Source organism: Thioclava sp. IC9, assembly GCF_002213225.1.
Classification (GTDB): Bacteria; Pseudomonadota; Alphaproteobacteria; order Rhodobacterales; family Rhodobacteraceae; genus Thioclava; species Thioclava nitratireducens.
In genome coordinates this window covers 222,211-278,257 of sequence record NZ_NBNX01000005.1, presented here as the reverse complement: position 1 = coordinate 278,257, position 56,047 = coordinate 222,211, and the positions used below count along the sequence as shown (strand labels likewise).

The following is a 56,047-nucleotide window of genomic DNA, read 5'->3' as shown; positions in this document are numbered from 1 at the left end:
CCCGACAACAAGTGACAGGTCCTACCGATGGGTAAATCCGCCGACGCGTTTCGGACGATCTCTGAGGTTTCAGACCTTCTCGACACGCCGACCCATGTTCTGCGGTTCTGGGAGAGCAAGTTCACCCAAGTGAAGCCGGTGAAGCGTGCGGGCGGGCGGCGGTATTACCGGCCCGCTGACGTCGCACTTCTGGGCGGCATCAAGCGTCTGCTGCATGACGAGGGTATGACCATCCGCGGCGTGCAGAAATTGCTGCGCGAGGAAGGTATCCGCGAGGTGGCCGCGCGGGCGGAAGTCAGCCTCGAGGATGAGCGCGAGACCGGTGAGGCCACGCAGAGCACTCCGGAGTCAATCGCCCCCGTTTCCGCGCCCCAGCCCAGCCCGGCGCCCGAAGAGGACACCCAGACGCAAGAACCCGCGCCGCAGGAACCTGCGCCCGAGACGGTCGACGCGGCCGCGACAGACGCTTCTCCGCAGGAGGACGCCCCGCGAGAGGCGGCGGCCCACGAGGACGTCGTGCAGGCGGCGGCTGAAGACGCCGCCGAGAGCCGCGCGCCAAGCGAAGCGCTGCCCGAGCGTCCCGAGGAACTGCTCGACCTCAACGCCTCCGTGGAGGCGCCGATCGAGGCGCGTGAGAGCGGCTCGGTCACCCCCTTCCCCGGCGCCTCGCAGCCGTCGTTCTTCGACGAGTCGGAAACCGCTTCCCGCGAATATCCCGAACTGGACGAGTCGGAGGATGACGCAGAGGCCCCGATGGCGCTCGATGTCGAACCCGAGCCGGAACCGTTGGCTCCTGTCGTGGCGATGACGATCGATCGCGGGGGGCAGGCCCGCGCCGCGAAAAGCGCCCCGCGGGCCGATCTGGCCAAGCTGTTGCACGGGCTGCGCACCCTCGATCCGGCGCGGCTCAGCCCTGCCGATCGAGGCGATCTGCGCATGTTGCGTCTGCGTGCGCAGGCCCTTCAGCTGAGGCTCGCGCAGCATGGCTCCGCGCGGGCGGAATGAGTGATCGCAACCCCGGACGAATTGGCGTGAAATTTCTCTCACTAACTGCTTGCACCCGCCGCCCGGTTCGCACTATATCCCCCTCGTCGGGCTGTGGCGCAGCCTGGTTAGCGCGTCCGTCTGGGGGACGGAAGGTCGTGAGTTCGAATCTCGCCAGCCCGACCAATTCGACAAACGCCCACCTCTTCATCGGGGTGGGCGTTCGTGTATCCGGAGGAGGGATCGGATGACCATCGGCGTGCTGCCCGACACGATGCTGCAAGAGATGATCACGCGCGGAGAGATCGCTGCGGATCCGGCCATCATTCCCGAACAGATCCAACCTGCGAGCCTCGACCTGCGGCTTGGCACCGTGGCCTACCGGCTGCGCGCCTCGTTCCTTGCGGGCAAAGGCCAGAAGGTCTCGCATCGCCTGCATGACTTCGAGATGCACCGCATGGCGCTGACCGATGACGGCGTGGTGCTGGAAAAGGGCTGCGTCTATCTCGTGCCGCTGATGGAGAGCCTCGCGCTGCCTGAGGGCGTCACGGCGGTCGCCAATGCCAAAAGCTCCACCGGACGGCTCGATCTGCTGACGCGGCTAATCACCGATGACGGCACCGAGTTCGACCGAATCCCCCAAGGCTATAGCGGCCCGCTTTATGCCGAGATCTGCCCGCGCAGCTTCTCGGTTCTGGTACGGCCCGGCATGCGCCTCAACCAGATCCGATTCCGTGCAGGTCAGGCGGTGCTCAGCGATGCCGAGTTGAAGATCCTGCACCAGCAGGAGCCGCTCGTGGATGGCCCCGCCGTGATCGACGAGGGTCTGGGCTTCTCGGTCGATCTGAAGCCCTCTGAGGGCGATCTGGTGGGCTACCGCGCCAAGCCCCACACCGGGGTGATCGACATCGACAAGATCGGCCATTACCCGGCCCGCGACTTCTGGGAAGAGGTGCGCGCCTCCGATGGCCGCATCATCCTCGACCCCGGCGCGTTCTACATCCTCGTCAGCCGCGAGGCGGTGACGATCCCGCCCGACCACGCCGCCGAAATGGCGCCCTATCTGGCGATGGTCGGCGAGTTCCGCGTCCATTACGCGGGCTTCTTCGATCCCGGCTTCGGGCATGGGGCTGCGGGCGGCACCGGGTCGCGCGGGGTGCTGGAGGTGCGCTGCCACGAGGCCCCATTCGCGCTCGAGCACGGGCAAGTCGTGGGCCGTCTCGTCTATGAGCGCATGGCCGAGGAGCCGCGCCAGCTCTACGGCAAGGACATCGCCTCGAACTACCAGGGTCAGGGCCTGAAGCTCGCCAAGCATTTCCGGATGGGGTGAGCCGGGAAAAGCGGCCTTCCAGTGGAAGGACGCCCGGCGAACGCCCGAAGCGCAAGCGAAGGGCCGGGGCAGCGTCTCTGTGTCGACTGAGGGTCGGGCGCGGCCCGGGGCTGGTCGCCCCGCGCCCTCAGACAGGCACCACCGCCCTACCCGGCCTGCTGCGTCACGTCGTGGCCATAAATCCAGTCGAAACGCCCGACCAGCCGCTCCGGAGTGAACCGGGAGGCGGCGCGCAAAGCGAGATGACCCAAGGTGCGCGGAGCTCCTGACAGGTGATAATTCCGCGCGTTCTTGTTCGCCGCGGCCACGATCCGGTCACAGCGATCCCAGCGCGCATTCTGATAGGCCGCGAAAGCCACCTCGTCGGTCTTGTGATTGGCAAGCGCCTCGGCCAGAACCCAGGCATCCTCCATCGCCATCACGGCACCCTGCGCAAGGAAAGGCAGAGTGGGATGCGCGGCGTCGCCCAGAATCGCGATACCGGGCGCGAACCAGCGCTCGGCCACAGGGTGACGGAACAGGCCCCATAGGTTAACTTTCTCGGCCTGATCGAGCCAGCCGCGCACGGTCGGGCAGAAATCCTCGAAGGCGGTGCGCAGATTGATCGGATCATCCTCGAGCGCCCAGCTCTCCTCGACCCAGCGATGCCGCTCCTCGACCGCCACGATATTGCGCAGCCCCCGGCCCAGCGGATAGCTCACAAGGTGCTTGCCTGCGCCCATGAAGACCTGCGCGATCTTCGGCTCGGCATCGTCGCACGGCACCAGCGCGCGCCACGCCACCTGATGGGTGAAGAAGGGCGCCACCCGCCCGTTGAGCGCCTCGCGCGCCTTGGAATTCAGCCCGTCCGCGCCGATCAGTAGGTCGGTCTCGATCTGTGCCCCCTGCTTGGTGTGCAAGACCGGATGCGGCCCCGACAGGTCCACCCGCTCGATCTTTTGCAGAAGACGGATCTTCACACCGGCCTCGCGCGCGCCTTCGGCCAGCAGTTCGATCAGCCGGGCGCGGTGGACGAAATGGTAATCGGCATCGGGCCGCAACCGCGCCATGTCGAGCTTGGCCACCTGGCTCCCGGTCTCGCCATCGACGAGCCGCACCGCCTCGGCGCGCGGCCCCGCCGCCTCCAGCGCCTCGCCCAGCCCCAGCGCGCGCAGCACAGCCGCCCCGTTGGGCGAAACCTGCAGCCCGGCGCCGACCTCGCGGATCGCCTCGGCCTGTTCGAGCACCTCGACATCCGCGCCGCGCATCGCCAAGGCCCGCGCCACTGTCAGCCCCGCGATCCCCGCACCCAGAATCGTTACCTTGCGCCCGATCAGCATGGGACCTCCTTGAAAAGCGAACACCGGCACCTTGGCGGTGCCGGTGTCGAAATGTTTTGCGCGCCTTCCCGCCCGAAGGCAACGCGCGTTTCGTTCTCCGACACGCGCAATCCGCGCGTGGGATCAATCGTCGCGATGCACCCGCTCGCGGCGCTCGTGCTTCTCCTGCGCTTCCAGCGTCATCGTCGCGATCGGACGCGCATCGAGACGCTTGAGCGAGATCGGCTCCCCGGTCTTTTCGCAATAACCGTATTCGCCATTCTCGATACGGCGCAGCGCCGAGTCGATCTTGCTGACCAGCTTGCGCTGCCGGTCGCGGGTGCGCAGTTCCAGCGCACGATCGGTTTCCTCGGAGGCGCGGTCGGCAATATCGGGCACGTTGCGCGCCGATTCCGCGAGACCTTCCAGCGTTTCAGCGGATTGTTCGAGAAGTTCGGCCTTCCACGCCAGAAGCTTTCTGCGGAAATATTCCAGCTGCCGGTCATTCATGAAGGGTTCATTCTCGGCCGGACGATAATCATCCGGAAGGAAAACTTCTGCTCTCATACCTGCCCTCTCTTCCGGGCCGGGGGCGCCACCATGATCGTCATTCGCCATCGGCCAACTCTCCTCGGGCGCTCCAATACCCCAAGAACACAGGGTTGTCACGTCCGCATTCACCATCACTGCGCGTTTCCTCATCAATTCTTACGCCTGGGTTGCGGCAGCATTTTGGCGCAGATAGGTTGCAAACGATTTGCGCAAGATCATTGCGTAGCGATCTTGAAACCGGAGCGTATCCCCCGTGCAATTCCAATCGACCGACAGCTATGTCGCCCCGCCCGATCTCACCGTCGCGGTCAATGCCGCAGTGGCGCTGGAGCGCCCCCTTCTGGTGAAGGGCGAGCCGGGCACCGGCAAGACGGAACTCGCGCGGCAGGTGGCACAGAGCCTCGGGATGGAGATGGTCGAGTGGAACATCAAATCCACCACCAAGGCGCAGCAGGGCCTTTACGAATACGACGCCGTCAGCCGTCTGCGCGACAGCCAGCTGGGCGACGAACGCGTCAACGACGTTAAGAACTACATCCGCAAGGGCAAGCTCTGGCAGGCCTTCGAGGCGGACCGGAAGGTCGTGCTACTGATCGACGAGGTCGACAAGGCCGATATCGAGTTCCCGAACGACCTGCTGCAGGAACTCGATAAAATGGAGTTCCACGTCTACGAAACCGGCGAGACGATCCGCGCGAAGCACCGCCCCGTCGTCATCATCACCTCGAACAACGAGAAGGAACTGCCCGACGCCTTCCTGCGCCGCTGCTTCTTCCACTACATCCGGTTCCCGGAACCCGCGGTCATGCGCGAAATCGTCGCCGTCCACTTCCCCGACATCAAGGACCGCCTGCTGACCGAGGCGCTTAGCCAGTTCTATGAGATCCGCGAAACACCGGGCCTGAAGAAGAAGCCCTCGACCTCCGAGGTGCTCGACTGGCTGAAACTCCTGCTCGCCGAGGACCTGAACCCCGAAGACCTCAAACGCGAAGGCGCGAGTCTGCTGCCGAAGCTGCACGGGGCGCTTCTGAAGAACGAGCAGGACGTACACCTGTTCGAGCGACTGGCTTTCATGGCGCGGCGGCAGGGGCGCTAGCGCCCCGGAACCCGATCACCCCACTCACGTTGCCCCACCTGCTCACCAGAAAGGAGACCCCATGACCGACAGATACGAACTCCCGCACCCGATCGGCATGGGGGGCGTTGCGCTTGGCAACGAGTTCCGCGTCACGACAGACCGGCAGGCGGCGGACACGCTCGAGGCCGCGTGGGAAGCGGGCATCCGCTATTTCGACGTGGCGCCGCATTACGGCGTCGGCTTGGCCGAGCGCCGCTACGGGCAGTTCCTGCATCACAAGCCGCGCGAAAGCTTCGTGCTCAGCTCGAAAGTCGGGCGGCTCCTGAAAGCGGGGCCCGAGCATCGCAATCAGCAGCTCATGCCCTACTCCCCCTCGCCCAATATCGAGGTCTACGACTACAGCCGCGAGGGCACGCTCCGCTCGATCGAGGACACGTTGCAGCGCACCGGGCTCGACAGTCTCGACGTGGTCTTCGTGCACGACCTCTCGCCCGATAACGGCGCGCTGCCGAAGGACTGGCTGGAGCTGTGGCCCGAGGCGGTCGAGGGCTGTTTCGCGACGCTGAGCGAGCTGCGTGACCAAGGGGTCATCAAGGCATGGGGCATGGGCGTGAACCGACCCGAGCCGATCCTGAAATCGATGGAAGACAGCGATCCGGATCAGCACCTGATGGCGAGCCAGTATTCGCTGGTAGAGCATGACCACGCGGTCGAGACGGTCTTCCCGGCGGCGCGCAAGCACGGCAACAGCTTCGTCATCGGCTCGGCGCTGAATGCGGGCTTCCTCGCGGGGCTGCACCGTTTCCATTATGGCGACAAGAACAGTGTCATCGCGAAAGAGCGGATGGAGAAGCGCGATCGCCTGAGAGAGGTGGCCTTCGATCATGGGGTGAATCTGCTCGCGGCCGCGTTGCAATTCGCGAAAGCGCCGGATGTGGTGCAGACGGTGGTAGTGGGGCTTGGACGTCCCGACGAGGCGATCGACGACGTGGCGGCAATGAACATGCCGATCCCGGCGGAGTTCTGGCAGGACCTGCGCGGGGCCGGGCTGATCCACAAGGATGCGCCGGTACCCGGCTAAGGCGTGAATAGGGGAAAGCACGAAGAAGGGCGTCGCGGGTTGATCCGGCGGCGCCCTTTTCCATGAGATCACATGCGCCGCGTGATCCGCGCCGCTTTGCGCGCGCGTTTGACCGCCTCGCGTGCGGTTTGGGCCTGCTTGCGCTCCTGCGCCGTCATCGGGCTCGCGCTCTTGCCCTTGCCGCCGCGCTTCGAAGCCATGCCGATGCCCTTGTTGATCCCCCAGTTGATCCCCCGGCGCAGGAACATCCGGATGACCATGTTGATGATCTGGTTGAAGTTCATCGGATATCCCCCTGTCAATCCTCGAACAATTCGGACTGGCCGGTCTGGACCTCGTCCTCCTCGCCCTCCTCGTCGTCGTCCGAGCCTGCACCCGGAAGGGGGCGCGAGTCCAGCAGGCCTGCGGCGCGCAGCTCCTTGAGACCCGGCAGGTCGCGGGCGCTCTCGAGGCTGAAATGGTCGAGGAATTCCTGCGTCACGACGAAGGTGACGGGTCGGCCCGGCGTCATGCGGCGCCGACCGAAGCGGATCCATTCCATTTCCAGCAACTGGTCGATCGTGCCGCGCGAAACGGCGACGCCGCGAATCTCTTCGATCTCGGCGCGGGTGACCGGCTGGTGATAGGCGATAATCGCCAGCGTCTCGACCGCGGCGCGGGAAAGCTTGCGCTCCTCAACCGTCTCTTTCTGCATCAGGAAGGCTAGATCGGGCGCGGTGCGCACGGCCCAGGCGTCGCCGACCTTCACCACCCGCACGCCGCGCCCCTCGTAGCGCTTGCGCAGATGCACGAGCGCCTCGGCGGGGTCGCAACCATGCGGCATCCGTTCTTCCATCTCGCGGATGCGGACGGGTTCGGCAGAGGCGAAGAGGATCGCTTCGACCATCCGCTCCTGCTCGGCAATGGGCGGCGCGGCAAAGAGGGTTTCTTCTTTTTCTTCGGTCTGTTCCGGCTCGTCGTTCATGTCTTCTTCCGGATCGAAATGGGTTGGAACGTATCGCTCTGGCGCAGCTCGATCTGGCCTTGCTTGGCCATCTCCAGCGAGGCCGCGAATGTCGCGGCGGTGGCCGAGCGTCGGCGTTTGGGGTCGGCGGTCCACCCGTCGGGCAGGAAGGTGGTCAGCTCCGACCAGCCACCGGCGAAACCGATCAGACTGCGCATCCGGTCCAGCGCCTCCTCCATCGTGAAGACATTAGTCCGATCGAACGCATAGGGGCGGAATTCATCGCGCGTGCGGATGCGCGCATAGGCCTGCATCAGGTCCATCAGCGAGGCCGAATAGGTGACCTTGCGGACGCGCTCGACCTCTTCCGAGATGCCGCGCGCGAAGGTGTCGCGCCCCAGCCGGTCGCGCGCCATCAGCTGCGCCGCCGCCTCGCGCATCGCCTGCAGGCGTTCCAGCTGGAAGGCGAGGTGCTCGGCCAGATCCTCCGCCGAGGGGCCTTCGGCCTCGGGGTCAGGCGGCAGCAGAAGCCGCGATTTCAGGAAGGCGAGCCAGGCCGCCATCACGAGGTAATCGGCGGCCAGCTCGATGCGCAGCGCCTTGGCGCGTTCGACGAAGGCCAGATATTGCTCTGCCAGTTGCAGCACGGAGATCTTGCGCAGATCGACTTTCTGGCTGCGCGAGAGCGTCAGCAGCAGGTCGAGCGGGCCTTCGAACCCGTCGACATCGACGATCAGCGCCTCGGCCTGAAGCCGATCCGCGACCGTTTGCGAGTCGAACAGATTTTCGGTGTCACTCATCCATGCCGCCGCTCAAGAGTGCCTCAAGTTCGGCATCGAGCGCGGCCATGTCAACTGTCTCGGGCGGCAAGCGCCGGTCCAGCGCGGCCTCGGCGCGGGCCTGTGCGGCCTCGCTCATCGCCGGGGCGGCCATCGCCACCTCTTCCATCGCGGGCATGTCGCCCTTGCAATGGAGCACCAGATCGCAGCCCGCCGCCAGCGCGGCAGCCGTGCGTGTCCCGAAGCCGCCCGCCAGCGCCTCCATCCCGATATCGTCGCTCATCAGGAGCCCGCCGAAGCCGATCTCCTCACGGATCATCTTGATGATCTTCGCGCTCTGCGTCGCGGGAGCCGCGTCGAGCGCGGTGAAGCGGATATGCGCCGTCATGCCCATTGGCAGATCGGAAAGCGCCTTGAACGGCGCGAAATCAGTCGCGATCAGATCGGCCTTCGAGGCCTCGACCACCGGCAAATCCTTGTGGCTGTCCGAAATCGCCCGACCGTGGCCCGGAATATGCTTGATCACCGGGAGCACGCCGCCCGCCAGCAGCCCCTCGGCCGTGGCGCGGGCATTGGCGATCACCGTCGCCGCATCCTTGCCCAGACAACGGTTTTGCAGGAAGGGATGGGTCAGAAGCCCCGCGATATCGCAGGTGGGCGCGCAGTTCACATCAATGCCGACCGCGCGCAGCTCCTCGGCCATGATCCGCGAGCGCAGCCAGAAGGAGCGCGGTGCTTGCGCCCCTGCCTGCTTCGCCTGCTCCAGCGGCGGCAGCCATTCGCGCCACTGGGGCCCGCGCAGCCGCTGCACCCGCCCGCCTTCCTGATCGATCAGAACCGGCGCATCGCGCCCCACCGCCCCGCGCAGAGCGTCGGTCAGACGCGTGACCTGCTCGGGCGTATCGATATTGCGCGAGAACAGGATGAAGCCCCACGGATCGGCCTCGCGGAAGAAATCCCGCTCGCGCGCGGAGAGCTCGGTCCCTTCGCAGCCGAAGATCGCCGCGACGCCCATCAGCGTGCCTGCGTCGGGATGCAGTTCTGCCGCTCGGCCACGAGGGCCGCGCAGAACTGGCGCGCTTCGGTCACGTCGTCGAAGCCCGCGACGCGGAGGCGATAGAAATCGCGCCCGCCGGAGCTCGCCTTCTGGATCACGCGCTTCTTGTCGGTCATCAGCGCGTCGAAGCGCTTGGCGATCCGGTCCCATTCGCCCTTCGCCGCCGCTGCCGTATCGAATGCGCCGACCTGCACGAGGCGCGTGCCCGCCGACAGTTCGGACGGGTCGAGATCGACGACGCCGGCCTCCGCTTGCCCGGCCGACATCTGCTTCGTCACCGCCTGCTCCAGCGCCGCCGCCAGCAGCTGATCGCGCATCGGTTTGGACTGCGGGCGCGGCGAGCGCGAGACGCCCGGCACGGAGGCCGGGATCACACCGCTGACTGCGTCGCTCTCGGGGGCTGCGTCCTGTGCGACCGCATCGGGGCGCGTCTCGGGCATGGCCGGGCTCATCAATGCGGGCTCGACGGGAATGTCGGGTGCATCCTTCACCTGCGACGGATCGGCATTGAGCGCGGCAGGCTCGAGCGCCGCAATCGCCGCCTCCACGGCAGGGTTGGACGCTGGGTTGGATCCGTCACCCGCGCCAGACGCATCGCTCGCGACCTGCGTTTCCGCCGCCAGCTCGCCCATCGGCTTATCTTCGTCGGTGAAACCTTCCGGGCTTGGCGCGAGAGTCACTTTCTCAGGTGCAGGTGCCGCCTGCCCCGTGCCGGCCACGTCGTTGACAGCCAGACCGGTATGGCGCGCAAGTTCGCCGCCCGGGTCTTCGGGCGCGATCCGGGCGGGCCCGTCCATCGCGCGGATCACCGGCACGCCGTTCAGATCGCGCATCGCCAGCTTGTAGCCCCAGACCACCAGACCCGCGATCATCGCGACCGAAGTCAGTGCCCCGGCCACGTTGACCCAGCGCGACACGACACGCGGCGCACGCTCTGGAACGGGATCTTCGGGATGCGCGTAATGGGGCTGCGGGTGTTCATGCCCGTAACCCCCACTCTCGCGGTAGTCGTAGGTCGTCATGCTCGTCGCCTCGCCGCCGGTTGCCCGGCCTTGCCCGGTTGACCCGGAATTTGCCTGTTCCCGGCGGCGTGCGTTCAGCGCATCTCTTCAGCCGGGGTCACGCCAAGAATACCAAGACCGGCGGAAATGACAACGGCACAGGCTCGTGCGAGGGCGATTTTCGCCGCCGATGCGGCCTCGTCGCCCTCCTGCAGGAAGCGCAGGGACGGCTCGTCATTGCCACGGTTCCACAGGCTGTGCAGATCCGAGGCGAGATCGTAGAGGTAGAAAGCCACCCGGTGCGGCTCGTTCGCGCGCGCCGCGATCTCCAGAAGACGCGGCCATTCGGCGATCTTCTTGACCAGTTCGAGCTCGGACGGATGCCACTCGCCGGACAGATCGACCTCGGCGAGACGCGCATCGGACATGTCCCAGCCCGCTTCCGCCGCCTTGCGCAGCACCGAGCAGACCCGGGCATGGGCATATTGCACGTAGAAGACCGGGTTGTCCTTGGACTGCTCGAGCACCTTGTCGAAATCGAAATCCAGCGGCGCGTCGTTCTTGCGGGTGAGCATGTGGAAGCGGGTCACATCCGCGCCCGCCTGCTCCACCACGTCGCGCAGCGTCACGAAAGTGCCCGCGCGCTTCGACATCTTGAAGGGCTCGCCGTTCTTGAACAGCTTCACCAGCTGGATCAGCTTGATATCAAGCGTCACCTTGCGATCCGACAGCGCAGCCACGGCTGCCTTCATCCGCTTCACATAGCCGCCATGGTCGGCGCCGAAGACGTCGATCAGCAGATCGTAGCCACGATCGATCTTGGTCCAGTGATAGGCGATATCGGGGGCGAAATAGGTCCACGAGCCGTCCGACTTCTTCACCGGGCGGTCCACGTCATCGCCATATTCGGTCGAGCGGAACAGGGTCTGCTCGCGCTCCTCCCAATCCTCGGGCAGTTTGCCCTTCGGAGGGTCGAGCACACCCTCGTAGATCAGGCCCAGATCCTCGAGCCGCTTCAGCGCCGCCTCGATCTGGCCGGTGCCGTAGAGCGATTTCTCGGAGGAGAAGACATCCATTTTCACACCGAGACAGGCGAGGTCCTCGCGGATCATCTCCATCATCTGCTCGGTCGCGAATTCGCGGATATCTTCGAGCCAGTCTTCCTCGGGTTTGTCGAGCAGGCTCTCGCCATACTTGGCCTTGATCGCCTCACCGACCGGGATCAGGTAATCGCCGGGATAGAGCCCCTCGCGAATTTCCGGCTCGAGGCCACAGGCTTCGCGATAGCGCTCATAGGCGGAGCGGGCGAGCACATCGACCTGCGCGCCGCCATCGTTGATGTAATATTCCCGCGTGACGTCATAGCCCGCGAAATCCAGCAGGCTTGCCAGCGCATCGCCGAAGACGGCGCCGCGGGTATGGCCGACATGCATCGGGCCGGTCGGGTTCGCGGAGACATATTCCACGTTCACCTTCACGCCGCGGCCCAGATCGGAGCGCCCGTAATCCGCGCCCTCTTTCAGAACGGCGTGGGTCACATCAGCCCAGACCTTCGGATCGAGGCGCAGGTTGATAAAACCGGGACCGGCGACATCGGCGCTCACGATCCGGTCATCTGCGGCCAGCTTGGCCGCCAGCGCCTCGGCGATGTCGCGCGGTTTCGACTTGGCGGGCTTGGCCAGCACCATCGCGGCGTTGGTCGCCATGTCTCCATGCAGCGGATCGCGCGGGGGTTCCACCGCGACGTTTGCATAGTCCAGCCCCTCGGGCAGCGCGCCTTCGGAAACCATCTGATCGAGTGCCGCAATCACCGCGGCGCGGATGTCGGAAAACAGGTGCATTCTCATTGTCCTTATTTGCGCTCTCCCCTGCCAGAGCGCGCAGGTCGCGTCAATGGCCCGAGCGGGGGTCAAGGGGGGACCGAGACGGCGCGGGCGGCCCGGCATCGCCTGCCGGACCGCCCGAAATCAAACCTTGCGAGAGGATCAGTCCTCGGCGGTGAAGCCCGCAGCCTCGATCCCGGCGACAGCCACTTTCGCATCATTGTCCGAGGTGTCGCCGGTGACGCCCATCGCACCGATCACCGCGCCGCTCTCGTCGCGGATCAGCACGCCGCCGGGCACGGGGCAGGTCTTGCCGTCATAGATGCCGTTCACCGCGGCCATGAAATAGGCCTGCGCCTCGGCCCGCGCCATCTGCGCCTTGCCGCCCATCCCAAGCATCACCGCGCCGTAAGCCTTGGCCTGCGCAATATCGAAGCGGCCCGGCGCCGCGCCATCGGCGCGCGCGAAGGCCAGCGGGTGGCCGCCCGCATCCAGCACGATCGCCGAGAGCGGTTTCAGCCCGTCTTCCGCGCCTTGCGCCAGCGCGGTCTCGATCATCTTCTGCGCCTGTTCGAGCGTGATCATGCGCGTTCCTCCTTCTCTTGCAGGCGGCGCTGATGCAGCACCGGTTCCGTATATCCCGAGGGTTGGACCGTGCCGAGGAAGCACAGGTCGCACGCTGCCTGGAACGCGAAGCCGTCATAGCCGGGCGCCATCGGGCGGTAGTTGGGATCGCCCTCGTTCTGACGGTCGACGACCTTGGCCATCTTGCGCAGCGCCTCCATCACCTGGCCTTCGCTCACCAGCCCATGCTCGAGCCAGTTCGCGATCGCCTGGCTGGAAATCCGGCAGGTCGCACGGTCTTCCATCAGGCCGACGTCATGGATGTCGGGCACCTTGGAGCAGCCCACGCCCTGATCGACCCAGCGCACGACATAGCCGAGGATGCCTTGCGCGTTGTTCTCGATCTCGGTGCGGATTTCCTCCTCCGAGTAGTTCTTCCCACGCGCGAGCGGGATCGTCAGCAAATCGTCGAGCCGCGCCGGACGGTTCATCGCGGCGATTTCCTGCTGGCGGCGCTTCACGTCGATCTTGTGGTAATGGGTGGCGTGCAGCGTGGCAGCGGTCGGCGACGGCACCCAGGCGCAGTTCGCGCCCGCGAGCGGATGGTTCACCTTGGCCTCGAGCATATCGGCCATCTTGTCGGGCATCGCCCACATGCCCTTGCCGATCTGCGCCTTGCCGGCGAGCCCGCAGGCCAGACCGATATCGACGTTGCGATCCTCGTAGGCTTCGATCCAGGGCTGAGACTTCATCTCGCCCTTGCTCAGCATCGGACCGGCCTGCATCGAGGTGTGGATCTCGTCGCCGGTGCGGTCGAGGAAACCGGTGTTGATGAAGGCCACACGGTTCTTCGCGGCGCGGATGCATTCCTTGAGGTTGACCGAGGTACGGCGCTCCTCGTCCATGATGCCAAGCTTCACCGTGTAGCGCGGCAGGCCCAGAACCTCTTCGACCTTGTCGAAAATCTCGGTCGCGAAGGCGACCTCTTCGGGGCCGTGCATCTTCGGCTTCACCACGTAGACCGAGCCGGTGACAGAGTTGCGCGGGCCTTCGGTCTTCTTGAGGTCATGCATCGCGCAGAGCGTGGTGACCATCGCGTCCATCAGCCCCTCATAGGCTTCTTCCCCGTCGCGGGTCAGAATCGCGGGGGTGGTCATCAGGTGGCCGACATTGCGCACCAGCATCAGCGAGCGGCCCTTCAACGTGATCACCTCGCCACCGCCACCGGTGAACTGGTAATCGCCCTCGAGCCGCCGCACGGTCTTCTCGCCGTTCTTCACGACGTTCTCGCGCAGATCGCCCTTCATCAGGCCCAGCCAGTTGCCATAGGCGAGAACCTTGTCCTCGGCATCGACACAAGCCACCGAGTCCTCGCAATCCATGATCGTGCTGACCGCGGCCTCCAGGATGACATCGGCGATATCGGCAGGATCGGCCTGACCGACTTCGGTGGTCGGGTCGATCTCGATCACGAGATGCAGCCCGTTGTTTTCCAAAAGAACTTCGGACAGCGCGCCCTCGTCGGAGATGTTGAACCCGAGGAACTGCGCCGGATCGGCAAGCCCCGTCTCGCCCACCGCGTTCTCCACGAAGAACACGCCGTTCTCCACGCGCAGCGCGGTCACGTCGGTCCAGCTTCCGCCCGCAAGCGGCACGGCTTCGTCGAGAAATGCCTTGGCACGCTCGATCACGCGGGCGCCGCGCTTGGGATCGTAGCCCTTGCCCTGCGGCAGATCGCCAAGCGCATCGGTGCCGTAAAGCGCATCATAGAGGCTGCCCCAGCGGGCGTTCGCGGCGTTGAGTGCGTAGCGGGCATTGGTGATCGGAACGACGAGCTGCGGACCGCAGACGGTGGCGAATTCGGGATCGGTCTCGGGGGTCTCGATCTTGAAATCGTCGCCTTCGGGCAGGAGATAACCGATCTCGCGCAGGAAGGATTTATAGTCTTCGAAATCAAAGCCTTCGGCGCGGCGATGCGAATGCCAATCGTCGAGCTTGGACTGGATCGACTCGCGCGTCTCGAGCAGCGCACGGTTCTTCGGCCCCAGCGTATGCAACAGTTCCGAGAGCCCTTCCCAGAAGCGCTCCGGCGCGACGCCGGTCCCTGGCAAAGCTTGATCCTCGATGAAAGCGGCCAGTTCGACCGCCACCTGCAGTTCGTTTCGCGCGACCCGCTGTGCCATGATGCCTCCCGTTTTCTCAGACGCGTATTAGATGAAACCGCTGGGCGCGAATGTCCAGCGGATTACGGAAAACACGCGGGAAGGCGCGAAGCCGGAAAAGCGGTCAGGAGAACCGCGCATGCCTCGGCAGGCGGGGCTTTTCGAACCCCGCCCGCCGAGGCATCGGCGCTGATATCACCGTTGTGGCGCGACAGTCGCCGCCCAGGAGTTACTGCTGTATCGTGTCGCCCGGCGTTGCCTCACCATTGACCCCGCCTTCGCCGACCCCGGTTGTCGCGGGCGCCTGGGTCGTCGAGGTACCAAGCCCGTCAAGCGGCGCCGATGGCGGCTCGGAGCGCACCACGCCTTCGGTTTTCGGGGCGTTCTGCGTCGCGGCGGGCGCCTCTGTCTGGTCTGCACCCGCCCCGGTCGGTTGCGGGGAATTTGCGGCCATCGCGATCCATACGAGGATCACCGCCACGCCCAGTATCACGACCATGGCCATGCCGATCAGGGCGGGGGCATGCCTCTTCTTCTCGCCATTTGTATTCGTATTCGGTGCGGACATCGGATTGCTCCTTCCATCTTCGATAGTGTCCTGTCGGGGCCGTGGCGCAGAGCGCACCGATCCGGCCCCCTTCACTTCGGGTAACGCGGTCGTCCCGGTTCGGGTTCAGCCCGTCGGCAGCGAACCGCCCGGCCCTGCCGGCGAAACCGCTTTGAAAACCGCGCGCGGGACGGATACTCTTGGCACTGAACTGCGTGACTGAGGCGAAACCGGATCGCGCCCGCCCGAAACGGGAAGCGATACCCAGAAGGCGTGCTTGCCTTCGCGCCGAAACGCTCCACGTCACACAAGCCGAGAATAACGAGGAATATCGCAAGAATGCCCGCCGACACGACGGCTACCCAAGCCCTTCCCAAGCGCCTGATCGACTACCGCCCCTATCCTTTCACGCTCGAGAGCGTGGGACTCGATTTCACGCTCGATCCGGACGCGACAGAAGTACGCGCGCGCCTAGCCTTCTCTCCGCGGGAAGCGGTGGCGGCGCTGCATCTCGATGGGGAGGAGCTGGAGCTTGTCTCGATTGCGCTGGACGGGCGCGAGCTGGCCTCCGGCGAATACCAACTCAGCAAGACCGGCCTTACGCTCCCGGCGGATATTCTGCCGGCACGAGACTTCACGCTGGAGACCGTGACGCGGATCGCACCCTCGAAAAACACCGCGCTGGAAGGGCTTTACATGTCGAACGGCATGTATTGCACGCAATGCGAGGCCGAGGGCTTCCGCAAGATTACCTTCTATCCGGACCGCCCCGACGTGATGACGCGCTTCCACGTCACGATTACCGGCGATCAGCCGGTTCTGTTGTCGAATGGCGATCTGGTCGCGAACCGCGACGGCTATGCCGAATGGGTCGATCCGTGGCCCAAGCCCGCCTATCTCTTCGCACTGGTCGCGGGTGACCTTCGCGCGCATTCGGGCACATTCACCACGATGTCGGGCCGAGAGGTCGCCACGAATATCTGGGTCCGTCCGGGCGACGAAGACCGTTGCGACTTCGCGCTGCAGGCGCTGCATCGGTCGATGCGCTGGGACGAAGAGGTTTACGGTCGCGAATACGACCTGGACATTTTCAACATCGTCGCCGTCGATGACTTCAATATGGGCGCGATGGAGAACAAGGGGTTGAACATTTTCAACTCCAAATGGGTTCTCGCCTCGCCCGAGACCGCGACCGATGCCGATTACGAGCGTATCGAGGGCATCATCGCGCACGAATATTTCCACAACTGGACCGGCAACCGCATCACCTGCCGCGACTGGTTCCAGCTGTGCCTGAAAGAGGGGCTGACGGTCTATCGCGACCAGCAGTTCACCGGCGACATGCGCGGACACGCGACGAAGCGGATCGACGACGTTCTGGCGCTGCGCGGGCGGCAGTTCCGCGAGGATCGCGGTCCGCTGTCGCACCCGCCGCGCCCCGATCATTACCGCGAGATCAACAACTTCTACACCGCGACCGTCTACGAGAAAGGCGCCGAGATCGTGGGCATGTTGCACCGCCTGCTGGGGCCCGACGGCTATCGCGCCGCGCTCGACCTCTATTTCGAGCGCCATGACGGGCAGGCCTGCACGATCGAGGACTGGCTGAAGGTGTTCGAGGACAGCTCGGGCCGCGACCTGAGCCAGTTCAAGCGTTGGTATACCGATGCGGGCACGCCGACGCTACGGGTGCGCGACAGCTTCAAGGACGGCGCATACACGCTTGAATTCGAACAGGAAACGCGCCCCACGCCCGGTCAGGAAGAAAAGCCGTTGCGCCACATCCCGATCGAAGTCGGGCTGCTCAACGAGAATGGCGACGAGGTCGTGCCATCCACCGTTCTTGAGATGACAGAGGCGAGGCAGAGCTTCACCTTCGACGGGCTCGCGACGCGCCCGGTGCCCTCGATCCTGCGCGATTTCTCCGCCCCCGTGCGGCTGGAGCGCGACGCCCACACGTCCGAGCTTGCCTTCCTGCTGACCAATGACCGCGACCCGTTCAACCGATGGGAAGCGGGGCGTGCGCTGGCCCAGAAGATGCTGATCGGGCGCGTTCTGGGACAAGAGGGTGACCGATCCTTCTCCGATGCGATGGGTGCGCTGTTGCGCGACGAATCCGCCGATCCGGCCTTCCGCGCGCTGTGTCTGAACCTGCCCTCCGAGGACAGCATCGCGCAGGCGCTCTACGATCAGGGCGAGACGCCCGATCCTGCGGCGATCCATGAGGCGCGCGAAGCGCTCGCCCGCGATCTTGCGACTGCGCATAAGACGCTTCTGGCCGAGATTTTCACCAAAACCGAAGCGACGGCGCCCTACAGCTCCGACCCGGAGCAGGCTGGCCCGCGGGCGCTGCGCCTTGCCGTTCTGCGGCTTTTGAACCGCATCGACGGCGGAGCCCGCGCGGGTGCCCTGTTCGCCTCGGCCGAGAACATGACCGAAAGCTTCGGCGCGCTCGCGGCGCTGGTGCAGACCGGACAGGATGCGAGCGCGATGGCCGAATTCCGCGACCGCTGGCAGGGCGACCGGCTGGTGATGGACAAGTGGTTCCTCGTCCAGCTCGCCAATTGCCCGCCAGAGATGGCGCTGGAGCGCGCCGAGACGCTGACCGGCGATCCGCTCTTCACATGGAAGACGCCGAACCGCTTCCGTGCGCTGATGGCGGGGCTGTCGGGCAATCACGCGGGCTTCCACCGCGCGGACGGGGCGAGCTATCGCTTCTATGCCGATTGGCTGCTCAAGCTCGATCCGGTCAACCCGCAGGTCGCCGCCCGCATGTCCACCGCTTTCGAGACATGGACGCGCTATGACGAAGGCCGGCGCGAGAAGATGCGCAGCGAGTTGGAACGGATCGCCGCCCAGCCGGGCCTCAGCCGCGACCTGTCCGAGATGACGCAGCGTCTACTGGGCTGATTTCCGCTCGGCGCCTGCGCGCGATCCCGGAAGACCACGGATTGGCCGCATTCTCGGCCCATCCGTGCCGGGTTCTCGCGCTACGAAACGCGGACGCTCGCGACTTGCGGGCGTTGGGCAGTTTCGCGAACAGGCTCGACCATGGACGACAATGAATTTGAATACCGACACCAGGCCCGCCGGGCGGGAGGGTATCTTGCGCTCGCCTTCGGGATGGCGCTGCTCTACGGCGCAATGAAACTGACCGCGACGACATGGATTCATGTCGCCGCGTGGATCTATCTCGCCCTCACTTTGTACAAGCTGATGCGCAACCGCTCGGGGCTGCTGCGGATCACGCCTGCGCGAATGGAAGTCTACCGCAACGGGCGGCAACTGGGCACGTTCCCCCTCGCACAGATCGACTCGGCACGGCTGCGGCGGCGCAAGCTTGCGGGCGACGAATGCATGGTCACGCTGCGCGACGGGCGTCGCGCCTACCTGCCACGAGAGGCCACGCCGCCGCTCGACCGGCTCAGCGCGATTTTCGAATCCTACGGGGTGCCGCTGGTCTGATGTCCGCTGCGGGGCGGTCGCCCTCTTGCCCCCGCCCCTGCCCTGTCCTAGAAGCTTGCCCAAGCCTTTACTGACAGGATGTGGACATGCTCGACCATCTCGAATTCCAAGCCCCCGAACCCAAGGTCATTGCCGGTGCCAAATCGGATTGGGAGCTGGTTATCGGGCTTGAAGTCCACGCGCAGGTGGCCTCGAAAGCCAAGCTGTTCTCGGGCGCCTCGACCAAGTTCGGCGCAGAGCCGAACTCGAACGTGGCCTTCGTCGACGCGGCGATGCCGGGGATGCTGCCGGTGATCAACGAGTTCTGCGTGGCGCAGGCGGTGCGCACGGGCCTCGGCCTCAAGGCCGACATCAACCTGCGCTCGGCCTTCGACCGGAAGAACTATTTCTACCCCGACTTGCCGCAGGGCTACCAGATTTCGCAACTCTACCACCCCATCGTGGGCGAGGGCGAAATCATCGTCGATATGGGCCCGGGCGTTGCCCGCAAAGTCCGGATCGAGCGTATCCACCTCGAGCAGGATGCGGGCAAGTCGATCCACGACATGGACCCGCATATGTCCTTCGTGGACCTCAACCGTACCGGCGTCGCGCTGATGGAGATCGTCTCGCGCCCCGACATCCGCGGCCCGGAAGAGGCTGCGGCCTATGTCGGCAAGCTGCGTCAGATCCTGCGCTACTTGGGCACCTGCGACGGCAACATGCAGAACGGCAACCTGCGCGCGGACGTCAACGTCTCGATCTGCAAGCCGGGCGCTTACGAAAAGTATCAGGAAACGCAGGATTTCAGCCATCTCGGCACGCGCTGCGAGATCAAGAACATGAACTCGATGCGCTTCATTCAGCAGGCCATCGAATACGAGGCCCGTCGCCAGATCGCCATCGTCGAAGACGGCGGCGAAGTGGTGCAGGAAACCCGCCTTTACGATCCCGACAAGGGCGAGACGCGCTCGATGCGGTCGAAGGAAGAAGCGCATGATTACCGCTACTTCCCCTGCCCTGACCTGCTGCCGCTGGAAATCGAGCAGGCCTGGGTCGACGATATCGGCGCCTCGATGCCCGAACTGCCGGACGCGAAGAAAGCGCGTTTCGTCAAGGAGCTGGGACTGTCGGAATACGATGCCTCGGTGCTGACCGCAGAGGTCGAGAACGCGGATTACTTCGAGGCCGTGGTGGCCGAGGCCGGTGACGGCAAGCTTGCCGCGAACTGGGTCATCAACGAGCTGTTCGGTCGCCTGAAGAAGGAAGACCACGACATCACCTCGAGCCCGGTCGATGCCGCGCAGCTTGGCGCTATCATCCGGCTGATCAAGTCCGACAAGATTTCGGGTAAGATCGCGAAGGACCTCTTCGAGATCGTCTACACCGAAGGCGGCGACCCCGAGAAGATCGTGGAAGAGCGCGGCATGATCCAGGTCACCGATACCGGCGCCATCGAGGCCGCCGTGGATGAAGTGATCGCCGCGAACCCTGAGCAGGTCGAGAAGGCGAAGGCCAACCCGAAGCTGGCGGGCTGGTTCGTCGGTCAGGTGATCAAGGCTTCGGGCGGCAAGGCCAACCCCAAGGCGGTCAACCAGATCGTCGCGCAGAAGCTGGGGCTGTAAGCCAAGCGAAATAGTGCGATCAAGGCGCCTTCGGGCGCCTTTTTCATGCCCGCCCGGAAAGAATTCGGGAACAAGTCTTCGCGCTTGTGGCTTGGGGAGACGCGCCCTAGGCTCACGTGGGCGTGAAGAGGAAAGGGTTTGCGATGAGTGGCTTGCTGGCGCTTCTCGATGACGTGGCGGGGATCGCCAAGGTGGCGGCGACCTCGATCGACGATGCGGCAGGTCAGGCGGCCAAGGCGGGCTCGAAGGCGGCTGGCGCGCTGATCGACGATGCGGCGGTGACCCCGAAATATGTCCACGGCTTCAAGCCCGCCCGCGAATTGCCGATCGTGGGGAAGATCGCGCTCGGCTCGATCAAGAACAAGCTGATTTTCCTGCTGCCTGCCGCGCTTCTGCTGTCTGCCTTCGCGCCGTGGCTGATCACGCCCTTGCTGATGCTCGGCGGGTCGTACCTGTGTTTCGAAGGCGCGGAGAAGGTCTATCACCTGTTCAAACCGCATGAGCCCGATGCCGAGGGCCATGTCGCGGCGGAGACCGCCGACCATCTCGAGGAAAAGCGCGTCAAATCCGCGGTGAAGACCGATTTCATCCTCTCCGCCGAGATCATGACCATCGGCCTCGCCGCCCTGCCCTCGGGCCAGCCGATCTGGATGGAGGCTATCGCGCTCGCCATCATCGGGATCGGCGTGACGGTGGTGGTCTATGGCTCCGTCGCATTGATCGTGAAAGCCGACGACGCGGGGCTATGGCTTGCCGAGAACGGCAAGCTCGGGCCGACGCGCGCGCTCGGGCGTGGCATCGTGCATGTGATGCCCAGATTGATGCAGTTGCTGATGATCGTCGGCACCGCCGCGATGATCTGGGTCGGCGGCAATATCGTGTTGCACGGGCTGGCGGAGCTTGGTTGGCACGCGCCCTACGACTGGATTCACCATCAGGCCGAAGCCGCCGCCCATGCGGCAGGCACGGCGGAAGGCGTCGTCAGCTGGGCGGTCACCGCGTTCTTCGACGGCGTCTTCGGACTGATCTACGGGCTGGTCCTGATCCCGGTCGTCACCCGGATCATCCAGCCGATCTACCGCGCCGTGACCGGCAAGGAAAAACCCGCACACTGAGCGCAAGCGGACAGGTTGAGGCCACCCGCGCCGCCCGATAGGCTGGGCGCGAACAGATCGCAGGGAGCGCAGATGACCGAGTATTTCGACACCCAAGAAGGCCGCCGCATCGCCTATAACCTGACGCCGGGCAAAGGGCCGGGCGTGGTGTTCCTCGGCGGGTTCAAATCCGACATGGAAGGCACGAAGGCGCTGGCGCTCGAGGACTGGGCCAAGCGCGAAGGCCGCGCCTTCCTGCGCTTCGACTATTCCGGCCACGGCGTCTCGGACGGCGCATTCGAGGACGGCGCGATCGGCGACTGGTTTGAGGATGCACGCGACGTGATCATGGCCAAGACCGAAGGCCCGCAGATCCTCGTGGGCTCCTCGATGGGCGGCTGGATCTCGCTTCTGATGGCGCGCGAACACCCCGAGAAAGTCGCGGGCCTCGTCACCATCGCCGCGGCCCCCGATTTCACCGAGGACGGCTATTGGGCGAGCTTCGACAAGGAAACCCGGCACAAGCTGGAAAGCGAAGGCTCCATCGCGGTCCCATCGGATTACGGCGAGCCCTATGTCATCACCCGCCGCCTCATCAACGAGGGTCGCGAGCGGCTGGTGCTGCGCAGCCCGCTGGCGCTGCCCTTCCCCACACGCTTCCTGCAAGGCACCGCCGACGAGGCCGTGAGCACCGAGACCGCGATTCGGCTGCTGGAGCATGCCGAGGGCGCGGACATGCGCCTGACCTTGGTCAAAGGCGCCGATCACCGCTTCTCGGATCCGGATTGCCTCGCGCTGATCGAGACCGCGCTGGCGGAGGTGCTGGCCCGGCTGTGATCCGCTGCTAGCGGCATTTCGATTTGCTTGACCTCGGCCCTTGCGGCACACTCGACGCGAGAAGCGCGAAAACGCGCCGCGATTGAGGTTTCGAGCGATGCCAAGCGATCCGCTGGTCTTTCTTCCCGGTTTCATGTGCGACGCGCGGCTGTTCTGGCACCCGCTGCAAGAGCTGTCTTCCGAGCGTTCGGTGATGGTGGCGCGGCTGCGCGGCACGACGATCGAGGAGATGGCACAGGCGGTTTTGGACGAGGCGCCGCCCCAGTTCGCGCTGGTCGGGCATTGGCTGGGCGCGGTCGTCGCGATCGAAATCCTGCGCCGCGCGCCCGACCGGGTGACCCAGGTCGCATTACTCGACGTCTCCCCCCTGCCCGAGATGCCGCAGATCGCCGCCGCGCGCGAAACCCGGATCGTGAAGGCGCTCACCGGGCGGCTCGACGAGATGATGCTGGAGGAAATCCCCGCCGACAGCCTCGCCCCCGATCCAGGCCGCGCTGAAATTCAGGCGATGCTGCTGGAGATGGCGGCAGGCTTGGGCGCCAACACGTTCGAGGCGCAATCCCGCGCCCTGATGCGCCGCCCCGACCTGCAACGCACGCTGCGCGCCACGAAAACCCGCGCGCTGCTGATGTGCGGCGAATACGACAAGATCTGCCCGCCCCGCCGGCACGAATTCCTCGCCGAGCTGATGCCGCACGCCGAGTTCCGCCTGATCCTCGGCGCGGGCCACCTGAGCCCGCTCGAGCAACCCGAGAAGATCACGCAGAACCTGCGCGACTGGTTGGAGGCGCCGTTATTGTTGGCGTGAGGCAGAGGGCCGCTATGCGGACGTTTCGGTCGTTCGCCGCGCGTGCTCGATTATGACAGCGCCTGCAAGGATCTTCGATGCGCCAAAGGAGTCATTACCGATTCAGGCCACGCATGATGCCGAAGACCAGTTCCCGCATCCAAGCCGCAAGTGGCGTATTTTGCGACCGCTTGTGCCAGATGCCAATTATTAGCGGTGGGTCGATTGGCATTGGGGGTTCGAACACTTGCAGGTCGAAGGTATCCGCGACATCCGCCGCCAATTGCGCCGGAACAAGCGCGATCAGATCGCTTTCGCGCACGGCGCGGCAGACGCCGGAAAATACCGGCACCGTCATCGCCACGTGGCGTTTGCGGCCGGCGCGCGCCAGTGCCGCGTCGCCCATGGAGGCGATGTTGCCCTCGGGCGAGAACAGGACATGATGCAGCGTGCAGAACACCTCGTAGGGCAACACATCGCCGGGAAGGAGCCCGACAAGACCTGGGTTCCCGCGACGCGCGATGACGTGAAAGGGGGACCGAAATAAGGCCTCCCGGCAGACCCAGTCCGGGAGCGTCGTGTCGGGGATTAGTGCGATATCGGCGTTTCGCCGGTCGAGACTTGCCACGTAGTCCTGCGGCACGAGGTCAATGAGTTGCGCGCGTATGCCCGGCGCCTCACGCTGCAACAAGTCGCCAAGCGTTGGCATCAGCATCTCGGCGAAGAAATCGCTGGCCGCAATCCGGAAGGTCCCCTCGGCGGTGCGAGGATCGAAACGGGTCGGCGGTGACAGCATCGCCTCGATCCGCTCCAGCTCCTGGCTGACCGGCTCTTTCAAACCCGCAGCGTAATCGGTGGCAACCAGGCTGTTTCCCTGACGCACGAACAGCGGGTCGCCGAGGGCATGACGTAGCCGCGACAGGCTGCCGGACACGGCGGACTGCGACAGGCCAAGCCGTGCGGCCGCTTTCACGGTCGAGCCCTCGCGGAAAATCGCGTCCAGCACGCGCAGCAGGTTCAGGTCAAACGTTGCGAAATTCATTTCAGCGATATCCTATATCGTGCAATACGGTTTGGTCGATACCGCTATTCACGGTTATCGTTCTTTCAACGAAAGCGCTTTCGTTTCAGTCCGGAACAAGGAGTGGAACGATGAAAGACCTGACCACCGACACCAGCGCCATCGAATGGCTGGGCGTCCACTACAAGACCATCCTGTCGCCCGAACAGACCGGCGGCGTCATGTCCATCGTCGACAGCCTGTCGCCGGTCGGAAGCGGGCCGCCGCGGCATGTGCACCAGACCGAGGACGAGACCTTCGTAATGATCACCGGGACCTGCAAGGTCTGGATCGACGGGGATGAACAGATTGCCTGCCCGAGCGAAAGCGTCTTCATCCCGCGCGGCACCAACCACACCTTCAAGGTAGTCGGCGACGAGCCGTCCCGGCATCTCGTGATCCTGACCCCCGGCGGTTTTGAGGCGTTCTTCGCCGAGATGGCCGCAGGTCAGTTCCGTATCCCCGAGGACATGCCGGCGATCGAGGAGGCCGCGGCGCGTCACAACCTGGCCTTCACAGGCCCTCCGCTGGACTGAACCCGTGAGCGCGAAACATATCGTCTACCACATTCCGGTCTGCCCGTTCTCGCAGCGGCTCGAGATCCTGCTGGCCCTGCGCGGCCGACAGGATGTCATCGAGTTCCGCGTCATCGATATCACCAAGCCGCGTGACCCTGCGCTGCTTGCAAAGACACGTGGCACCACCGCGCTGCCGGTGCTCGAGACGCCGGATGGCCGGATCATTAAGGAAAGCCTCATTGTCCTGCGTTACCTCGACGAGGTGATCGGCGGCCCGCCTCTGCGCCGCAAAGATCCGGTGAAACACGCCACCGAGTCCATGCTGATCACGCGCGAAGGACCTTTCACGATGGCGGGCTACCTTTTTGTCATGAACCAAGACCGCGACCGCCGGGACGCCTGCGCCGACAAGCTCCTGTCAATCTATCGCGACATCAATGACTTCCTGCTCGAGCACAACCCGGACGGACGCTACCTATTTGACGATTTCGGCCTGGCGGAAGCGGTGTTTGCGCCGATGTTCATGCGCTTCTGGTTCCTCGAATACTACGAGGGATTTCAGCTCCCGGACACGCCGGAATATCACCGCGTCCGCGCCTGGATGCAGGCCTGCCTGTCGCACGAGGCCACCGGCCAGGTCACCCGGGAAGAGATCGTGAAACTCTACTACGACTACGCGCTTGGCGCCGGAAACGGCGCATTGGTCGAAGGCCGTTCGGTCTCAAGTTTCACCTTTACCCCCCATTGGCGAGACCGCCCGTGGCCCCCTCGAGACAAATATGGCGATAACGCAAGCGACGAAGCTCTCGGACTCGTCGCCTGAGCTGTCTTGTTCGATATCATAAGGCACAAAACCAAGACCTGAATGGCGCTTGAGGGCCGGTTCCCACGATGACCGTCGCTGCGGCTGCGAACCGTATCTCCCAGACCGCGGTCAGAAAGGGCTCGAAACGGCCAATCGCCGCGATCGGCATTATACAAAAAACGCCGCCCCCTCGGAGCGGCGTTTTTTAATTCCAAACGGCGATCAAACTCACCCCGCCTCGGCCGTCTTCACCTTCTTTTTCCGGATCGGGGTGACCGTCGCGGGCTTGCCCTTCCCGGGCGCCGGGTTGTCGGCGTTCTCGTCGATGAAATCGAGCACGAGCGGGCGGATGTTGTTGCGCCAGTGCGAGCCTGCGAAGATGCCGTAATGGCCTGCGCCGGGCTCGAGGTGCTGTTGCTTCATCGAATCCGGCACGCCGGAGCAAAGGCCGAGCGCGGCGACGCATTGGCCGGGAGCAGAGATGTCGTCCTTCTCGCCCTCAACGGTCTTCACCGCGACTTTGGTGATCTTCGAGATATCGACCATCTTGCCGCCGACCTCGAAGCGGTTCTTGGCGATCTCGAGGCCCTTGAAGATACGCTCGACCGTCGAGAGGTAGAACTCGGCAGTCATGTCCATCACGGCAAGGTATTCGTCGTAGAAGCGGTAATGCTTGTCGTGCTCCGATCCTTCGCCAGAGGCCTCTTTCCAGATCTTGTCCTGGAAGGCCTGCGCGTGCTTGTCCATGTTCATCGAGATGAAGGAAGCGAGCTGCATCAGGCCCGGATAGACCAGGCGGCCCGCGCCCTTGTATTTGAAGCCCACGCGCTGAATCACCATCTGCTCGAGCTGGCCCATCGTGACGCGACGGCCGAAATCGGTCACTTCGGTGGCGGCGGCGTCGGGATCGATCGGCCCGCCGATCAGGGTCAGAGTGCGCGGCTGCGCGGCCGGATCCTCGGCGGCGAGATAGGCGGTCGCGGCCAGCGCGAGCGGCGCCGGCTGACACACCGCGATCACGTTGGTATCAGGACCCATCTCTTTCATGAAATCGACAAGGTAGAGTGTATAGTCCTCGATATCGAACTTGCCTTCGGAGACGGGGATATCGCGCGCATTATGCCAATCGGTCACCCAGACATCGGCGTCGGGCAGCAGCGAGGCCACGGTGGAGCGCAGCAGCGTCGCGTAATGGCCCGACATCGGCGCCACCAGAAGGATGCGCCGCTCCATCGGCTCGCGGCCGTGGACGTTGAAATGCACGAGGCTGCCGAAGGGCTTGTTGAGCACCGTTTCGACCTCGACGAGGTGATCGCGCCCGTCCTCGGCGGCGATCGAATGGATGCCCCAATCGGGCTTGATCACCATCCGCGCGAAAGAGCGTTCCGTCACCCGGCCCCAGGCCGACATGATCTTGAACATCGGATGTGGGGCGAGGCCCCAGACCGGGTAGGACGCCATGGCGCGCGCCGAGGCGCCCATCCACTCGTTCGTGTTCCTGAAGGTTTCCATCAGGTCGTAGGACATGATCGTTTTCATATGCAACTCCTCGGGGCCGGCCACGCGCACACTCGGCAACGGAAACGCCGCTTTACCCCAAGACTGCGGCGATATTATGCTGGTTCAGAGGATAGGGAGGATTATCGTTCATGACAACCGAGGAGACGGACAAAATTGCTGCATCGCAGAAGATGCAGGAGAACCTCGCCCGCATCGAGGAACTGACAGAGCGGATGGTCGATGCGATCGCTCAGAAGCGCCCCGTGAATCCCGCCCTCGAAGGCCCCGGCGCCGATCTCTATTTCTCCTCCTCCGCGGCCATGATGAACGAATGGCTGGAGAAACCGTCAAAGATCCTCGAAGCCCAGGTGAATTACTGGGGTCAGGCGATGAAGCATTACCTCGAAGCGCAGGAGGCGCTCGCCAAGGGCGCGTTCCGCCCACCCGAGGACACGGGTCCTTCCGACCCGCGTTTTGCCAATCCGCTCTGGGATAGCCATCCCTATTTCAACTATATCAAACAGCAATATCAGATCGCGGCGCAGGGCGTGCGCGAGACGGTCGACAAGCTCGAAGACCTGGATCCGGTGGACCGTCAGCGGCTCCAGTATTTCTCGCGCCAGATCATCGACCTGATGGCGCCGACCAACTTCCTCGCGACCAACCCTGATGCGCTGGAAAAGGCGATCGAGACCGAGGGCGAGAGCCTCGTGAAAGGGCTCGAGAACCTCGTGCGCGACATCGAGGCGAACCGCGGCGACCTGCTCGTGACGCTGGCCGACAAGGACGCCTTCACCGTGGGCGAGAATATCGGCACCGCCGAGGGTTCGGTGATCTACCGCAACCGTCTGTTCGAGCTGATCCAGTATACGCCGACCACCGAGAAGGTACACAAGACGCCGCTTCTGATCTTCCCGCCCTGGATCAACCGCTTCTACATCATGGACCTGAAGCCCCAGAACTCGCTGATCCGCTGGATCGTCGATCAGGGCTTCACCCTCTTCGTGGTCAGCTGGAAGAACCCCGACAAGAGCTATGCCGATGTCGGCATGGACGACTACGTGCAGGAGGGCTACCTCACCGCGATCGACGAGGTGAAGAAGATCACCGGCGAGAAGAAAGTCAACGCGGTCGGCTATTGCATCGCGGGTACCACGCTGTCGCTGACGCTGGGCCTGCTGAACAAGCGCAAGGACAAGTCGATCAACTCGGCCACCTTCTTCACCACGCTCACCGATTTCTCGGATCAGGGCGAGTTCGCGGTCTTCCTGCAGGACGATTTCGTCGACGGGATCGAGCGGCAGTGCAAGGCCGACGGCGTGCTCGACAGCTATTTCATGTCGCGCACCTTCTCCTACCTGCGCTCGAACGACCTGATCTATCGGCCTGCGATCCGCAGCTACATGATGGGGGAATCCCCGCCTGCTTTCGATCTGCTGTTTTGGAACGGCGACTCGACGAACCTGCCGGGCAAGATGGCGGTCGAATATCTTCGCGGCCTTTGCCAGAAGGACCGCTTCGCGCGCGAAGGCTTCGAGGTGCTGGGCGAGACGGTCAAGGTCTCCGACGTCAACGTGCCGCTGATGGCGATCGCCTGCGAGACCGATCATATCGCGCCCTGGGTCGCGTCCTTCAACGGGGTCGCGAAGATGGGTTCGAAGGACAAGAGCTTCATCCTGTCACAATCGGGCCACATCGCCGGAATCGTCAATCCGCCCAGCAAGAAGAAATACGGCCACTACACCTCCGAAGCGCCGGTCGCGAATCCCAACGAGTGGAAAGCGCAAGCCGAGTTTCACGAGGGAAGCTGGTGGCCGCGCTGGGGCGAATGGCTGGCCAAGAAATCCGGTGCGATGGTGCCCGCACGCCAGCCCGGCGATGCCGATCACCCGATTTTGGCAGACGCGCCCGGCACTTACGTCAAAGAGATGGTAAAGATATAACCTTCCCGATTGGGTTGTGAATTTTCTGCGGCGCAGCAATTCTTCTCTTGAAATGCTGCGCCGCAGCATGTATATACGTTGCGTAACCCAAAGGGCCCCGCCAACGTTCCAGACCACGGGCCCCAACCCAACGGAGCACTCACATGGCCAAGACCCAAGACTACACCAAGATCATGCAGGACATGATGGCGTCCTTCCCCGTCGACACCTCGAAATTCCAGGATGCGTTCAAATCGCAAGCTGCCCTCGGCGAGAAGATGTCGAAAGTGGCGCTTGAAGCTGCCGGCAAGTCGACCGAAATCTCGACCAAATGGACCAAGGGCACCCTCGACAAGATGGGCGACCTGACCAAGACCAAGGAAGAGCCCGCCGATTACGCCAAGGCGATGAGCGACTTCGCGTCGGCTTCCGCCGAGATGGCTGCCGAGAACATGGCTGCCTTCGCTGAAATCGCGAAAAAGGTTCAGATGGACACCGTCGAGCTGATGATGGCCGCTGGCAAGGACATGTCGGAAGAAGCGTCCGCCACCGTCAAGAAGGCGACCGCCGACATGACCGCTGCGTCGAAGAAAGCCGCAACGGCTGCGAAATAAGACCTCAACGCGGGCACCGGCCTCCTCCTCCCAGCCGGCCCTGCGTATCTCGGGCGCGCCTTCGCGGCGCGCCCTTTTTCTTTTATTGATTTTGGCAGCGCGGCGTCTCACAATCGCTGCACACGCATAATCCGGGGAGGATCGCATCACATGGCCGCAGACGAAAAGCCCTTGCTGATCAAGCGTTACGCCAGCCGCCGTCTCTATAATACCGAGACCAGCGATTACGTGACGCTCGAAGACATCGCGAAATTCATCCGCGAGGGGCGCGAGGTGCAGATCGTCGATCTGAAATCGGGCGACGACCTGACACGGCAATATCTGCTGCAGATCGTGGCCGAGCACGAGAGCCGCGGCGAGAACGTTCTGCCCGTTGATGTTCTGACCGATCTGGTGCGCTCCTATACCGGCGCCGCGCAATCGGTGGTGCCGCAATTCCTCGCCGCGTCTTTCGAGATGCTGCGCGAGGGGCACTCGCAGATGCTCGAGAACATGAACAAGATGCCGAATCCGATGAGCTCGATGCCGGGTTTCGAGGCGCTGCAGGCGCAGCAACAGGCCTTCTTGCAGAACATGATGGCGGGCTGGGGAACCGCCGGCTCGTCCGGCCCCGCGCCGGACGGTGGCGACGATCGCGGCGAGCTGGACGCGATCAAGAAACAGCTCGCCGATCTGCAGAGCAAGCTCAACAAGATGTAAGGAGAGGCGCCCGAGAGGCGCCTTTTTCCTATCCCACGCAAGGGGGCGCTGCCCCCTCGGCGCGTCGCGCCTCACCCCCGGGATATTTTCGCCAACACGAAGGGGCAGCCGCCTCTGGTCCTCGCCTTGGTCGCAATATCCCCGGGGCTCGCAGGGCGGGGTCAGACCCCCCTGCGACGTCTCCCCCACCCCCTCCCCATTGACAGCCGCGCCCTGCCCGCGCAAAAGGCTCTGGAACCATATATCCCGCAACCGGGCGTTCCGTGGGCGCCAAACCGACGAGGAGGACGACATGTCCCAGATCTCCCTCACCTTTCCCGATGGCAATTCGCGCGACTACGACGCAGGCGTGACGCCGGCCGAAGTGGCCGCCTCCATCGCACCTTCGCTGGCGAAGAAAGCGATCTCCGCGCAGGTCAATGGCGCGCATTGGGATCTGCAATGGCCGATCCAGGAAGACGCGCAGATCGCCATCAACACGATGCAGGATGACGGCCCCGCGCTGGAGCTGATCCGCCACGACCTCGCCCATATCATGGCCCGCGCCGTGCAGGAGCTCTATCCCGGTGTGAAGGTCACGATCGGCCCGGTCCGCGACAATGGCTGGTTCTACGATTTCGACCGCGAAGAGCCCTTCACCCCCGAAGACCTCGGCGCGATCGAAAAGAAGATGCGCGAGATCATCAACGCGCGCGACGCCATCAAGACCGAGGTCTGGAGCCGCAAACACGCGATCGACCATTATCTGGCGACGAATGAGCCCTACAAGGTCGAACTGATCAACCGGATTCCGCAAGGCGAGGACATCCGGATGTATTGGCACGGCAACTGGCAGGATCTCTGCCGTGGTCCGCACCTGCAGCATACGGGTCAGGTCCCGGCGGATGCATTCAAGCTGACCCATGTGGCCGGCGCCTATTGGCTGGGTGACTCGAGCCGCCCGATGCTGCAGCGCATCTACGGCGTGGCCTTCAAGACCAAGAAGGACCTAAACGCCTGGGTCACGATGATGGAGGAGGCCGCCAAGCGCGACCACCGCAAGCTCGGTCGCGAGATGGACCTGTTCCACATGCAGGAAGAGGCACCGGGCCAGATCTTCTGGCACCCGAACGGCTGGACGATCTACACCGCGCTGCAGGACTATATGCGCCGCAAGCAGCGCGATGACGGCTATGTCGAGGTGAACACGCCGCAGGTGGTGAACCGCAGGCTCTGGGAAGCCTCGGGCCACTGGGAGAATTATCAGGAGAACATGTTCATCGTCGAAGTCGACGAGGATCATGCACGCGAAAAGACGGTCAACGCGCTCAAGCCGATGAACTGCCCGTGCCACGTCCAGATTTTCAATCAGGGCGTCAAATCCTATCGCGACCTGCCGCTGCGCATGGCCGAGTTCGGCTCCTGCGCGCGCTACGAACCTTCGGGCGCGCTGCACGGAATCATGCGCGTGCGCGGTTTCACGCAGGATGACGCACATATTTTCTGCACCGAAGATCAGATCGAGGCGGAAACCGAGAAATTCATCAAGTTCCTCTCGGGGATCTACGACGATCTCGGCTTCACCGACTGGCGCATCAAGCTGTCGACGCGCCCCGAAAAGCGCATCGGCAGCGATGAGAGCTGGGATTACACCGAAGCCGCGCTCGGCAACGCCTGTAAGGCCGCCGGTTACGACTACGAGATCTTCGAAGGCGAAGGCGCGTTCTACGGTCCGAAACTGGAATTCGTGCTGACCGACGCGATCGGGCGCGACTGGCAATGCGGCACGCTGCAGGTCGACACCAACCTGCCCGAGCGGCTGGATGCGGAATTCGTGGGCTCGGATGGCGAGCGCCACCGTCCCGTGATGCTGCACCGCGCGGTGCTGGGCTCGTTCGAGCGTTTCATCGGCATGCTGATCGAGAACTTCGCCGGCAAGATGCCGCTCTGGCTCGCGCCGCGTCAGGTGGTCGTCGCGTCGATCGTATCCGACGCCGACGATTACGTGCTGGAAGTGACCTCGAAGCTGCGCGCCGCCGGTATCCGCGCCGAGGCCGACACCCGCAACGAGAAGATCAACTACAAGGTCCGCGAGCACTCGCTCGGCAAGGTTCCCTATATCTTCGCGATCGGGATGAAAGAGGTCGAGGAGCGCACGGTTTCGGTCCGCAAGCTCGGCGATACCCGCACCTCCACGGTGGCGATCGACGAGATCGTGGCACAGCTGATCACCGAATCGACGCCGCCCGATTTGCGCGAATAATCGCCAATTCAACGGCCTATCTCGAATTTTCACAGACCTGTGAGGGGCTTACGCCCCTCATGGAATGTCATTGCATTTTCGCAATTCTCGGAGAGACTTGAATACGCGTGTGTTACAGACTTTCCTACCGCCTCGCTTCTGAAAAAGGCAGCCGGAAGACCCGAAAGAGACTGGCTGCACGGCCCGGACGCAATATCGCGCCGGGAGACTACGAAGGAGAAGACGGTAATGGCCACTGGCACCGTGAAATGGTTCAATTCCACCAAGGGTTATGGCTTCATCGCGCCTGACGAAGGCGGCAAGGACGTGTTCGTGCACATCTCTGCTGTCGAACGTGCGGGTCTCAAGGGGCTCGATGACAATCAGAAGATCCAATATGAGCTGCAGTCGGGTCGCGACGGCCGCTCCTCGGCATCGGATCTGGTCCTGCTCTGATCGGGCGATCGGACGGCAAGGATTTGGAACGGCGCGCATCACGGGATGCGCGCCGTTTTTCTTTTGTCAACGTTAAGTGCGCAAGGGCGCAGTCAGAGCCATTCGGCCTGTGTGGCCTTCGCCCAGCCCAGCGTCAGCTTGTCGCCCTCGCGGATCACCGGGCGCTTCATCAGCGCGGGATGTTCGCCCAGCAGAACGGCGACAGGCTTTTCGCGCTCACTCTCGGGCAGATTGCGCCACGTCGTCGATGCACGGTTGACGATCTTGTCGCCGAACGCGCTTTCGAATTCTGCGACCTCAGCCGCCGTCAAAGGCTCTGCCCGCACATCGCGGAACTCCACGTCGCGCCCGGCCGCTTCCAAGGCCTTGCGCGCCTTGCGCACTGTGTCGCAGGTCGAAATCCCATAAACGATCATATCCCCTCCTCCAGCGCGCCGTTCTCCAGGTGCAACACGCGGTCCATCTTGGCGGCGAGCTCCATGTTATGCGTCGCGATCAGCGCCGACAGGCCCGTCTCGCGCACCAGCCCCATCAGCACGTCGAACACCGTGTCCGAGGTGGTCGGGTCGAGGTTGCCGGTAGGCTCGTCGGCCAGCAACAGGCTCGGCCCGTTCGCGAGCGCCCTGCAGAACGCCACACGTTGCTGCTCGCCACCCGATAGCGCCGAGGGGCGGTGATCCATCCGGCCCGCCATACCGACGCGGCTCAAGAGGTCCTTCGCCCGCCCTTCCGCGGCCTTGCGGCTGACGCCATTGGCCAGCTGCGGCAGCACGATATTCTCCACCGCCGAGAACTCCGGAAGCAGGTGGTGAAACTGGTAGACGAAGCCCAGCTTCTCGCGCCGCGCCGCCGTGCGTTTGCCGTCGCGCGCGCCGGTCAGATCCTCGCCATCGATCAGCACCCGACCGGAATCGGGCGTGTCCAGCAGCCCCGCGATATGCAGAAGCGTCGACTTGCCCGCCCCCGAAGGCGCGACCAGCGCCACGACCTGCCCTTTCGGAATGGTCAGATCCAGACCTTTGAGCACCGTGATCTCGTTCGGCTTGCCCCGGTTGTAGCACTTTTCCAACTGTTCGCAGATCAGCACGTCATTCATAGCGCAGCGCCTCCACCGGGTTCATGCGCGCGGCACGGCGCGCCGGGAAGATGGTCACGATGAAGCTCAGCGCCAGCGACAGCGTCACCGCCTTGGTCACGTCCCAGGGCTGCAATTTCGCGGGCAGATGGTAGATGCCGCGGATCGACGGATCCCATGCATCGCCGCCATTGAGCCAGTTTACGAAGCCCATGACGTGGTCGATATTCACCGAGAACAGCACCCCGATCGCCAGCCCCGCGAGCGTCCCGATCACCCCGGTGAACGCGCCGCAAAGGAAGAAGACCCGCAGGATCGAACCCTCGCTAAGCCCCATCGTGCGCAGGATGCCGATGTCGCGACCCTTGTTCTTCACCAACATGATCAGTCCCGATGTGATGTTCATCGACGCGATCAGCACGAGGATCGAGAGGATGATGAACATTACGTTGTCTTCGACCGTCAGCGCGCGCAGGAAGCTCGACGATGCGTCCTTCCATGTCCACAAAAGCGTGCCCTTGCCGCTCGCATCCATGATCGCGGGCTCCCATTCGGCGATGCGCTCGGGATCGGCCACGTCCACGTCGATCTCATCGACCCCGCCCTCGCGGTTGAAGAAGCTCTGCGCCTCCTTGAAGGGCATATAAAGCCGCGTCTGGTCGATATCGTAACGCCCGGCCGAGAAAACATAGGAGACCTTGTAGGCGTTCACGCGCGGGCTTGTGCCCGACGGAGTCTTCGCCCCATTGGGCGAAATCACCTTGACCGTGTCGCCCACCGTCACGCCCAGATCGCGCGCCATGCCGATGCCGATCGCGATGCCTTCACCGTAATTGTCGATATCGCCCTGCGCATCTTCGGAATGCGCGATATTGGGGATGTTCTTCAGATCCGAAAGCGCCAGACCGTAGACATCCGCCACGTTGGAACGATCGCCGAAGCTGACCATCGCCTGACCGCGCACCGCCGGCGCGGCGCTCACCACGCCCGGGATAGCCTTGATCCGATCGGTGCGCTCGGCATAGTCGCGGATCAGCTTGGAATAGACACCCGAGCCCTCCGCCACTTCCATCGGTGCGGAATAGACGGTGATCTGCGGATTCGAACCGACGATGGTCGAGACGAACTCGGCGCGAAAGCCCGCGCGCACGGCCAACGTCGCGATCAGGGCGGCCACGCCAAGCGCGATGCCGATCAGGGAAATCCATGTCATGACCGAGACGCCACCTTCGGCGCGGCGCGCGCGCAGGTAGCGCCATGCGATCATGAACTCGAAACGGGAAAACGGGGCAGTGCGTGCGGCCATCGGCTCCATCCACGAAAATTCGGCGCAAGCTGGCGCGGCGGGGTCGAAAGGTCAAGCCTGCGCCCGGTCATAGCGGCGAGAGCGCGCCTCTTCGGCTTGGTCGAAATATCCCGGGGGCGCCCGGAACGGGCGGGGGCAGAGCCCCCTATTTGCAGCCCAGCGTGCCGGGCACATCCGCCAGAAGCGGTGCCATCGCCTCGGCCAGATCGGCGGGGTAATCGGTCTGCACCGAGGCAAGCACCGCCTCGCCCGCGCACTCGAGCCGCTGCGTCTTGCGCAGCGTCACCTTGCCGAACACGTCCTTGGAGCGGATCGCAAACCCGTCTTCGGTCATCTCGTCCGACAGCACCGTATCGCCATCGAGCAGGATCGTGTGCAGGAGTTGTTCATGCGCGGCCGTAAGGTCCGCGCCCGCATCGGCATGGGCACGCAGCGCGACATGGGCGGTCTTGTGCGGGTCGATATCGGGCGCGGAGAACAGGATGCCGCCGCCAGGCATCTCGTCCGACGTCCAGCCCTTCGGCACCCTGGCCGAAATACCGAGCGCATCGCTCGACCACGGCACGAGACCTTGGCCGGCGCCCTGCCCCGTGCCTTCGGCCAGAGCGGGCCCGGCGAGCAAGCCCGCCGCGACCGCGCTGGCGGCAAGGATCAGATCAAAGCCCTTCATAGATGCCCACGATCTTCTCGACCGCCTCTTCAGCCGGCATCTCCTCGCTCTCGCCGGTGCGGCGGCAGGTCAGTTCAACCTTGTTGGCCGCGATCCCGCGCGGACCGACGGTAATGCGCCACGGCAGGCCGATCAGGTCCATGGTGGCAAATTTCGCGCCCGCGCGCTCTTCGCGGTCGTCATAGAGCGGGTCGAGCCCGTGGTCGAGGAACGCGCGGTAGAGCGCCTCGCAGGCGCTGTCGCAGCTGACATCGCCCTGCTTGAGGTTGACGATGCCAACATGGAACGGCGTCACGCCCTCGGGCCAGATGATGCCCTTGTCGTCGTGGTTCGCCTCGATCAGCGCGCCGACGAGACGGCTCACGCCGATCCCGTGCGAGCCCATATGGACCGGCACCTTCGCGCCATCCGGGGTCTGAACGGTTGCGCCCAATGCCTCGGAATATTGCGTGCCGAAATAGAAGATCTGGCCGACCTCGATCCCGCGCGCGACGCGGCGACGCTCTTCGGGGACCTCGTTGAAGACCGCCTCGTCATGGGTCTCGTCGGTGCGGGCATAGCGCGAGGTGAACTCCTCCAGCACGCCCTGGCACTGCGCCACGTCGTCATAATCGATTTCGCGGTCGCCGAAGGTCAGATCGGTGATCTCGCTGTCGTAGAACACCTCCGACTCGCCCGTTTCGGCCAGCACGAGGAATTCATGGGTGTAATCGCCGCCGATCGGGCCGCTATCGGCGCGCATCGGGATCGCCTGCAGGCCCATGCGCTCATAGGTGCGCAGGTAGCTGACGAGGTGGCGGTTATAGGCGTGCAGCGCGTCTTCCTTCGACAGATCGAAGTTGTAGCCGTCCTTCATCAGGAATTCGCGGCCGCGCATCACGCCGAAGCGCGGGCGGATCTCGTCGCGGAATTTCCACTGGATCTGATAGAGCGTCAGCGGCAGCTGCTTGTAGCTAGAGACATGGGCGCGGAAGATGTCGGTCACCATCTCCTCGGCCGTGGGCGAGTAAAGCATATCGCGGCCCTGCCGGTCGGTGATCCGCAGCATCTCTTCGCCATAGCCGTCATAACGGCCCGACTCGCGCCACAGATCGGCCGATTGCAGCGTCGGCATCTGGATCGCGAGGTGGCCGGCGCGCGCCTGCTCTTCGTGCACGATCTGCTCGATCCGGCGCAGCACCTTGAAGCCCATCGGCAGCCAGGAATAGATCCCGGCCTGCTGCTGCTTGATCATACCCGCACGCAGCATCAGCCGATGCGAGGCGATCTGCGCCTCGGCGGGGGTTTCCTTGAGAACGGGAAGAAAATAGCGGGACAGGCGCATGAGCGGTCCTTCGAGGGTTGGTGTCAGACGTTGCGTTTGGCCTAGAGGAAACGGGGGCGTTGGGCAAGATGGTGGCGTCGGACGCGGGTGTCGCATATGAGGGGCTCCGCCCCTGGCGCATCCGCGCCTCCCCCGGGATATTTCCGCCAAGAGGAAGGGGCACGCGCGCCCAAGTCTTGATTTCCCACCGCATTTCGCCACGTTAGAGCGAACGCACCGCCGAGAAGGACCACGCATGGCCCTGCCTGCCCGCCAGCAAGTCACCTATTGGTCCGTCGCCGCCTTGGTGCTGGTCCTGTCGCTGTGGTGGCTGGGAAATGTCATCCTGCCCTTCATCATGGGCGGCGCGATCGCTTATTTCCTCGACCCGCTGGCCGACCGGCTGGAGAAGCTTGGCCTGAGCCGCGCGGCCTCCACCGCGATCATCGGGCTGGTGACGGTGCTGATCTTCGTGATCCTTGCACTGGCCGTGGTGCCGATGCTGGCGCGTCAGCTGGCGCAGCTGGTTGCGCTGGCGCCCGATCTTCTGTCGTCGTTGCAGGCCTTCCTGAACGAGCGGTTCCCCAACCTCCTGCAGAACTCGGTCGTGAACGACACGCTCAACAGCCTCGGCGGCGCAATCAAGGCGCGGGGCGGCGAGCTGGCGGCGACTCTGCTGAGTTCGGCGATGACGCTGGTCAACGTCGTCGTCTTCATCGTCGTGGTGCCGGTCGTGGCCTTCTACATGCTGCTCGACTGGGACCGGATGGTGGCCAAGATCGATGGCTGGCTGCCGCGCGATCACGTCCAGACGATCCGCACCATCGCGCGCGACATCGACCGGGTACTTTCGGGCTTCGTGCGCGGCCAGGTCACGGTCTGCCTCGTGCTCGGCGGCTTCTACGCGATCGCGCTGATGGCGGCGGGGCTCGATTTCGGTCTGCTGGTGGGGTCGGTCGCCGGCGCGCTGACCTTCATCCCCTATATCGGCGCGATCATCGGCGGAACGCTCGCCATCGGCCTCGCGCTGTTCCAGTTCTGGGGCGAGTGGTTCAATATCGGCATCGTGGCAGGCATCTTCGTGCTCGGCCAGTTTCTCGAAGGCAATTTCGTCACTCCCAAACTCGTGGGCGATTCGGTCGGGCTGCATCCGCTCTGGCTGATCTTCGCGCTGTCCGCTTTCGGCACTTTGTTCGGTTTTGTGGGCATGTTGGTCGCCGTTCCCGTCGCTGCGGTGATCGGAGTGGTTGCGCGCTTCTTCATCGACCAATATCTGCAAGGGGCGCTTTACCGAGGGCAAACGGAGCGCGAGCCAACAGCCCATCCGCCGGTCTCCCTGATCAACGAGGAGACCGGGGAAGTGACGGGCGCGACCGAGACGACCGAACACGAGAACTGAGAATGGCCGAGCAGTTGACCTTCCCGCTTCACCTGCGTTCTGCGCAGGGGCGTGAAGACTTCTTCATCTCCCCAGCCAATGCGCTGGCCGTGACGACCCTCGACGCGCCCGAAACATGGCCGCTGGGCCGGATGATCCTGATCGGGCCGGAGGGCGCGGGCAAGACGCATCTCGCGACGATCTGGGCCGACGAACAAGGCGCGGAGATTCTGCCCGCCCGCAATCTCACCGAAGATATGGCCCCCGCGCTGGTCGCCAAGGGCGCCGCCGTGATCGAGCGGGCCGAAACGCTCGGCACCGACGAGGCGGGGCAACGCGCGCTCTTTCACCTGCACAACCTGATGCAGGCCGAAGGCGGGCGGCTTCTTCTGACCGCGCGCACACCGCCCCGCGACTGGGGATTGAGCCTGCCCGACCTGATCAGCCGGATGGAAGCGACGGCGACGGTGCGCATCACGCCGCCTGATGACGCGCTGCTGGCGGCCGTCCTGGTGAAGCTGTTCTCCGACCGGCAACTGACCGTGCCGCCAAACCTGATCGGCTGGCTGGTGACGCGGATGGACCGCTCTCTCGCGACCGCGCGCAAACTGGTCGCGGCGCTCGATCGGCAGGCACTCGCACAGCGCCGCGCGATCACGCAAAGACTAGCCGCCGAGGTTCTGGACAGTCTCGATTGAGCCGCGCAAACTGTCATGGAGCCATTACAAAATCCAACGATAAGCGCGCCATGACCCAAGCAGATTTCCTCAAGACCCCCTTCCCCACGCCGATCACGCTGCCCGAGGCGGAGATCAGCGGCCCCGGTCGTTTCTTCAACCGGGAACTGAGCTGGCTGGCGTTCAACTGGCGGGTTCTGGAAGAGGCGCGCAACCCGCGTGTGCCGCTGCTGGAGCGCGTGCGTTTCCTGTCGATCTCGGCCACCAACCTCGACGAATTCTACACCGTGCGCGTCGCGGGCCTGATGGAGCTTGTGCGCGAGAGCAACGTGAACCCCTCCGATGACGGGCTCACCCCCGCCGAGCAGCTGGAGAAGATCAACGCCAACGCGCGGCGGTTGATGGACACGCAGCAGGCGACGTGGTCAGCGCTCAAGCGCGAGATGGATCACGAGGGCATCCATGTCGTCACCCGCTCGCGTCTGACCAAGCGCGATCTCGACTTCCTGTCGGATCACTTCCTCAACAACGTCTTCCCGGTGCTCTCGCCGCTGGCGATCGACCCGGCCCACCCTTTCCCTTTCATCCCGAATACCGGCTTCTGCCTCGCGCTGGAACTGGAGCGCGAAAGCGACCAGCGCCGGTTGCAGGCGCTGCTGCCGATCCCGGCCCAGATCGACCGCTTCGTGCGCCTGCCGGGCGAGGCGCGGTTCCTGCCGCTCGAGCAGCTTCTGATGCTGCATCTGAGCTCGCTCTTCCCGGGCTACAAGGATGTGGGCTCGTGCTCGTTCCGGGTGCTGCGCGACAGCGATCTGGAAGTCGAGGACGAGGCCGAAGATCTCGTGCGCGAGTTCGAGACCGCGCTGAAGCGCCGCCGCCGCGGTCAGGTCATCCGCATGTCGGTCTCGCCGGGCGCGCCGGAAGACCTGCAGGCGCTGGTGATGCGCGAGTTGCATGTCGATCCCGAAGAGGTGGTCGAGGAAAAGGGCCTCGTGGGCATCGCCGATGTGAAGGAACTGATCCTCGGCGAGCGCCCCGATCTGCTCTGGCCGCCCTTCATGCCGCGCGTGCCCGAACGCGTGCAGGACCACGAGGGCGACATGTTCGCCGCGATCAAGCAGAAGGATATCCTTCTGCACCATCCCTACGAGACCTTCGATCTGGTGGTGCGCTTCATCGATCAGGCGGCGAACGATCCCAACGTGCTGGCGATCAAGCAGACGCTCTATCGGACGTCGAAAGACAGCCCCGTCGTGTCGTCGCTCTGCGAGGCGGCGGAGAATGGCAAATCCGTGACCGCGCTCGTGGAGTTGAAGGCCCGGTTCGACGAGGCCGCCAATATCCGCCAGTCGCGGCGGCTGGAGCGCGCAGGCGCCCATGTCGTCTACGGGTTCATCAACTACAAGACCCACGCCAAGATCTCGACCGTGGTGCGCCGCGAGGGCGACCATCTCGTGACCTATACGCATTACGGCACCGGCAACTACCACCCGATCACGGCGAAGATTTACACCGATTTGAGCTTCTTTACCTGCGATGCCGCGCTCGGGCGCGATGCGACCAAGGTCTTCAACTACCTCTCGGGCTATGTGCAGCCCGAGGGTCTCGAAAACATCGCGATCTCGCCAATCACGCTGAAGCCGCGCCTGCTGCAGTTGATCGACCGCGAGATCGAACACGCCAAGGCGGGAAAACCCGCGGCGATCTGGGCGAAGATGAATTCGCTGATCGAATCCGACGTGATCGACGCCCTCTACAAGGCCTCGCAGGCGGGGGTGAAAATCTCTCTCGTGATCCGCGGCATCTGCGGCATCCGCCCTGGCATCAAGGGCCTGTCCGAGAATATCCGCGTGAAATCCATCGTCGGGCGGTTCCTCGAACACTCGCGCATCGTGTGCTTCGGTAATGGCCATGCCCTGCCGTCGAACGACGCGCGCGTGTTCTTCTCCTCCGCCGACTGGATGGGGCGCAACCTCAACCGCCGGGTGGAGACGCTGGTCGAGGCCAAGAACCCCACGGTGAAGGCGCAGATCGTCAGCCAGATCATGGCGGCGAACATGGCCGACGAGGCGCAAAGCTGGATTTTGCAGCCCGACGGCAAGTTCATCCGCCACCTGCCCGACGACCGCGAGGACCTGTTCTCCTGCCACCGGTTCTTCATGGAATACCCCTCGCTCTCGGGCCGCGGTTCCGCTGGGGCAAGCGATGTTCCCGAACTTGCCCATAGCTTCGACTAGCCCTAGCTTTGGGGTCGAACGACTCGAACGGACGGGCACATGAGCAAAGACAAAGCGGCGCCGGCACTCGATGACAGCGACGATTGGGACCCGTTCGGCCAACCTCTCTTCGACGATCCGTCCGTGCGCGCGCTCTCGCGCGTCGGCGTCGTCGATATCGGCTCGAACTCGATCCGGATGGTGGTGTTCGACGGCGCGGCGCGCAGCCCGGCCTATTTCTTCAACGAGAAGGTCATGGCGGGTCTCGGTCAAGGTCTCGCAGAGACTGGCCAGCTGAACCCCGAGGGGCGCGAGCGCGGCCTGATCGCGCTCAAACGCTTTGCCGCGCTCGCCGAAGGGATGGAGATCGGCCCGCTCACCTGCGTCGCGACCGCCGCGATGCGCGACGCCGAGGACGGCCCTGAGTTTCACCGCAAGATCGAGAAAGAGACCGGCCTCAAGGTCCATATCGTCGACGGGCTCGAAGAGGCGCGCCTTTCCGCGCAAGGGGTGCTACTTGGCTGGCCCGAGGCCGAAGGCCTCGTCTGCGATATCGGTGGCAACTCGATGGAATTGGCCGAGATTCGCGGCGGCAAGGTCTGGCGCCGTGCCACCTCGCAGCTCGGCCCCTTCCGCCTGCAGCAGATCGCGGGCGGCAAGAAGGCCATCACCGCGCATATTCAGGCGACGATGCAGGAGTTGGCCGAGAAGGTCGGGACCGAGCATGAACGCATCTATCTCGTCGGCGGCTCGTGGCGCGCCATCGCGCGTCTCGACATGGAACGGCGCGACTATCCGCTGCTGGTGATGCACGAATACCGGATGAAGCCCGACGAGCTGGGCGAGACGATCGACTGGATCGGCAAGTCCGACCTCGAGAAGCTGCGCGCCAATACCGGCACCTCCGCCGCGCGGATGGAACTGGTCCCGCTCGCGAGCCAGGTGCTGCGCGAGTTGATCGCGACCTTCCAGCCCAAGGAGATCGACGTCTCCGCCTACGGGATCCGCGAAGGGCTGCTTTACGAGCAGATGCCCGAACGCCTGCGCCGCCGCGATCCGCTGGTGGAGGCCGCGCGCCATACCGAGCGCGTGATGAGCCGGATGCCCGGCTTCGGCAAGAAGCTCCACGCCTTCATCGAGCCGATCTTCGGGCCGCTCCCGCCCGAGAAATTCCGCCTCGTGCGCGCGGCCTGCCTGCTGCATGACACGACGTGGCGCACCCATCCCGATTACCGCGCCGAGGCCTGTTTCGAGAACGTCACCCGAGCGAACTATTCGGCCATGTCCCACCCCGAGCGGATCTGGCTCGGCGTGGCGCTCCTGCACCGCTACAAGAACTCGCGCAACGGCTCGCGGCTGGAGCCGTTCCTGCCGCTGCTGACCGAGGAGCAGATCCAGGAGGCGGAAGTTCTGGGCAAGGCGATGCGCTTCGGCGCGATGTTCGCGACCCACAGCCCCGCCGATGCGGGCGAGTTGAAATATTCCGCCAAGAAGGGCGTTTTGGAGCTGAAGCTGACCAAGCGCGGCAAGGCGCTCATGGGCGAGGTCGCCGAGTCGCGCTTCCGCTCGCTCGCGGGCGCGCTGAAGGCAGATCCGATCATCACGGATTAAAGCTCGATCCCGCCCTCCGGGATCTCAATCGGCCCGCCTTGCTCCGGGTCGTCTTTTTGCGGCGCATCCTCCGGCGGCTCGGTCATCAGGGGCGGCGGCGGCGGTGCATCCGGGTCGCGCCGCATGATGATATCGCCATTGGGCAGGCGCTCGGGCGCGCCGTAATTCGCCATATCGTCGACCAGCGCGAGGAACTGGCGCAGCTTCGGCCCCAACTGGGCCGCGGCCTCCCCCAAGCCTTTCTGCATCTCGTCGAGCTGCGGCTTCATCTCTCCCATCAGCCCGCGAAACAGCGTCTGCGCCCCTTCCTGCAACAAGGAGAATCCGCGATCGACATCGCCGCCAGCGTCGGCCCCTTCATCCTGCGCGGAGACGGGCGTGGCCAGAAGGGCGAACGAGAGAGCGATGACGAGCGGCTGTTTCATGGCTCCGATCCTACGCGGAAGCGGGACGAAAATCACGCCCCTCGCTCAATCGATATCGACCGAGACAGGAAAATGATCGGAGGCCTGCAACAGCGCCTCGCGCAGCTCGGGCACGCGGTAGATATGCGGATCGTCGAACGGGTGCCAGATTCTCCACGCCGTCGCCCGCGCCGCCAGATCGGGTGAGAGCATCACGTAATCCAGCATGGCCGAGAAATACTTCTTCTGATCCACGAGATAGAACCGCGCGGAACTGGGCGCGGCGGCCGTATGATGGGCTTTCGACAGCCGCGCATGCGGGTCGCGGAGGCGCACCGCGTCGGGCCCACCCTCGCCCGCGACGATCTCGACGCCCGAGCGCCCGAACAGCTTCTCGTACTCGTCGAGCCCCGGACCGTCGTTGAAATCGCCGAGCACGATCAGGCTGTCGCCCGCCGCCAGATGCTCCTCCACGCGGCCCCGGATCCAGATCGACTGTGCCAGCTGCTTGCGCCGGTTCTCGATCGCCATGCGGGTCGCCGTCTCCAGGCTCGTCGCGCCATGCGGAGCTTTCGACTTCACATGCACGCCGATCATCCGCATCACCTCCCCGGACCGCGCCCCCAGAACGACTTCCAGGGGCGGCTTGGAAAAGGTGACCGTATCCATCCGCGCATCGATATCGAGGTCGATCCGGAGACTGCCGTCGAAACGCGGCCACGCCTCCGAGCTTTGCGGATCATGCCGCGCCGTCACAACATCGGGGTCATAAAGCAGCGCCAGTTCCTGCTGTGTGTCGTTGGAAAAGCCTAGAAGCGCGCGCCGCTGACGCAGCCCGAAGCGCTCCGCAAAGGCTTCGAGCATATCGACCGTCTTGTGGCGGTGGTTGTCGTCGGGCGCCTCGACCACCAGAAGCACATCGGCCTCCAGCGCGCTCATCACTATCGCGATCGCCCCGGTCTGCTGGCTGCGCGTCACATTGTAGCGCGCCGACCACTGATCATCGTCGAGAAGCGCCCCGTTGCGATCGAAAAGGCTGTTGAACCACTCGATATTCCAAGTGGCGATCCGCATCAGGCGTCCGCATGGCTGGCGCGGATTTCCTCCCAGGCCTTGTTGAGCGCGATCACCCGCGCCTGCGACAGCTGCACCGCCTCTTCCGGCAGGCCGCGAGCAATCGCCCGGTCGGGATGGGCCTCGCGCACCTTGTTGCGCCAGACCTTGCGCACTTCGGGAAGCGGCGTGCCCGGTTCGACCTCGAGCACCGACCACGGATCGGGATCGGCATCCTCCACGAAGGCGGAACGCATCGCACGGAAACAGCATTCCTCCAGCCCGAAGATCCGCGCGACTTCCAGCAGGAAGGCATCCTCGCCCTCGTGGTAATCGCCATCGGCCAGCGCGATGAAGAACAGCCCTTCCAACACGTCTTTCAGAACGTCCGCGCCGGGACCAAACATGTTGGCGATCTTGCGGGCATAGGCGTCGAAACCCGCCACATCGGTGCGCGCCATGTTGAAGACGCGCGCGGCATTGGCTTCCTCTTCCGGCGGGATCTGGAAGATGCGCCGGAACGCCGCGACCTCGTCGCGCGTCACCTGCCCATCCGCCTTTGCCATCTTCGCCCCCAGCGCGATCACCGCGATGGTGAAGGCGACAGAACGCTCCGGCGGCTGGCGCAGATTGTCGAAAACGGTCGACAACGCCTCGCCCCGCCCGAGAGCGGAGAGTGCTTGCGCGATGCGCGACCAGAGAGAAATGGGCCTGTCCATGGTTCAAGTTTAGCCGCGCTGCGGCGGAAATGCACCCGCGCAAATCCGGCCTGTGATTAAATCGTTGTAATATTTTGAATGAACGGCGGCGCGCAGAGTTCCCCCGCGCGCCGCTTAAGACCTATCAAGGTCGAAGTTCGGGCTTGACCAAATATCCCGGGGGGCGCTTCAGCGCGGGGGCAGAGCCCCCTCGCCCTCAGGCCCGCGCCTGCCGCACGATGTCGAGAATTTCGCGCGCGGCCAGCGGGATATTGGTCCCCGGCCCGAAGATCGCCTTCACGCCCGCCTTCTTGAGAAAGTCGTAATCCTGCTGCGGGATCACGCCGCCGCAGATCACGATGATATCCTCGGCGCCCTTCTCTTTCAGCGCCGCGATCAGCTTCGGCGCGAGGGTCTTGTGACCCGCCGCCTGCGACGAAATCCCGACCACGTGGACATCGTTGTCGATCGCATCCTGCGCGGCTTCTTCCGGCGTCTGGAACAGTGGGCCCACATCGACGTCGAAGCCGATATCGGCAAAGGCCGTCGCGATCACCTTGGCGCCGCGGTCGTGGCCGTCCTGACCCATCTTCACCACCAGCATCCGCGGGCGGCGGCCCTCTTCCTCGGCGAAGGCCTCAACGTCCTTCTGGATCTGCGCGAAGCCCTCGTCGCCGTCATAGGCCGCACCATAGACACCTGCGAGCGTCTTCACCTCGGCGCGGTGACGTCCGAACACCTTTTCCATCGCCATTGAAATCTCTCCCACAGAGGCCCGGGCGCGTGCAGCTTCCACCGCCGCTTCGAGCAGGTTGCCACCTTCAGAGGCGCGGCGCGTCAGCTCGGCCAGCGCCGCCTCGCAGGCTGCCTCGTCGCGGCTTGCGCGCATCTTCTCGAGCCGCGCGATCTGGTTGTCGCGCACTTTCGCGTTGTCGATGTCGAGGATATCCAGCTCATCCTCGGTCTCGCGGCGATACTTGTTCACACCGACCACGACATCCTCGCCCCGGTCGATCAGCGCCTGACGCCGGGCGGCCGTTTCCTCGATGCGCAGCTTGGGCATGCCCGAGGCCACGGCCTTCGTCATGCCGCCCATCTCCTCGACTTCCTCGATCAGCTCCCAGGCCTTCTCGGCCAGTTCCGCCGTGAGGCTCTCGACGTAGTAAGAGCCCGCCAGCGGATCGACCACATTGGTGATCCCCGTTTCTTCCTGCAGGATCAGCTGCGTGTTGCGCGCGATCCGGGCCGAGAACTCGGTGGGCAGCGCAATTGCCTCGTCGAGCGCATTGGTGTGCAGCGACTGCGTGCCGCCCAGCGCTGCCGACATCGCCTCGTACGCCGTGCGGATCACGTTGTTATAGGGATCCTGCTCCGCCAGCGAGACGCCCGAAGTCTGGCAGTGCGTACGCAGCATCGAGCTTTGCGGCTTCTTCGGCTCGAACTCTTCCATGATCCGGCTCCACAGCAGGCGCGCCGCGCGCAGCTTGGCGGCCTCCATGAAGAAGTTCATCCCGATCGCGAAGAAGAAGCTCAGACGGCCTGCGAACTTGTCGACATCCATCCCCGCCTTGATCGCCGTGCGAACATATTCGCGCCCGTCGGCCAGCGTGTAGGCCAGCTCCTGCACGAGGTTCGCGCCGGCCTCCTGCATGTGGTAGCCCGAGATCGAGATCGAGTTGAACCGCGGCATCTCGTTCGAGGTGTATTCGATGATATCCGCGATGATCCGCATCGAGGGCTCGGGCGGATAGATGTAGGTGTTGCGGACCATGAACTCCTTGAGGATGTCGTTCTGGATCGTGCCCGACAGAACGCTGCGGTCATGGCCCTGCTCTTCGCCGGTGACGATGAAGTTTGCGAGGATCGGGATCACCGCGCCGTTCATCGTCATCGAGACCGAAATCTGATCGAGCGGGATGCCGTCGAACAGGATCTTCATGTCCTCGACGCTGTCGATCGCGACACCCGCCTTGCCGACATCGCCCTCGACGCGCGGGTGATCGCTGTCATAGCCGCGGTGGGTCGCCAGGTCGAAGGCCACCGACACGCCTTGCTGCCCGGCGGCGAGCGCCTTGCGATAGAATGCGTTCGACTCCTCGGCGGTCGAGAAGCCCGCATATTGCCGGATCGTCCACGGACGGCCCGCATACATCGTCGCACGAGGCCCGCGCGTGAAGGGCGACAGGCCCGGCATGGTGCCCAGATGGTCGAGCCCCTCCACGTCCTCTTCGGTGTAAAGCGGCTTGACCGCGATCCCTTCGAGCGTGTTCCAGGTCAGGTCCTCGAACGGCCTGCCACGCAGTTCCTTCTCGGCGAGCTTGCGCCAGTCCTCTTTCTTGTCCATCATGGCCAAATCCTTCTTCCACTGTCGCCGCGGCGGGTGTCTTCCCCGCATCTTCGGCCGTCATTTCCACGAAATTCAGTCCCGGCGGCGCGTGGCGCAGCCCGGTCATATGTCCCAGATCGCGGGTGTCCATCCGCGCACGGCACCCTATCGAAAGGCATCCGGCGCGCCTCGCCCGCCTCCGGTGCGTCGGCGTTTCGCATATCCGCTTCCCACGACAGCAGGCCCAAGCGGCACCCCGCCGCACGCCCCGCCCCCCGGCGCCAGTCGGCACCGCTGTTCCTAGCGGCGCGCTTAAAGGCCGCATTTCGCGAAAATTCGTAGCGCCCGCCATGGTGCGAGAGGTCCGCCGCGCATATATCAGGAACGAGAGAGGAGCCCATGACCCGCTTATTATCCCTTGGACTCGCTGCATTTCTTGCGCTGACGCCCTTCGCGGTCGCAGCCCAGGACAGCACCGTCAATCTTGCCGTGGCAGAGCCCGAGGTCACGCCCCCCTTCGCACCGGTCGATGGGGCGGACGCGGATCTGGATGCGCTCGTCTGGCAGAAGCGGCCCATCGTGGTCTTCGCCGACAGCCCCCTCGACCCGGCCTTCAAGGAACAGATCCGGTACCTCGAAGAGCATTGGTCGGAACTGGCCCAACGCGACGTCGTCGTCATCACCGACACCACGCCCGATCCGGCGAGCGACGTGCGGCGCAAGCTGCGCCCGCGCGGGTTCTCCCTCGTCATCATCGCGAAGGACGGCACGGTGAACCTGCGCAAGCCCGCCCCGTGGGATGCGCGCGAGATCATCCGCTCGATCGACAAGATGCCGATCCGGCGCGACGAGATCCGCGAAGAGCGCGGTTTCTGACCACATCCCCGCACACCACCGCGCGCCAATAGACCGTGCCCCGCCGTGGCGGGGTGAGCCGGTCGCCCGGCCTCCCTATGCCACGGCGCGGGCGTCACTTATTCGAACTCCATGATGATGTCGTCGACGGCAAGGCTCGCGCCCGCCTCGGCGTTGATCTTCTTCACGATGCCCTTCTTCTCGGCGCGCAGAATGTTCTCCATCTTCATCGCCTCGACAGTGGCCAGCGGCTGACCCTCCTGCACTTCCGCGCCTTCCTCGACCGAGATCTTCACGACGAGACCCGGCATCGGGCAGAGCAGGAATTTCGACGTATCCGGCGGCAGTTTCACCGGCATCAGTTGCGCAAGCTCGAACTGGCGCGGCGTGCGGACATGGACCTTCAGATCGGCACCACGCACCCGGATGCGGAAGCCCATCGGGATCTTGCCGACCTTGAGGACCAGGGGCGCACCGTTCACGGTCAGCTCGGCCAGCGGGTCGCCCGGCGTCCAGTCACTCTCGACGCGCATCTCTTCGCCATCCTCGAAGACGATGGTGGAGCCGTTGCGATCCGCATTCACCTTCAGCTTGAAATCTTCATCCTGCAGCGAGACCGCCCAATCCACGCCGACCTTGCGCTCGTGGTTGCCGAGCGTGCCGGAGATCTTCGTGCGCCGAATCTCGGCCACGCGCTCCATCGCCGCCGTGGCCGCCGCGACCTTGCGCAGCATCCCCTCGTCGAGCGTGACGCCCGCGAACCCCTCGGGATATTCCTCTTCGATGAAGGCGGTGGTGATGTTGCCGGAGGTGAAGCGCTCGTGATCCATCACCGCGGCGCAGAACGGCAGGTTGTGACCGATGCCTTCCACCTCGAACTTGTCGAGCGCGAGGCGCATCTCTTCGATGGCCGCGTCGCGGGTCTCGCCCCAGGTGCAGAGCTTGGCAATCATCGGATCGTAGAACATCGAAATCTCGCCGCCCTCGAAGACGCCGGTATCGTTGCGCACGATGCCGCCCGACGCGGTCTTGCCTTCCACCGGCGGACGATAGCGGGTCAGACGCCCGATCGAGGGCAGGAAGTTGCGGTAAGGATCTTCGGCATAGAGGCGGCTCTCGATCGCCCAGCCGTTGATGCCGATATCTTCCTGCTTCATCGGAAGCTTCTCACCGTCGGCCACGCGGATCATCTGCTCGACGAGGTCGATGCCGGTGATCAGTTCGGTGACCGGGTGTTCCACCTGAAGACGGGTGTTCATCTCGAGGAAGTAGAAGTTCTTCTCGCCATCGACGATGAATTCCACCGTGCCCGCGCTGCAGTAATCCACCGCTTTCGACAGGGCGACGGCCTGCTCGCCCATCGCCTTGCGGGTCTCGGGGTCGAGGAAAGGCGACGGCGCCTCTTCGATGACTTTCTGGTTGCGGCGCTGGATCGAGCATTCACGCTCGTTCAGATAAACGCAGTTGCCGTGCTTGTCGGCGAGCACCTGAATCTCGATGTGGCGCGGCTGGGTGACGAATTTCTCGATGAAGATGCGGTCGTCGCCGAAGCTGTTCGCGGCCTCGTTCTTCGACGACTGGAAGCCCTCGCGCGCTTCTTCGGCGTTCCACGCGATGCGCATGCCTTTACCGCCGCCGCCAGCGGAGGCCTTGATCATCACCGGGTAGCCGATCTCGTCGGAGATCTTCACCGCTTCATCGGCATCCGCGATCAGCCCCATGTAACCGGGCACGGTCGACACGCCGGCCTCTTTCGCGAGCTTCTTCGAGGTGATCTTGTCGCCCATCGCCTCGATCGCGCCCGAGGGCGGGCCGATGAAGGCGACGCCCTCTTTTTCCAGCGCCTCGGCGAATTTCTTGTTCTCCGACAGGAAGCCGTAGCCCGGGTGAACCGCTTCGGCGCCGGTCTGGCGGATCGCATCCATGATCTTGTCGATCACGATATAGGATTGGTTCGCGGGCGGCGGACCGATATGCACCGCCTCGTCGGCCATCTGGACATGCAGCGCCTGCGCATCGGCATCGGAATAGACGGCGACCGTCTTGATCCCCATCTTCTGCGCCGACTTGATGACGCGGCAGGCGATCTCGCCGCGGTTGGCGATCAGGATTTTCTTGAACATGTCAGGCCCTTCCCTTCCGGTGCGGGAGGGGCATCCCCCCGCCCCGCGTGTCGTGTTCATGATGTGAGACAAAAGAAAAACCGCCACCGGGGCGAGCAGCCCCGATGGCGGTCGGATAGCGATCGGGCGCGGACAGAGCCGCGCGGATGTGCTTAGTAGGAGCGCTGGCAGACGCCGGCGTCGTCGCAATAGGTGCCCGCGAGCGCGCCGAGAGCCGCACCGGTGAGCGCGTTGTTGTCGGTCGCGTCCGCGATGATCGCGCCGCCGGCCGCACCGGCGAGGGCGCGCTGACCGTCGGTTTGCATGCAGCCTGCGAGGGCGAGACCGGCAAGGAGAAGAAGGATCGGGGTTTTGCGCATGGGAAACTGCCTCCAATAGCGGTTATGATTGGACGCGAGTTTATCGCGGCCCCGTGAAAAGCCAACGGCGAAAACGCGAGGTCCGACCCCATCGGCGAGCTATCGCCACTGCCCTTCACATCTCTGCAGGCAGCCCCTTGACCTTCCGAAGGAAAAAACTGCGGCCCGACCATAAGATCAGGCCGCAGGAATAGGGAAGGGGTAGGGATATTACACAAGCCGCGGGTGTTGGGGACAGTACGGCTTGCCCCCTCAATGTGACTGCGCATATCGCGGATTGCAAAGGCGAAATCCCTGCAATTCCGAGATTCGGCGGCATGCCGCCATTTCGCGCAGGACATCAGCGAAATCATGCCCAATCCTCATCCTCGTCATCGTCGAAGGTGAAGGCGTCGGGATCGGCGAAGACCTCCGGGAAGGAGGCTTCCGCGCGTTTCACGTCGATCTTGAGAAGCGCCTCGTAGCTTTCGGGGTCGAACGGGTCCTCGGCAGGCACGACTTCGCGCCCGAAGAGCCAGCTCAACCGGCCCGCATCGAGATTGCCGCGCTCGAACGGCTCTTCGCCGAAATGCGCCCAGAGCGCGGCCATGAAGCCCGCATCGGCCTTGCGATCGGCATGACCGCGATCGGCGTAGCGTTCACGCCGAATGATCTTCGTCGCGCCCTTCTTGTTGGCCCGGCGAATGGTGAATTGATAATCCGTCGAGGGTAGCCGCGACGGGAAACCGCGATGCTTCAGCATGACGCGCCCTCCGCTTTGAAGTTGCTGGGACGGCGCGCGCTGAGTTTCTGCGTTACGCCTTCATTATTGACCCGTAGGGGTCTGGTTCCCGCCGGTCGGGTCCCTGCTAGGCGTCGGCTGGCGCTCGCTCGAGCCACCGCGCTGCTCGGGGACGCATTGCGCCGGTCGCTGCGTTGTCGCTGCCACCGCCGTCTCGAACGGTCCGCATTGCAGCGGACAGTCGGGCACGGAAGCCGGGTATTGCGAGTCGACGAGCCGTCCGGTCGGTCGGCAACTGCTGCCGCTTGCGACGGGACCGCCATATTTGCCGGTATAGACCGGCTCCACGGTGACAGGCGCAGGCTCCGGCTTGGGCGCACAGCCCACAAGCAGAGCCGCACAGGCGACGGCGCCCAGAGAAATTCGGACCATTTCACTCTCCCCCATTCTGTTATCGAATGGCTAAGAGCGTACTCCCGAAGGGAAATTTCCGCTAGGTAACCGTATGGCGTATTGCAAAACGTCACCCTCTCGGCAGGGATCGTGGGGGCAAGGCGGTGGCTGCCGCCCTGCCCCGCACGCAGATCACTTGTACTTGCCGGTGTAGGTCGGCTCGGTGGTGACGGCCACCGGCATCGGCTCGGGCTTGGGCGCGCAGGCTGCGACGAAGGCCACGAGGCCAAGCGCGATGAGAGCTTTCGACATGTCGTTCTCCTGTCCAGGGGGGCGCGCGCCCCGATCTGGGCGAGGTTCGGCACGACCCGTTTCAACGCGGGGACCGAAATCGCTTTCCCCAAGGGCAGGTTAGCCCGCAAATCCCGCTCACGAAAGCGCGATCTTGCCGTGAGCGTCCGCACAAACGCGCGCTCCGGCATCCTGCCTTCCAAGCTGTGATCTGCGGGTCTGGCCACGGCCATCAGAAAAACTCCCAAACGCATTTTCCATGCTCGACGGAAAAGCTGTCGAAATATTGCACCACCTCTGGGGCGGCTTCGCCGAACGGCACGATCTGGTCCGACAGGCTCACCATCACCTGTGCGGGCTCCGGACCGGGCTGCGGCAGGCGCGGCACCACCCACCCGTTGCACAGCGCCTCGATATCCTTCAGCGCGATATCGGAGGAGATCGGGCTCGGCCCTCCGATCTGCGGCGCGAGGAAGCGGAAGCGATAGGTCAGCCCGTCCGGTCCGGCCTCGTTGTGGATCACGTCGACCCACCAGACCTTCTGCCCGGACGGTACCGGGATCGCATCGCCCTTCGTCCCCTCCGGCCCGTCGCCGGGCCCCAGATCCTCCCCCAGGTTGCCCGGATGCATGACCGCACCGTAATCGGGCACTGGCGTCACCTCCCGGAGCTCCTGGGCGGGCGCCGGAGACGCCAGCGCCAGCCCGGCGAGAGCGCCGGGCAAGAGCGTCGCGATCCTCGACCTGCCCGTCATGCGCCTCCTCAGAGCGGGATGTTATCGTGCTTCTTCCACGGGTTGGACAGCTTCTTCGAGCGCAGCGCCGCGAAGGCGCGGGCCACCCGGCGACGCGTCGAACGCGGCTGGATCACCTCGTCGATGAAACCCTTCTCGGCCGCCACAAACGGGTTCGCGAAACGGTCCTCGTAATCGGCGGTGCGCTTGGCGATCTTCTCCTGGTCACCCAGTTCCGAGCGATAGAGGATTTCGACCGCACCCTTCGCGCCCATCACCGCGATTTCCGCAGTCGGCCAGGCGTAGTTGAAATCGCCGCGCAGGTGCTTGGAGGACATGACGTCATAGGCGCCACCATAGGCTTTGCGGGTGATAACCGTGACCTTCGGCACGGTCGCCTCGCCATAGGCGAACAGCAGCTTCGCACCGTGCTTGATGACGCCGTTATATTCTTGGCTGGTGCCCGGCAGGAAGCCCGGCACGTCGACAAGCGTCAGAATCGGGATTTCGAATGCGTCGCAGAAGCGCACGAAGCGCGCGGCCTTGCGGCTGGAATCGATATCCAGACAGCCCGCCAGCACCATGGGCTGGTTCGCGACCACGCCGACCGTCTGACCTTCCAGACGGATGAAGCCGGTGATGATGTTGCCCGCGAAGTCCTTCTGGATCTCGAAGAAATCGCCCTCGTCGGCGATCTTCAGGATCAATTCCTTCATATCGTAGGGGGTGTTCGCGTTCGAGGGCACCAGCGTGTCGAGCGACGCCTCGATCCGGTCCACCTCGTCGAAGAAGGGCCGCACGGGCGCCTTCTCGCGGTTCGAGAGCGGCAGGAAGTCGATCAGGCGGCGGGTCTCGAACAGCGCCTCGACGTCGTTCTCGTAGGCGCCATCGGCGACCGAGCTTTTCTTGGTGTGGGTCGCGGCCCCGCCAAGCTCCTCGGCCGTCACCTGCTCGTTCGTAACCGTCTTCACCACGTCGGGGCCGGTGACGAACATGTAAGACGTATCCTTCACCATGAAGATGAAATCCGTCATCGCGGGCGAATAGACCGCACCGCCGGCGCAGGGCCCCATGATGAGGCTGATCTGCGGCACGACGCCCGAGGCCATGATGTTGCGCTGGAACACGTCCGCATAGCCTGCAAGCGACGCCACGCCTTCCTGAATCCGCGCCCCGCCCGAATCGTTGATGCCGATCACCGGCGCGCCGTTCTGGACCGCCATATCCATGATCTTGCAGATCTTCTCGGCGTGGGTTTCCGACAGCGAGCCACCGAAGACGGTGAAATCCTGGCTGAACACATAGACCATGCGCCCGTTCACGGTACCCCAGCCGGTAACGACACCGTCGCCATAGGGCTTGCTCTCTTCCATCCCGAAATCGGTGCAGCGATGGGTCTTGAACATGTCGAACTCTTCGAAAGAGCCCTCGTCGAGCAGCAATTCGATCCGCTCGCGCGCGGTCAGCTTGCCCTTCTTGTGCTGCGCCTCGATGCGTTTCTCGCCGCCACCAAGGCGGGCTTCGTCGCGCCGATGCTCCAGCTCCTTCAGGATGTCTCTCATGAGGGTCCTCCGCATAATTTCTCGGCACCCTATTCCGAAGGCAACAATCTTACAAAGGGGATTCGAGAAAATTTGCAAATTATTGGCAAGCCTGCGATAGCGAATTGCATAACTGCGAAGCCCGCTACCGATCGCAGACCATCCACGATTGATCCAATGACGCCGGCTCAGAACCGGCAAAATTTGACGCAGGGTTTTTGCAAAGCTAAAAATCTCTTTGCAAAAAGGAGGGGCAGATGGCGACTCAGAAACTCTATGCCGGCGTGAAACTGCGCGAAACCCGCACGCGGCTCGGCCTGACCCAGAAAGCCTTCGCCGAGCGGCTCGGCGTGTCGCTGCCCTATCTCAACCAGATGGAGAACAACCACCGCCCGGTCTCGGCGCAGGTCGTGCTGGCGCTGGCGAGCGAATTCGGCCTCGACGTGACCGAACTCTCGGCGGGCGATGCGGAGCGGCTGGTCTCGGACATGCGTGAGGCACTGGCCGACCCGATCTTCTCCGACGGCGCGCCGCCCTTGGCCGATCTGCGGCTCGCGGCCTCCAACGCCCCTGCACTCGCCCGGTCCTTCCTCGAACTGCACCGCGCCTACCGCCAGACCCATGAACGCCTCGCCTCGCTCGACGAAGCCCTGGGCCGCGAGGGGGCACAGACGGTGGTCTCCCCCTGGGAAGAGGTCCGCGACTTCTTTCACTATTGCGACAATTACATCGACGCCGTCGATCGTGCCGCCGAACGCTTTTCCTGTCGTGATGGCAAGCGGTTGGAGCCCATTCCTCATGCTATCGACACCCTCGCGAAACGCGGTCTCGACGTGCAGTTCTCCGACATTTCGCAACTGCGCGAGCGTGACGGCAACCGGCTTCTGATCAACGCCCATGCGGGCCGGCCGACGCAGGCCTTCCAATTGCTGCACCAAGTGGCGCTGCTGACCCAGAACGACTTGCTGGATGCGACGCTCGACCTCGCGCGCTTCCAATCCGACACGGCCCGGGCGATCGCCAAGATCGGGCTCGCCAACTACTTCGCGGGCGCGGCGCTGCTGCCCTACCGCCCCTTCCTCGAAGCGGCGCAGGACACCCGCCACGATCTGGAGCGACTCTGCGACATCTTCACCGCCTCGATCGAGCAGGTCGCCCACCGTCTCTCGACCCTGCAGCGCCCCGGCGCGAAGGGTATTCCCTTCTTCTTCGTCCGCGTCGATCAAGCCGGCACCATCACCAAGCGCCACTCTGCCACGCGACTGCAATTCGCCCGATTCGGTGGCGCCTGCCCGCTCTGGAATGTCCACCAAGCCTTTGAAACTCCGACTAAATTCCTGCGACAACTCGCAGAGACCCCCGATGGCGTTCGCTATCTCTGCCTCGCGCGAGACGTCTCGAAATCGGGCGGCAGCTTCACCGCGCCAGTCCGCCGCTACGCGATCTGTCTGGGCTGCGAGGTGAGCCACGCGAAGGGGCTCGTCTATGCCGACGATATGGAGCTCGGCAATCCCAAGGCCTACCAGCCGATCG

At 64.3% G+C, this 56,047-nt stretch carries 51 protein-coding genes and 1 tRNA gene (1 of these 52 cut by a window edge); 24 read left to right on the top strand and 28 right to left on the bottom strand.

All coding sequences use genetic code 11. The features are described 5' to 3' along the window. The first annotated feature begins 27 nt into the window (after positions 1-27). From B6V76_RS14970 to B6V76_RS14960, 3 genes are all read left to right on the top strand, one after another. The gene (locus B6V76_RS14970) at positions 28-1,005 is read left to right on the top strand and encodes a MerR family transcriptional regulator (RefSeq protein WP_088727815.1); all 978 of its coding nucleotides are present in this window, start codon (positions 28-30) and stop codon (positions 1,003-1,005) included. Between the two features lie 87 nt (positions 1,006-1,092). Continuing rightward, positions 1,093-1,170 (top strand) — tRNA-Pro (locus tag B6V76_RS14965). A gap of 61 nt (positions 1,171-1,231) precedes the next feature. Next, positions 1,232-2,314, top strand: a complete 1,083-nt coding sequence (locus tag B6V76_RS14960) for a 2'-deoxycytidine 5'-triphosphate deaminase (protein ID WP_075775490.1) — start codon at positions 1,232-1,234, stop codon at positions 2,312-2,314. Between the two features lie 146 nt (positions 2,315-2,460). On the opposite strand, the gene B6V76_RS14955 is transcribed toward B6V76_RS14960, so the two are convergent. Further along, positions 2,461-3,633 carry an FAD-dependent monooxygenase gene (locus B6V76_RS14955; RefSeq protein ID WP_088727814.1) on the bottom strand — a complete coding sequence of 391 codons (1,173 nt, stop codon included), beginning with the start codon at positions 3,631-3,633 and terminating at the stop codon, positions 2,461-2,463. A 123-nt stretch (positions 3,634-3,756) separates the two neighbouring features. Continuing rightward, a complete protein-coding gene (gene dksA, locus B6V76_RS14950; protein ID WP_075775492.1) occupies positions 3,757-4,179 on the bottom strand; it encodes an RNA polymerase-binding protein DksA in 423 nt (140 codons plus the stop codon). Between the two features lie 238 nt (positions 4,180-4,417). Between dksA and B6V76_RS14945 the strand changes: the two genes are divergently transcribed. Next, positions 4,418-5,260: a MoxR family ATPase gene (locus B6V76_RS14945; RefSeq protein ID WP_088720281.1), complete on the top strand. Its 843-nt coding sequence runs from the start codon at positions 4,418-4,420 to the stop codon at positions 5,258-5,260. Positions 5,261-5,321: 61 nt separating this feature from the next. Continuing rightward, a complete protein-coding gene (locus tag B6V76_RS14940; protein WP_088727813.1) occupies positions 5,322-6,323 on the top strand; it encodes an aldo/keto reductase in 1,002 nt (333 codons plus the stop codon). Between the two features lie 68 nt (positions 6,324-6,391). Here B6V76_RS14940 and B6V76_RS14935 read toward each other — a convergent pair whose 3' ends face one another. From B6V76_RS14935 to B6V76_RS14895, 9 genes are all read right to left on the bottom strand, one after another. Next, positions 6,392-6,607 (bottom strand): hypothetical protein, encoded by a 216-nt coding sequence (locus tag B6V76_RS14935; RefSeq protein ID WP_075775495.1) that lies wholly within the window; start codon positions 6,605-6,607, stop codon positions 6,392-6,394. 14 nt (positions 6,608-6,621) lie between these two features. After that, entirely contained in the window at positions 6,622-7,287 is a 666-nt protein-coding gene (gene scpB / locus B6V76_RS14930) for an SMC-Scp complex subunit ScpB (RefSeq protein WP_088720278.1), read from the bottom strand. After that, positions 7,284-8,066, bottom strand: coding sequence for a ScpA family protein (locus B6V76_RS14925; RefSeq protein WP_075775497.1), 783 nt, complete (start codon positions 8,064-8,066; stop codon positions 7,284-7,286). The genes scpB and B6V76_RS14925 overlap by 4 nt, the downstream gene beginning before the upstream one ends. Beyond that, positions 8,059-9,060, bottom strand: a complete 1,002-nt coding sequence (gene nagZ / locus B6V76_RS14920; protein ID WP_088727812.1) for a beta-N-acetylhexosaminidase — start codon at positions 9,058-9,060, stop codon at positions 8,059-8,061. The genes B6V76_RS14925 and nagZ overlap by 8 nt, the downstream gene beginning before the upstream one ends. After that, positions 9,060-10,124 (bottom strand): SPOR domain-containing protein, encoded by a 1,065-nt coding sequence (locus B6V76_RS14915; RefSeq protein ID WP_075775499.1) that lies wholly within the window; start codon positions 10,122-10,124, stop codon positions 9,060-9,062. The genes nagZ and B6V76_RS14915 overlap by 1 nt, the downstream gene beginning before the upstream one ends. Before the next feature lie 74 nt (positions 10,125-10,198). After that, complete coding sequence (gene argS, locus B6V76_RS14910) at positions 10,199-11,944, bottom strand: arginine--tRNA ligase (protein WP_075775500.1); 1,746 nt, start codon at positions 11,942-11,944, stop codon at positions 10,199-10,201. A gap of 144 nt (positions 11,945-12,088) precedes the next feature. Continuing rightward, a complete protein-coding gene (locus B6V76_RS14905) occupies positions 12,089-12,511 on the bottom strand; it encodes a heme-binding protein (protein ID WP_075775501.1) in 423 nt (140 codons plus the stop codon). Beyond that, complete coding sequence (locus tag B6V76_RS14900) at positions 12,508-14,673, bottom strand: malate synthase G (RefSeq protein WP_088724935.1); 2,166 nt, start codon at positions 14,671-14,673, stop codon at positions 12,508-12,510. The genes B6V76_RS14905 and B6V76_RS14900 overlap by 4 nt, the downstream gene beginning before the upstream one ends. Before the next feature lie 208 nt (positions 14,674-14,881). Continuing rightward, the gene (locus B6V76_RS14895; protein WP_088724934.1) at positions 14,882-15,220 is read right to left on the bottom strand and encodes a hypothetical protein; all 339 of its coding nucleotides are present in this window, start codon (positions 15,218-15,220) and stop codon (positions 14,882-14,884) included. A 318-nt stretch (positions 15,221-15,538) separates the two neighbouring features. Between B6V76_RS14895 and pepN the strand changes: the two genes are divergently transcribed. From pepN to B6V76_RS14865, 6 genes are all read left to right on the top strand, one after another. Next, positions 15,539-18,109, top strand: coding sequence for an aminopeptidase N (gene pepN, locus B6V76_RS14890; protein ID WP_088727811.1), 2,571 nt, complete (start codon positions 15,539-15,541; stop codon positions 18,107-18,109). 141 nt (positions 18,110-18,250) lie between these two features. Further along, complete coding sequence (locus B6V76_RS14885) at positions 18,251-18,664, top strand: hypothetical protein (protein WP_075775505.1); 414 nt, start codon at positions 18,251-18,253, stop codon at positions 18,662-18,664. 86 nt (positions 18,665-18,750) lie between these two features. Then, entirely contained in the window at positions 18,751-20,268 is a 1,518-nt protein-coding gene (gene gatB / locus B6V76_RS14880; RefSeq protein WP_075775506.1) for an Asp-tRNA(Asn)/Glu-tRNA(Gln) amidotransferase subunit GatB, read from the top strand. A 143-nt stretch (positions 20,269-20,411) separates the two neighbouring features. Further along, positions 20,412-21,383 (top strand): DUF808 domain-containing protein, encoded by a 972-nt coding sequence (locus B6V76_RS14875; RefSeq protein ID WP_075775507.1) that lies wholly within the window; start codon positions 20,412-20,414, stop codon positions 21,381-21,383. Positions 21,384-21,455: 72 nt separating this feature from the next. Continuing rightward, positions 21,456-22,199 carry an alpha/beta hydrolase gene (locus B6V76_RS14870; RefSeq protein WP_088727810.1) on the top strand — a complete coding sequence of 248 codons (744 nt, stop codon included), beginning with the start codon at positions 21,456-21,458 and terminating at the stop codon, positions 22,197-22,199. 97 nt (positions 22,200-22,296) lie between these two features. Then, positions 22,297-23,007 carry an alpha/beta hydrolase gene (locus B6V76_RS14865; RefSeq protein WP_075775509.1) on the top strand — a complete coding sequence of 237 codons (711 nt, stop codon included), beginning with the start codon at positions 22,297-22,299 and terminating at the stop codon, positions 23,005-23,007. Positions 23,008-23,101: 94 nt separating this feature from the next. Here the strand turns inward: B6V76_RS14865 and B6V76_RS14860 are convergent, their stop codons facing one another. Next, positions 23,102-24,028 carry a LysR family transcriptional regulator gene (locus tag B6V76_RS14860; protein ID WP_088727809.1) on the bottom strand — a complete coding sequence of 309 codons (927 nt, stop codon included), beginning with the start codon at positions 24,026-24,028 and terminating at the stop codon, positions 23,102-23,104. Positions 24,029-24,138: 110 nt separating this feature from the next. On the opposite strand from B6V76_RS14860, the gene B6V76_RS14855 reads away from it, so the two are divergent. Both B6V76_RS14855 and B6V76_RS14850 read left to right on the top strand, forming a co-directional pair. Continuing rightward, positions 24,139-24,582 (top strand): cupin domain-containing protein, encoded by a 444-nt coding sequence (locus tag B6V76_RS14855; protein WP_088727808.1) that lies wholly within the window; start codon positions 24,139-24,141, stop codon positions 24,580-24,582. 4 nt (positions 24,583-24,586) lie between these two features. Then, positions 24,587-25,387, top strand: a complete 801-nt coding sequence (locus B6V76_RS14850; protein WP_088727807.1) for a glutathione S-transferase family protein — start codon at positions 24,587-24,589, stop codon at positions 25,385-25,387. 210 nt (positions 25,388-25,597) lie between these two features. Here B6V76_RS14850 and phaZ read toward each other — a convergent pair whose 3' ends face one another. Further along, the gene (phaZ, locus tag B6V76_RS14845; RefSeq protein WP_075775511.1) at positions 25,598-26,908 is read right to left on the bottom strand and encodes a polyhydroxyalkanoate depolymerase; all 1,311 of its coding nucleotides are present in this window, start codon (positions 26,906-26,908) and stop codon (positions 25,598-25,600) included. Between the two features lie 110 nt (positions 26,909-27,018). Between phaZ and phaC the strand changes: the two genes are divergently transcribed. The 5 genes from phaC (at position 27,019) to B6V76_RS14820 (ending at position 32,781) form a co-directional block, all read left to right on the top strand. Then, on the top strand, positions 27,019-28,812 hold the full coding sequence (phaC, locus tag B6V76_RS14840; protein WP_075775512.1) for a class I poly(R)-hydroxyalkanoic acid synthase: 1,794 nt from the start codon (positions 27,019-27,021) through the stop codon (positions 28,810-28,812). Positions 28,813-28,955: 143 nt separating this feature from the next. After that, positions 28,956-29,405, top strand: a complete 450-nt coding sequence (locus B6V76_RS14835; protein ID WP_075775513.1) for a phasin, PhaP — start codon at positions 28,956-28,958, stop codon at positions 29,403-29,405. A gap of 150 nt (positions 29,406-29,555) precedes the next feature. Further along, on the top strand, positions 29,556-30,104 hold the full coding sequence (gene phaR, locus B6V76_RS14830) for a polyhydroxyalkanoate synthesis repressor PhaR (protein ID WP_075775514.1): 549 nt from the start codon (positions 29,556-29,558) through the stop codon (positions 30,102-30,104). A gap of 292 nt (positions 30,105-30,396) precedes the next feature. After that, on the top strand, positions 30,397-32,346 hold the full coding sequence (thrS, locus tag B6V76_RS14825; RefSeq protein ID WP_075775515.1) for a threonine--tRNA ligase: 1,950 nt from the start codon (positions 30,397-30,399) through the stop codon (positions 32,344-32,346). 228 nt (positions 32,347-32,574) lie between these two features. Beyond that, complete coding sequence (locus B6V76_RS14820) at positions 32,575-32,781, top strand: cold-shock protein (RefSeq protein WP_075775516.1); 207 nt, start codon at positions 32,575-32,577, stop codon at positions 32,779-32,781. A gap of 92 nt (positions 32,782-32,873) precedes the next feature. Here B6V76_RS14820 and B6V76_RS14815 read toward each other — a convergent pair whose 3' ends face one another. The 5 genes from B6V76_RS14815 to proS form a co-directional block, all read right to left on the bottom strand. Further along, a complete protein-coding gene (locus B6V76_RS14815) occupies positions 32,874-33,197 on the bottom strand; it encodes an ArsC/Spx/MgsR family protein (protein WP_075775517.1) in 324 nt (107 codons plus the stop codon). Continuing rightward, entirely contained in the window at positions 33,194-33,877 is a 684-nt protein-coding gene (locus B6V76_RS14810) for an ABC transporter ATP-binding protein (RefSeq protein WP_088727806.1), read from the bottom strand. Before B6V76_RS14810 ends, B6V76_RS14815 begins: the two co-directional genes overlap by 4 nt. Beyond that, complete coding sequence (locus B6V76_RS14805) at positions 33,870-35,162, bottom strand: lipoprotein-releasing ABC transporter permease subunit (RefSeq protein WP_088720312.1); 1,293 nt, start codon at positions 35,160-35,162, stop codon at positions 33,870-33,872. Before B6V76_RS14805 ends, B6V76_RS14810 begins: the two co-directional genes overlap by 8 nt. A 145-nt stretch (positions 35,163-35,307) precedes the next feature. Next, complete coding sequence (locus B6V76_RS14800; RefSeq protein ID WP_088727805.1) at positions 35,308-35,832, bottom strand: hypothetical protein; 525 nt, start codon at positions 35,830-35,832, stop codon at positions 35,308-35,310. After that, positions 35,819-37,156, bottom strand: coding sequence for a proline--tRNA ligase (gene proS / locus B6V76_RS14795; RefSeq protein ID WP_075775521.1), 1,338 nt, complete (start codon positions 37,154-37,156; stop codon positions 35,819-35,821). Before proS ends, B6V76_RS14800 begins: the two co-directional genes overlap by 14 nt. A 235-nt stretch (positions 37,157-37,391) precedes the next feature. On the opposite strand from proS, the gene B6V76_RS14790 reads away from it, so the two are divergent. Genes B6V76_RS14790 through B6V76_RS14775 form a run of 4 tightly spaced genes read left to right on the top strand, consistent with a single transcriptional unit; the run spans position 37,392 to position 43,017 of the window. Beyond that, positions 37,392-38,534, top strand: coding sequence for an AI-2E family transporter (locus B6V76_RS14790; protein WP_088727804.1), 1,143 nt, complete (start codon positions 37,392-37,394; stop codon positions 38,532-38,534). Positions 38,535-38,536: 2 nt separating this feature from the next. Then, complete coding sequence (locus tag B6V76_RS14785) at positions 38,537-39,211, top strand: DnaA/Hda family protein (protein WP_088727803.1); 675 nt, start codon at positions 38,537-38,539, stop codon at positions 39,209-39,211. A gap of 50 nt (positions 39,212-39,261) precedes the next feature. Next, positions 39,262-41,427, top strand: coding sequence for an RNA degradosome polyphosphate kinase (locus B6V76_RS14780; RefSeq protein ID WP_075775523.1), 2,166 nt, complete (start codon positions 39,262-39,264; stop codon positions 41,425-41,427). 39 nt (positions 41,428-41,466) lie between these two features. Then, a complete protein-coding gene (locus B6V76_RS14775; RefSeq protein ID WP_075775524.1) occupies positions 41,467-43,017 on the top strand; it encodes a Ppx/GppA family phosphatase in 1,551 nt (516 codons plus the stop codon). On the opposite strand, the gene B6V76_RS14770 is transcribed toward B6V76_RS14775, so the two are convergent. From B6V76_RS14770 to scpA, 4 genes are all read right to left on the bottom strand, one after another. Beyond that, complete coding sequence (locus B6V76_RS14770; RefSeq protein WP_240497144.1) at positions 43,014-43,442, bottom strand: AAA+ family ATPase; 429 nt, start codon at positions 43,440-43,442, stop codon at positions 43,014-43,016. The two genes, B6V76_RS14775 and B6V76_RS14770, sit on opposite strands and share 4 nt — an antisense overlap. Positions 43,443-43,487: 45 nt before the next feature. Then, entirely contained in the window at positions 43,488-44,495 is a 1,008-nt protein-coding gene (locus tag B6V76_RS14765; RefSeq protein WP_088727802.1) for an endonuclease/exonuclease/phosphatase family protein, read from the bottom strand. Next, a complete protein-coding gene (locus B6V76_RS14760) occupies positions 44,495-45,181 on the bottom strand; it encodes a TerB family tellurite resistance protein (protein WP_075775730.1) in 687 nt (228 codons plus the stop codon). The genes B6V76_RS14765 and B6V76_RS14760 overlap by 1 nt, the downstream gene beginning before the upstream one ends. A 208-nt stretch (positions 45,182-45,389) precedes the next feature. Next, a complete protein-coding gene (gene scpA, locus B6V76_RS14755) occupies positions 45,390-47,519 on the bottom strand; it encodes a methylmalonyl-CoA mutase (RefSeq protein WP_088727801.1) in 2,130 nt (709 codons plus the stop codon). A 378-nt stretch (positions 47,520-47,897) separates the two neighbouring features. Between scpA and B6V76_RS14750 the strand changes: the two genes are divergently transcribed. Continuing rightward, the gene (locus tag B6V76_RS14750; protein ID WP_075775528.1) at positions 47,898-48,374 is read left to right on the top strand and encodes a DUF4174 domain-containing protein; all 477 of its coding nucleotides are present in this window, start codon (positions 47,898-47,900) and stop codon (positions 48,372-48,374) included. 98 nt (positions 48,375-48,472) lie between these two features. On the opposite strand, the gene B6V76_RS14745 is transcribed toward B6V76_RS14750, so the two are convergent. From B6V76_RS14745 to B6V76_RS14720, 6 genes are all read right to left on the bottom strand, one after another. Beyond that, complete coding sequence (locus B6V76_RS14745) at positions 48,473-50,476, bottom strand: acetyl/propionyl/methylcrotonyl-CoA carboxylase subunit alpha (RefSeq protein ID WP_088720265.1); 2,004 nt, start codon at positions 50,474-50,476, stop codon at positions 48,473-48,475. Between the two features lie 152 nt (positions 50,477-50,628). Beyond that, complete coding sequence (locus tag B6V76_RS14740) at positions 50,629-50,835, bottom strand: hypothetical protein (RefSeq protein ID WP_075775530.1); 207 nt, start codon at positions 50,833-50,835, stop codon at positions 50,629-50,631. A gap of 349 nt (positions 50,836-51,184) precedes the next feature. After that, positions 51,185-51,577 (bottom strand): hypothetical protein, encoded by a 393-nt coding sequence (locus B6V76_RS14735; RefSeq protein WP_075775531.1) that lies wholly within the window; start codon positions 51,575-51,577, stop codon positions 51,185-51,187. 63 nt (positions 51,578-51,640) lie between these two features. After that, on the bottom strand, positions 51,641-51,988 hold the full coding sequence (locus B6V76_RS19740; RefSeq protein WP_141104929.1) for a hypothetical protein: 348 nt from the start codon (positions 51,986-51,988) through the stop codon (positions 51,641-51,643). A 484-nt stretch (positions 51,989-52,472) separates the two neighbouring features. Further along, positions 52,473-52,994: a DUF6497 family protein gene (locus B6V76_RS14725; RefSeq protein ID WP_240497874.1), complete on the bottom strand. Its 522-nt coding sequence runs from the start codon at positions 52,992-52,994 to the stop codon at positions 52,473-52,475. 8 nt (positions 52,995-53,002) lie between these two features. Next, positions 53,003-54,535 carry an acyl-CoA carboxylase subunit beta gene (locus B6V76_RS14720; protein ID WP_075775532.1) on the bottom strand — a complete coding sequence of 511 codons (1,533 nt, stop codon included), beginning with the start codon at positions 54,533-54,535 and terminating at the stop codon, positions 53,003-53,005. Between the two features lie 236 nt (positions 54,536-54,771). On the opposite strand from B6V76_RS14720, the gene B6V76_RS14715 reads away from it, so the two are divergent. Next, a protein-coding gene (locus B6V76_RS14715) for a helix-turn-helix transcriptional regulator (protein WP_075775533.1) crosses the window boundary here: on the top strand, positions 54,772-56,047 show its 5' portion. Its footprint extends 119 nt past the window's final position; only the first 1,276 of its 1,395 coding nucleotides appear in the window; the start codon lies at positions 54,772-54,774; its stop codon lies off the right edge, out of view.

What these genes read in the sequence shown, in the direction of transcription:
- B6V76_RS14895 (WP_088724934.1), bottom strand. Translation starts at nt 15,220, where the DNA reads ATGTCCGCACCGAATACGAATACAAATGGCGAGAAGAAGAGGCATGCC.
- B6V76_RS14915 (WP_075775499.1), bottom strand. Translation starts at nt 10,124, where the DNA reads ATGACGACCTACGACTACCGCGAGAGTGGGGGTTACGGGCATGAACAC.
- B6V76_RS14815 (WP_075775517.1), bottom strand. Translation starts at nt 33,197, where the DNA reads ATGATCGTTTATGGGATTTCGACCTGCGACACAGTGCGCAAGGCGCGC.
- B6V76_RS14885 (WP_075775505.1), top strand. Translation starts at nt 18,251, where the DNA reads ATGGACGACAATGAATTTGAATACCGACACCAGGCCCGCCGGGCGGGA.
- B6V76_RS14860 (WP_088727809.1), bottom strand. Translation starts at nt 24,028, where the DNA reads ATGAATTTCGCAACGTTTGACCTGAACCTGCTGCGCGTGCTGGACGCG.
- B6V76_RS14745 (WP_088720265.1), bottom strand. Translation starts at nt 50,476, where the DNA reads ATGTTCAAGAAAATCCTGATCGCCAACCGCGGCGAGATCGCCTGCCGC.
- B6V76_RS14750 (WP_075775528.1), top strand. Translation starts at nt 47,898, where the DNA reads ATGACCCGCTTATTATCCCTTGGACTCGCTGCATTTCTTGCGCTGACG.
- B6V76_RS14935 (WP_075775495.1), bottom strand. Translation starts at nt 6,607, where the DNA reads ATGAACTTCAACCAGATCATCAACATGGTCATCCGGATGTTCCTGCGC.
- B6V76_RS14770 (WP_240497144.1), bottom strand. Translation starts at nt 43,442, where the DNA reads ATGAAACAGCCGCTCGTCATCGCTCTCTCGTTCGCCCTTCTGGCCACG.
- B6V76_RS14790 (WP_088727804.1), top strand. Translation starts at nt 37,392, where the DNA reads ATGGCCCTGCCTGCCCGCCAGCAAGTCACCTATTGGTCCGTCGCCGCC.
- B6V76_RS14955 (WP_088727814.1), bottom strand. Translation starts at nt 3,633, where the DNA reads ATGCTGATCGGGCGCAAGGTAACGATTCTGGGTGCGGGGATCGCGGGG.
- gatB (WP_075775506.1), top strand. Translation starts at nt 18,751, where the DNA reads ATGCTCGACCATCTCGAATTCCAAGCCCCCGAACCCAAGGTCATTGCC.
- B6V76_RS14775 (WP_075775524.1), top strand. Translation starts at nt 41,467, where the DNA reads ATGAGCAAAGACAAAGCGGCGCCGGCACTCGATGACAGCGACGATTGG.
- phaC (WP_075775512.1), top strand. Translation starts at nt 27,019, where the DNA reads ATGACAACCGAGGAGACGGACAAAATTGCTGCATCGCAGAAGATGCAG.
- phaZ (WP_075775511.1), bottom strand. Translation starts at nt 26,908, where the DNA reads ATGAAAACGATCATGTCCTACGACCTGATGGAAACCTTCAGGAACACG.
- B6V76_RS14740 (WP_075775530.1), bottom strand. Translation starts at nt 50,835, where the DNA reads ATGCGCAAAACCCCGATCCTTCTTCTCCTTGCCGGTCTCGCCCTCGCA.
- B6V76_RS14805 (WP_088720312.1), bottom strand. Translation starts at nt 35,162, where the DNA reads ATGGCCGCACGCACTGCCCCGTTTTCCCGTTTCGAGTTCATGATCGCA.
- B6V76_RS14800 (WP_088727805.1), bottom strand. Translation starts at nt 35,832, where the DNA reads ATGAAGGGCTTTGATCTGATCCTTGCCGCCAGCGCGGTCGCGGCGGGC.
- pepN (WP_088727811.1), top strand. Translation starts at nt 15,539, where the DNA reads ATGCCCGCCGACACGACGGCTACCCAAGCCCTTCCCAAGCGCCTGATC.
- B6V76_RS14970 (WP_088727815.1), top strand. Translation starts at nt 28, where the DNA reads ATGGGTAAATCCGCCGACGCGTTTCGGACGATCTCTGAGGTTTCAGAC.
- B6V76_RS14785 (WP_088727803.1), top strand. Translation starts at nt 38,537, where the DNA reads ATGGCCGAGCAGTTGACCTTCCCGCTTCACCTGCGTTCTGCGCAGGGG.
- proS (WP_075775521.1), bottom strand. Translation starts at nt 37,156, where the DNA reads ATGCGCCTGTCCCGCTATTTTCTTCCCGTTCTCAAGGAAACCCCCGCC.
- B6V76_RS14780 (WP_075775523.1), top strand. Translation starts at nt 39,262, where the DNA reads ATGACCCAAGCAGATTTCCTCAAGACCCCCTTCCCCACGCCGATCACG.
- B6V76_RS14900 (WP_088724935.1), bottom strand. Translation starts at nt 14,673, where the DNA reads ATGGCACAGCGGGTCGCGCGAAACGAACTGCAGGTGGCGGTCGAACTG.
- B6V76_RS14720 (WP_075775532.1), bottom strand. Translation starts at nt 54,535, where the DNA reads ATGAGAGACATCCTGAAGGAGCTGGAGCATCGGCGCGACGAAGCCCGC.
- B6V76_RS19740 (WP_141104929.1), bottom strand. Translation starts at nt 51,988, where the DNA reads ATGGTCCGAATTTCTCTGGGCGCCGTCGCCTGTGCGGCTCTGCTTGTG.
- thrS (WP_075775515.1), top strand. Translation starts at nt 30,397, where the DNA reads ATGTCCCAGATCTCCCTCACCTTTCCCGATGGCAATTCGCGCGACTAC.
- B6V76_RS14905 (WP_075775501.1), bottom strand. Translation starts at nt 12,511, where the DNA reads ATGATCACGCTCGAACAGGCGCAGAAGATGATCGAGACCGCGCTGGCG.
- scpA (WP_088727801.1), bottom strand. Translation starts at nt 47,519, where the DNA reads ATGATGGACAAGAAAGAGGACTGGCGCAAGCTCGCCGAGAAGGAACTG.
- B6V76_RS14925 (WP_075775497.1), bottom strand. Translation starts at nt 8,066, where the DNA reads ATGAGTGACACCGAAAATCTGTTCGACTCGCAAACGGTCGCGGATCGG.
- B6V76_RS14865 (WP_075775509.1), top strand. Translation starts at nt 22,297, where the DNA reads ATGCCAAGCGATCCGCTGGTCTTTCTTCCCGGTTTCATGTGCGACGCG.
- B6V76_RS14810 (WP_088727806.1), bottom strand. Translation starts at nt 33,877, where the DNA reads ATGAATGACGTGCTGATCTGCGAACAGTTGGAAAAGTGCTACAACCGG.
- B6V76_RS14855 (WP_088727808.1), top strand. Translation starts at nt 24,139, where the DNA reads ATGAAAGACCTGACCACCGACACCAGCGCCATCGAATGGCTGGGCGTC.
- argS (WP_075775500.1), bottom strand. Translation starts at nt 11,944, where the DNA reads ATGCACCTGTTTTCCGACATCCGCGCCGCGGTGATTGCGGCACTCGAT.
- B6V76_RS14725 (WP_240497874.1), bottom strand. Translation starts at nt 52,994, where the DNA reads ATGACGGGCAGGTCGAGGATCGCGACGCTCTTGCCCGGCGCTCTCGCC.
- B6V76_RS14875 (WP_075775507.1), top strand. Translation starts at nt 20,412, where the DNA reads ATGAGTGGCTTGCTGGCGCTTCTCGATGACGTGGCGGGGATCGCCAAG.
- B6V76_RS14960 (WP_075775490.1), top strand. Translation starts at nt 1,232, where the DNA reads ATGACCATCGGCGTGCTGCCCGACACGATGCTGCAAGAGATGATCACG.
- dksA (WP_075775492.1), bottom strand. Translation starts at nt 4,179, where the DNA reads ATGAGAGCAGAAGTTTTCCTTCCGGATGATTATCGTCCGGCCGAGAAT.
- phaR (WP_075775514.1), top strand. Translation starts at nt 29,556, where the DNA reads ATGGCCGCAGACGAAAAGCCCTTGCTGATCAAGCGTTACGCCAGCCGC.
- scpB (WP_088720278.1), bottom strand. Translation starts at nt 7,287, where the DNA reads ATGAACGACGAGCCGGAACAGACCGAAGAAAAAGAAGAAACCCTCTTT.
- B6V76_RS14735 (WP_075775531.1), bottom strand. Translation starts at nt 51,577, where the DNA reads ATGCTGAAGCATCGCGGTTTCCCGTCGCGGCTACCCTCGACGGATTAT.
- B6V76_RS14765 (WP_088727802.1), bottom strand. Translation starts at nt 44,495, where the DNA reads ATGCGGATCGCCACTTGGAATATCGAGTGGTTCAACAGCCTTTTCGAT.
- B6V76_RS14940 (WP_088727813.1), top strand. Translation starts at nt 5,322, where the DNA reads ATGACCGACAGATACGAACTCCCGCACCCGATCGGCATGGGGGGCGTT.
- B6V76_RS14835 (WP_075775513.1), top strand. Translation starts at nt 28,956, where the DNA reads ATGGCCAAGACCCAAGACTACACCAAGATCATGCAGGACATGATGGCG.
- B6V76_RS14820 (WP_075775516.1), top strand. Translation starts at nt 32,575, where the DNA reads ATGGCCACTGGCACCGTGAAATGGTTCAATTCCACCAAGGGTTATGGC.
- B6V76_RS14870 (WP_088727810.1), top strand. Translation starts at nt 21,456, where the DNA reads ATGACCGAGTATTTCGACACCCAAGAAGGCCGCCGCATCGCCTATAAC.
- nagZ (WP_088727812.1), bottom strand. Translation starts at nt 9,060, where the DNA reads ATGGGCGTCGCGGCGATCTTCGGCTGCGAAGGGACCGAGCTCTCCGCG.